The sequence below is a fragment of the Buttiauxella sp. JUb87 genome, assembly GCF_004361975.1.
GTDB lineage: Bacteria > Pseudomonadota > Gammaproteobacteria > Enterobacterales > Enterobacteriaceae > Buttiauxella > Buttiauxella ferragutiae.
The window spans coordinates 226,138-283,808 of record NZ_SNVY01000002.1; the positions used below are offsets into that span (position 1 = coordinate 226,138).

Consider the following 57,671-nt stretch of genomic DNA (forward strand, 5'->3'; position numbering starts at 1 on the left):
TGTTAGTGGTGCTGGCAGAAATCGTCGCACTCAGCGGCTACTTCCTGACGGGCTGCCAGAAATCCGGGCAGCTGTGGTTTGCGCTGGGCCGCCTCGGCACCGTGCTACTGGCCATCGCTTGTTGGATGCTGTGGAAACAGTACGGCACGCTGAGCTACGCCGAACTGCATTTGTTGACCAATGGCGCGCCAATCAGCTCCGTCGTCTGGTTGCTGGGTCTGGTTGGTTTTGGCCTGCTGGCAGGCATTATCCCGCTGCACGGCTGGGTGCCTCAGGCACACGCCAATGCGTCTGCTCCTGCTGCGGCGCTGTTTTCTGCAGTGGTGCTGAAAATTGGTTTGTTCGGCATTATGAGTTTCTCACTGATCAGCAACGTGATTCCGCTGTGGTGGGGCATTCTGGTGGTGGTTCTGGGGATGATTACAGCGTTTATCGGCGGCCTGTACGCGCTGATGGAACACAATATCAACCGCCTGCTGGCTTACCACTCGCTGGAAAACATCGGCATTATTCTGCTCGGCCTCGGCGTTGGCCTGATGGGTCTGGCATTAAACGAATCCACGCTGGTTGCGCTGGGCATGATTGGTGGCTTGTATCACCTGTTCAACCATAGCGTATTCAAAACCACCTTGTTCCTCGGCGCAGGCGCTGTCTGGTTCCGCACCGGCCATCGCGACATCGAAAAACTGGGCGGGATTGGCAAGCGTATGCCGCTGATTTCCATCGCCATGCTGATTGGCCTGATGGCGATGGCTGCTCTGCCTCCGCTGAACGGTTTTGCTGGCGAATGGGTGATTTATCAGTCGTTCTTCCACCTCGGCACCTTGCCGCTGTTTATCGCTCGCTTCTTAGGCCCGTTGCTGGCTGTAGGCCTGGCGATTACTGGCGCGCTGGCGGTGATGTGTATGGCGAAAGTGTATGGCGTTACCTTCCTGGGCGCACCGCGCACACCGGAAGCTGAAAACGCCACATCTGCACCGTTCTTGATGAACCTGAGTGTGGCTGCACTGGCCGCCTGTTGTGTGATTGCCGGTGTTGCTGCGCCATGGCTGATTCCGCTGTTGCAGAACGCCATTCCACTGCCGCTGCAAACGGCTAACACCACCGTTTCACAACCGATGATCACCCTGTTGCTGATTGCCAGCCCACTACTGCCATTGATTTTGATGGTGATTTTCCGTGGCGACCGCCTGCCAAACCGCTCACGCGGCACGGCCTGGGTCTGCGGTTACGACCACGAACAAGCGATGGTGATTACTGCGGGTGGTTTTGCTCAACCAGTGAAAGCGGCATTCGCGCCACTGCTGAAACTTCGCAAAACCCTGAACCCGGTGAAATGGGTGCCTGGCTGGCAGTGCGATTGCTTAGCCGGTACGTTCCGTCGCCTGGCGATGATTGAGCTGGCGGTGTTGCTGGTTGCGGTTTGCGCTTAAGGAGCCTGAGATGAATACCATTTTCTTTTCGTTGATTCAGGCGCTGGTTTTGTTTGCCGTTGCGCCGCTGTTGTCTGGCATTACCCGCGTCACTCGCGCCCGCATGCACAACCGCCGCGGGCCTGGCGTGATGCAGGAATATCGTGACCTGTTCAAGTTATTCAGCCGCCAGAGCGTGGCCCCGGCCGCGTCAGGCTGGGTGTTCCGCCTGATGCCGTTTGTGATGGTTGGCGTCATGCTGACGATTGCCACCGCGCTGCCGGTCGTCACCCTCTATTCACCGCTGCCGTCGTTGGGCGATTTGATCACCCTTATCTACCTGTTCGCCATCGCCCGTTTCTTCTTCGCGATTGCAGGTCTGGATACCGGTAGCCCGTTTACCGGTATCGGTGCCAGCCGTGAAGCGATGCTCGGCGTCTTGGTTGAGCCAATCCTGATTCTGGGATTGTGGGTTGCCGCACAAGTCGCTGGCAGCACCCACATCAGCAATATCGCTTCCACCATTTACCACTGGCCAACTGCGCAGAGTTTAACGCTGATTCTGGCATTCGCCGCTTGTGCCTTCGCCACGTTTATCGAAATGGGCAAACTGCCATTTGACCTCGCAGAAGCCGAGCAAGAGTTGCAGGAAGGCCCATTGACCGAATACAGCGGTGCGGGTTTTGCGGTGCTGAAATGGGGTATTTCCCTCAAGCAATTGGTGGTGCTGCAAATGTTCGTTGGCGTGTTCCTGCCGTGGGGCCAGATGAGCGAATTTAGCTGGGGCGGTCTCGTCATCGCGCTGGTTCTGGCGGCAGTTAAGCTGGTGCTTGGCGTGCTGATTATCGCGCTGTTCGAAAACAGCATGGCGCGTTTACGCATGCTGGAAACTTCGCGCATTACCTGGGCCGGTTTTGGCTTTGCCTTTTTAGCCTTCGTCTCCTTGCTGGCGGCGTGATTTAAGAGAATTTATCTATGTCTGAAGAAAAGATTGGCCAACACTATCTCGCCGCTTTGCATAAGCAATTTCCTCATGCGGTGATCGACGAAGCGTGGCAGACCAAAGACCAAATCACCGTCAACGTGAAGCTCAACATGCTGCCAGAAGTGGTGGAATGGCTTTACTACCAACAGGGCGGCTGGTTATCCGTATTGTTCGGTAACGATGAGCGCCAGTTGTGCGGCAACTATGCGGTTTATTACGTGCTTTCAATGGAAACTGGCGTGAAATGCTGGATTACCGTGCGTGTAGAAGTCGATGCCGACAAGCCTGAATTCCCGTCCGTCACGCCGCGTGTGCCAGCGGCGGTGTGGGGCGAGCGTGAAGTGCGTGATATGTACGGCCTGCAACCTGTTGGCCTGCCAGATGAGCGCCGTTTAGTGCTGCCCGATGATTGGCCAGACGATTTGTATCCGCTGCGCAAAGACAGCATGGATTACCGTCAGCGCCCTGCCCCAACCAGCGATCAGGAAACCTATCAGTTCATCAATGAGCTGGGCAGCAAGAAAAACAACGTGGTGCCAATTGGCCCTCTGCACGTTACCAGCGATGAACCGGGCCACTTCCGCCTGTTCGTTGATGGCGAAAACATCATTGATGCCGATTACCGCCTGTTCTATGTTCACCGTGGCATGGAAAAACTGGCTGAAACCCGCATGGGCTACAACGAAGTCACCTTCTTGTCTGACCGCGTTTGTGGCATCTGTGGCTTCGCCCACAGCACCGCGTACACCACGTCTGTCGAGAATGCGATGGGTATCGTGGTGCCAGAACGCGCCCAGATGATCCGTGCGATTTTGCTGGAAGTTGAACGCCTGCACAGCCACCTGCTGAACCTCGGCCTGGCTTGCCACTTTGTCGGCTTCGACTCCGGCTTTATGCAGTTCTTCCGCGTGCGTGAGATGTCGATGAAAATGGCGGAAATCCTCACCGGTGCACGTAAGACTTACGGCCTGAACCTGATCGGCGGGATTCGTCGCGATCTGTTGAAAGACGACATGATCCAGACACGCCAGCTCGCACAGCAAATGCGCCGCGAAGTGAAAGACCTGGTCGATATTCTGATGAGCACGCCAAACATCGAACAGCGTACCGTTGGTATTGGCCGTCTTGACCCGCAAATCGCTCGTGATTTCAGTAACGTCGGTCCAATGGTTCGCGCCAGCGGTCATGCCCGTGACACTCGCGCCGATCACCCGTTTGTCGGTTACGGTTTGCTGCCAATGGAAGTCCACAGCGAAACCGGCTGCGACGTTCTGTCGCGCCTGAAAGTACGCATCAACGAAGTGTATACCGCGCTGAACATGATTGATTTCGGCCTGGATAACTTGCCTGGCGGCCCGCTGGCGGTAGACGGTTTCACCTATATTCCAAACCGTTTTGCACTGGGCTTCTCTGAAGCGCCGCGTGGCGATGACATTCACTGGTCGATGACCGGCGATAACCAGAAGTTGTACCGCTGGCGCTGTCGTGCGGCGACTTACGCCAACTGGCCGACGCTGCGCTACATGCTGCGCGGCAACACTGTTTCTGATGCGCCGCTTATCATCGGTAGCCTTGACCCTTGCTACTCCTGTACCGACCGCATGACGGTGGTTGATGTGCGTAAGCGCAAGACCAAAGTGGTGCCGTACAAAGAGCTTGAGCGCTACAGCATTGAACGCACCAATTCGCCGCTGAAATGATTGAGATGCCTTTGGCTAATGCAACCCTCACCCTAACCCTCTCCCTGAGGGAGAGGGAACCTTCTTTTCCCCCTCTCCAGGGGGAGAGGGCCGGGGTGAGGGCAAATACAGCCAAAGCAAAACACCGGAGTCACCATGTTTAACTTCATCAAAAAAGCCATTAAAGGCGGCGTGGCCACTGAGTCGTACCCGCTACAGCCGATCGCCGTGGACCCAAACTTCCGGGGCAAGCCGGAACATAATCCGCAGCAATGCATTGGCTGTGCGGCATGCGTTAACGCATGCCCATCCAACGCATTAACGGTGGAAACCGATCTGGTGGCCGGCCAACTGGCGTGGACTTTCAACCTTGGGCGCTGCATTTTCTGCGCACGCTGCGAAGAAGTCTGCCCAACGGCTGCCATCAAGCTTTCTCAGGAATATGAACTGGCAGTGTGGAACAAAGCCGATTTCCTGCAACAGGCGCGTTTTGACCTGTGCAACTGCCGCCAGTGCAGCAAGCCTTTCGCGGTGCAAAAAGAGATTGATTACGCCATTGCCCTGCTTGAGCACAACGGCGACAAACTTGCCGAAGCGCATCGCGCTGCGTTTGAAACCTGCCCGGAATGTAAACGCCAGCAAAGCCTGGTCTCTTCCGACCAAATCGACCTTAGCCGCCAAATTAGAGAGGCCAGCTAATGAGTATGTTACTCGGCCCACGCGACGACAACGGCATGCCAGTGCCAATGACGGTGGATGAATCCATCGCCGCGATGAAAACGTCGTTGCTGAAAAAGATTAAACGTTCTGCCTATGTTTACCGCGTTGACTGCGGTGGCTGTAACGGCTGTGAAATTGAAATTTTCGCCACCCTTTCACCACTTTTCGATGCAGAACGCTTCGGAATTAAAGTTGTTCCGTCACCACGTCATGCGGATATTTTACTGTTTACCGGCGCTGTGACTCGCGCCATGCGTTCCCCCGCGCTGCGTGCCTGGGAATCAGCGCCGGACCCAAAAATCTGTATTTCTTACGGCGCGTGCGGTAACAGCGGCGGTATCTTCCACGACCTGTATTGCGTCTGGGGCGGCACCGACAAAATCGTCCCGGTCGATGTCTACATTCCTGGTTGCCCGCCAACACCTGCGGCAACGCTGTATGGTTTTGCTATGGCGCTAGGCTTGCTGGAGCAAAAAATCCACGCGCGCGAAGCCAGTGAAATGGATGCACAACCGGCGCAAATCCTGCATCCGGATATGGTTCAGCCACTGCGTGTTCGTATCGACCGCGCAGCTCGCAGCCTTGCGGGTTATCGCTATGGCCGCCAGATTGCTGACAGCTATATGGAAAATCTCACCGCCGGTGGCGGCAGTGTTCAGCAGTGGCTGGCACATGAGAACGATCCGCGTCTGACTGAGATCGTCACGCATCTGGAAGAACTGGTTAAGCAGGAGCGCGTGTAATGAGCGAGTCGGTGGTGTTTTGCCAGCTTAGCCGTAAGTTTGTCGATGAAAACGACAACACCCCGAGTGATGCGCAACAGGTGGTTTATTACAGCCTGGCAATCGGCCACCATCTCGGCGTTATCGACTGCCTGAAAGAAAATTTAGTGTGTTCGTTTGAGCCTTACAAAGCGTGGATTGCCACGCTTGAAGAGGGCAGCGAAGCGCGGCGCAAAATGGAAGGTGTGCCGCGTTACGGTGAAATCGTTATCGATCAGAGCCATGTGGTTTTGTTGGCAAAAGCATTTGATGCCGCAAAACCGAATCAAACTGAACAGCAGCAAGAATGGAGCCAGGCGTTGCTCGATATGCTGCAAGCCATTCAACAAGAACCCGCCATTTATTTGATGGTACGGAGACGCTATGACTAACGTTTTACTTTGTGTCGGCAACAGCATGATGGGTGACGACGGTGCTGGCCCGTTGCTGGCAGAAAAGTGCCAGGCCGCCCCACAAGGCGACTGGATTGTTATCGACGGCGGCACCGCACCGGAAAACGATGTGGTGGCGATTCGTGAATTACGCCCGCAAAGATTGCTGCTGGTTGATGCCACGGATATGGGCCTGAACCCAGGTGAAATCCGTATCATCGACCCGGATGACATCGCCGAAATGTTTATGATGACCACCCACAACATGCCACTTAATTATTTGATCGATCAGATTAAAGAAGATGTTGGCGAGGTGATTTTCCTTGGCATTCAGCCTGATATTGTTGGTTTTTACTACCCAATGACCGACGCGATAAAAGCGGCGGTGGAAACGGTGTATCAGAGCCTGGCAGGCTGGGAAGGTAAAGGCGGCTTCACGGATTTAGAAACACCTGATTTTGAGATGTAATGACGGCTGGGCATGGATGCCCATTCACATCCTGTTTTTATCTCTTTACCAGGGAAGGATGTGAGCTAAAGAATAGACGTTACATCGACGAATAGTCCCCCAACCAATAGAAATGCAACGTCAAATATCATTGATCAAATTAATTTATATAAAATTACTGACTGACATGGTTGTGTATGTTCTATATTGAGAATGGAACACCATATGTAGCGCACCTTCCATTTTTTTACGACCGACAAAATCATTTGGATAAATAATTTCACCCAAATTAGAATCAAAGAAACAAATATCGCGAGCGGCTATCTTCAGAGCAACGGAATGCCCAACGCTTGCGTTAACCATATTTATTTCATGCTTACCATTCATTACCAATTCATTCATCAAAGCTGATGCCGATACTCTACTTAGTCTGACCATACCTCTATAACGAATATGACCTTCTATTCTTACAATCTCATTAAATATTTCTTCTCTGGGAAGTGAGGTATACGCCAAAGCAACATGATAATGTTGATATTGGAGATTCATAACCCCACGAATAATGCTCTGAGTTTTTGGCAAATGAAAATAATTCTCAACATTGCACGAATGCGGAGGTGAAATAAGGTAAGCTGCGCTAAATCCATAACAAGCCCCCCCCAATCCATATATTTCCTTGCCCTGAATATCCTTTTTCCCTGTTGCTCCAGTCCACACACCACCCAACTTTGTTCGATCGGTACCTGACCAACCGTACTTCCTCATGTAAGCACTCTGGCTAAAATAATTGTATTTACCCTTAGTATTTCTGACATAAGTCATTAATGCATTTACTATGTTTGGCATCCAATCCCTTATATAGACTCATACGCATAAATTAAACAATACATAACAGATCACAGCGTTATCTCAATGGCTGAGATTTATGTGATAATTTGGGGTGGCACGCTATCACAAATATTATTACCTTTATACTTAAATAGTTATTAAGTATTATATAGTCATTATTAAAACCAATGATAAACCTCACAAATAAAACTATTTAATTAAAAAAGAAAATATATTATTAATATATTTGATATTGACACTACTTCATTGTTATCGATTACCTGAGTTTGAACGGCCAGGAAAAGCCGTTTATCTCCTGGTGAGGGCAACTCAATCCACTCTCTGTCATCTGCCCAAATGACATCGTCAAATGTGTCGATGTCACTGTCATCCCACCCCGGATCAATGCGCAAAGCCTTGAATCACGCTAGTTTCAAAGTTGGCACACTTTATGTATGCCTAAAGCAGTCTTATAAAAAACACTCTATCCAGGAGTCTCTGATGAACCGCTTCATCATTGCTGATTCGAGCAAATGTATTGGCTGTCGCACTTGCGAAGTGGCCTGTGTCGTGTCCCACCAGGAAGCACAGGATTGCGCGGCATTAACACCGCAAACTTTCCTGCCTCGTATTCACGTGGTTAAAGGCGTGAATGTTTCTACCGCAACGATGTGCCGCCAGTGCGAAGACGCACCTTGCGCCAACGTCTGCCCTAACGGGGCTATCAGCCGCGAACATGGTTTTGTGAATGTGATGCAGGAACGCTGCATCGGCTGCAAAACCTGTGTGGTTGCCTGCCCATATGGCGCGATGGAAGTGGTTGTTCGCCCGGTTGTGCGTAACAGCGGCGCGGGTCTTAACGTGATGGCTGAAAAAGCCGAAGCGAATAAGTGCGACCTTTGCCACACCCGTGCAGAAGGCCCGGCCTGTATGGAAGCCTGCCCAACCAACGCCATTATCTGCGTTGATCGCAACAAACTTGAACAAATGAATATCGAAAAACGCCGCCGTGCTGCGTTTGATGCGACTTCATCTATTTATTTCTAAACCCCTTTAACTTCACTTTTAACAGGTCTGTTACTGATGAAAAAAATTACCAGCGTCTGCCCTTACTGTGGCGCAGGCTGCAAACTCAAACTGGTTGTTGAGAAGAATAAAATTATCCGTGCCGAAGCGGCTGATGGCGTGACGAACCAAAATGAACTCTGCCTGAAAGGCTATTACGGCTGGGATTTTCTCAACGACACAAAACTGCTCACACCGCGTCTGACGCAGCCGATGATTCGTTATGAAAAAGGCGGCAAGCTCCAGCCTGTTAGCTGGGATGAAGCCATTAGCTATACCGCGAAACGCCTGAAAGCGATTAAAGATCAATATGGCCCGCGTTCCATTATGACGACCGGTTCGTCACGCGGAACGGGTAACGAAACTAACTATGTGATGCAGAAGTTTGCCCGCGGTGTGCTGCATACCAACAACGTCGATTGCTGTGCGCGTGTTTGCCACGGGCCGTCGGTGGCGGGTTTGCAGGTGACGCTGGGAAATGGCGCGATGAGTAACTCCATCGGCGACATCGAACATTCAAAATGCCTGTTGGTATTTGGTTATAACTGCGCCGATTCGCACCCGATCGTGGCGCGTCGGGTGATTAAAGCGAAAGAAAATGGCGCGAAAATTATTGTTTGTGACCCGCGCCGCATCGAAACCGCGCGTATTGCAGACCAACATTTGCAGCTGAAAAACGGCTGTAATATGGCGCTGGTGAATGCCTTTGGCTACGTGCTGCTCGAAGAGAACCTCTACGATAAAGAGTACGTGGCGAAATTTACTGACGGTCTGGATGCTTACCGTGAAGTGGTAAAAGGCTACGCGCCAGAAGACGTTGAGCATTTGACTGGCGTACCGGCGCATCAGGTTCGTCAGGCGATGCGGACGTTCGCCGCAGCTCCTTCAGCCACCATCATGTGGGGCATGGGCGTGACGCAGTTTGGTCAGGCAGTCGACGTGGTAAAAGGCTTATCAAGCCTGGCACTGCTGACCGGTAACCTGGGGCGTGAAAACGTTGGCGTTGGCCCGGTACGTGGGCAAAACAACGTGCAGGGTGCGTGTGATATGGGCGTGCTGCCGAACCAGTTCCCTGGCTATCAGGATGTGGTTGACCCGGACGTTCGTGCCAAATTTGCCAAAGCATGGGGCATCAACGTTGATGATATGGACGACAAAGTCGGCGTGCGTATCACCGAAGTGCCGCATATGGCCATCGAAGGTGAAATGAAAGCCTATTACATCATGGGCGAAGACCCGTTGCAGACCGAAGCCGATCTTGGCCTGGTGCGCAAAGGGTTTGAAGCGCTCGATTTTGTGGTAGTGCAGGACATCTTTATGACCAAAACCGCCGAAGTGGCGGATGTGATTTTGCCAGCGACTTCCTGGGGCGAACACGGTGGCGTATTCACCTGTGCGGACCGCGGCTTCCAGCGTTTTGAAAAAGCCATTGATGCGAAATACAACGTCAAACGTGACTGGGAAATTATCAGCCTGCTCGCAACCGAGATGGGCTACCCGATGCACTACGACAACAACCAGCAAATCTGGGACGAACTGCGCGAACTCTGCCCGCTGTTCTTTGGTGTGACCTGGGAAAAAATGGGTGAAATGGGCCATGTTCAGTGGCCGTGCCCGACGCTTGACCACCCTGGCACGCCGTATCTCTACAAAGACAGCAAGTTTGATACACCAAATGGTAAAGGCCAGCTTTTTGCCGCGCAGTGGCGTGCACCTGCCGAAGTGCCAGATGCCGAATATCCGCTGGTGCTGTGTACCGTGCGTGAAGTTGGCCACTACTCTTGCCGCTCGATGACCGGTAACTGTGCGGCGCTGCAAACCCTGGCCGATGAACCTGGATTTGTGCAAATGAACCCGACAGACGCCAACCTGCTCGGCATTAAAGACAAGCAACTGGTGTGGGTCAGTTCACGTCGCGGCAAAGTTATCAGCCGTGCAGAAGTGAACGAGCGCATTAACGTAGGCTCCGTTTACATGACCTACCAATGGTGGATTGGTGCGTGTAATGAGCTAACGCAGGACAACCTGGACCCGATTTCCAAAACACCGGAAACCAAGTATTGCGCGGTCAACGTTAGCCAGATTGCCGACCAGCAATGGGCAGAAAACTACGCTCAGACGACCTATAGCGATATGAAAGCGCGTTTGCGTCAGGCTGTAGAAGTTTAAGTGTAAAAACAACCCTCATCCCAACCTTCTCCCTGAGGGAGAAGGAGTATTCCCCCTCTCCTGTGGGAGAGGGTTGGGGTGAGGACGAAAGTTTTAAGGAACAATTGTGAATTTTAACGGCGTGATGCTACGTATTCGCGGCAAAGTGCAGGGCGTTGGCTTCCGGCCATTCGTCTGGCAACTGGCGCAACAATTCAGCCTCACCGGCGATGTCTGCAATGACGGCGCGGGTGTGTTAGTGCGCCTGACATCCACCGCCGATGCGTTTATCACCAGGCTTCACGCCCATTGCCCGCCACTGGCGCGTATCGATAGCCTTGAACAATCGCCAATGCAGTGGGAAACGCTACCCCAGGATTTCACCATTCGCCACAGTCACAGCAGCGCGATGGAGACACAAATCGTCCCCGACGCCGCCACCTGCCCGGATTGCCTGCGCGAACTCAACGATCCAAACAATCGCCGTTATCGCTATCCGTTTATCAATTGCACCCACTGCGGCCCGCGCTTCACCATTATTAATGCCATGCCGTATGACCGGCCAAACACGGTGATGGCGGCTTTTCCACTTTGCCCAGCGTGTGAAAAAGAGTACCGCGAACCAATGGACAGGCGCTTTCATGCGCAGCCTGTCGCTTGCCCGGAATGTGGGCCGCAAATCAGCTGGCAATGTGATGAGCAACACCTTGAGCGCGAAGGCGCTTTGCAGGCAGCCATTGCAGCGTTAAAAGCCGGGAAAATCGTGGCGATAAAAGGGCTGGGCGGCTTTCATCTGGCGGTTGATGCGCGTAACGATGCAGCGGTTTCACGGCTGCGCGAGCGTAAACAGCGCCCGTCCAAACCGCTGGCGGTGATGCAGCCAGATTCAGACGGCTTACCAGAAAATGTACTCGCCCAACTGACAACGCCTGCGGCACCGATTGTGTTAATGGCAAAGTCTGCGCTGCCTGGGCTAAGTGCGTTTATCGCCCCTGGCCTTCGCGAAGTCGGCGTGATGCTACCCGCCAACCCGCTACAACACCTTTTGCTTCAGGGTTTTGGCGGCCCGCTGGTAATGACATCCGGCAATTTAAATGGCAAACCGCCAGCAATCACCAATCAGCAAGCGCTTGAAGAACTGGCCGATATTGCCGACGGCTGGTTGTTGCACAACCGCGACATCGTGCAGCGAATGGATGATTCCGTGGTGCGGGCAAACGGTGAGATGCTGCGCCGCGCCAGAGGGTTTGTGCCAGATGCTCTGCCGTTGCCGCCAGGTTTTTCAGGCCTGCCGCCGATTCTGGCGTTAGGTTCCGACCTGAAAAATACCTTCTGCTTGCTGCGTGGCAACCAGGCGGTGCTCAGCCAGCATCTTGGCGATCTCGCAGAAGAAGGCGTTGAAGAGCAGTGGCAAAAAGCACGCACACTGATGTGCGAAGCCTATGATTTTACGCCAGAACAGATCGTTATAGACGCCCACCCAGGCTACCACAGCGCCCGCATCGGCCAGGAAATGGGCATGCCTGTGAGCAAAGTTTTGCATCACCATGCTCATGCAGTGGCATGTATGGCTGAACACAGTTGGCCGCTGGACGGCGGTGATGCGATCGCGCTAACCCTTGATGGCATTGGCTACGGCGAGAACGACCAGTTGTGGGGCGGCGAGTGCCTGCGGGTGAACTATCGCGATTGCGAACATCTCGGTGGCTTGCCCGCAGTAGCGCTGCCGGGTGGCGATCTCGCCGCTCGCCAGCCGTGGCGCAACCTGTTCGCCCAATGCCTGGCTTTTGTGCCGGACTGGCAACAATGCCCTGAAACCGCCGTGGTGCGCGAACAAAACTGGCCGCTGCTGGCAACGGCGATTGCGCGTGGGATTAACAGCCCACGAGCCTCCTCCACGGGCCGCCTGTTTGATGCAGCTGCGGCGGCGCTGAACTGCGCTCCGCTACAGCAAAGCTACGAAGGGGAAGCCGCCTGTCGCTTTGAAGCGCTGGCGTCACAAAGTGGTGCGTGTCTGCATCCTGTTACCCTGCCGCTTATCAAAGGCCAACTCGATATGGCGGTGTTCTGGCAGCAATGGCTGAACTGGCACGACTGTGCACCCGCTCGCGCCTGGGCTTTTCATGATGCGCTGGCAAAAGGGTTGGCTGATTTAGCCCGCAGCCACGCAGACAAGCTGGCGATTAAAACTATCGTATTCAGCGGTGGCGTGCTGCATAACCAGCTGATGCGTGAAAGATTTTCGTATCACCTCGCGGATTTCAATCTGCTCTTCCCGACACAGTTGCCAGCCGGTGACGGTGCCCTTGCATTGGGCCAGGCGCTGGTTGCCGCCGCCCGCTTCCACCTTCCTTCACAAGGATAAAATGATGTTCTTGCGTATTCTTCGTGACAACCCGCGCGCCGCTGTTTTGCTGGCTGTTTTAGTTGCCGCAAACCTTGCCGCCTGGGCCTGGGCGCTGGTTTCGTTTCACCACAGCACGGCATTGATGGCCGCAAGTTTACTGGCCTGGTGCTACGGCCTGCGCCATGCGGTCGACGCCGACCACATCGCAGCAATTGATAACGTGACGCGCAAGATGATGCAGCAAGGGAAACGCCCGTTTGGTATTGGTGCCTGGTTCTCGCTCGGTCATTCCAGCATTGTGGTGCTGGCTTCAATCGCGATTGCCGCAACCGCTGCGGCATTTAAGAATGATATGGACTGGTTCCATGATGTCGGCGGCGTGATTGGCACCGCCGTGTCGGCGTGCTTCTTGCTGGCAATGGCGCTGGTGAATCTGGTGATCTTACGTGGCGTATGGCGCAATTTTCACCAGCTCAAGCGTGGTGAACCGTTGTCTGCCGAGGCGACTGATTTCACTGGTGGCGGCATGATGAGCTGGCTGTTCCGCACCACATTCAAGCTGATCAATAAAAGCTGGCATATGTATTTGGTCGGTTTTTTGTTTGGTTTAGGGTTTGATACGGCAACAGAAATTGGCGTGCTGGGCATTTCTGCCGCCAGCGCGTCTAGCGGGATGTCGATATGGTCGATTCTGGTGTTTCCGGCGCTGTTTGCCAGCGCGATGGCGCTGATTGATACGCTCGACAATATGATTATGGTTGGCGCTTACGGCTGGGCGTTTAACAAACCGCAGCGCAAGCTTTATTACAATATGACGATTACCGGCACCTCGGTTGTGGTGGCGCTGTTTATCGGCGGTATGGAAGCATTAGGGTTGTTGGCGGATAAATTCGACCTGCACAGTGGTGTATGGAAATGGGTTGATGCGTTGAATGAAAACCTCGGCAATGCGGGCTTTATCGTGGTTGGGCTGTTTATTGGCTGCTGGATTGTGTCGATGCTGAACTACCGCTGGAAGGGGTACGATTCTTTGGTGGTGCGTTAATTCGGTTATGGATTGTCGGATGACGCTGCTGTATGACCTACGGTAATCGTTGTAGGGCGGATAAGCGCTAGCGCCATCCGCCATTTCACAAATTACTTCGCTTCAGCCCACGCGCGCTCAATCTCTTCGGCAAGAATCTTCACACCGGCTTCGATTTTCTCAGGCTCCGGCACGTAGTTCATGCGCATGCACTGATGCGTGTGCGGCCACGGTTTATCGAGCCCTGGGAAGAAATAATCCCCCGGCACCATCAACACACCGCGTTTTTTCAGGCGCTGATAAAGCAATTCCGTGGAGATCGGCAGGTCTTTAAACCACAACCACAGGAAGATCGCCCCTTCTGGCTTGTGAATTAAGCAGCGTTCTGGTGACAAATAGCGACGAATAATCGCGATCGTGTCCTGAACGCGCTGATAATAGAACGGCTTGATAACGGTTTCGGACAAGCGCAGCAAATCGTTACGCTTGATCATCTCACACGCCATTGCCGGGCCAACACCACCCGGCGCCAGACTGATAATCCCATTCATGTTACTGATAGCTGAGATGATTTTGTCATTGGCGATGATGATGCCACAACGGCTACCCGGCAAGCCCAGTTTGGACAGGCTCATGCACAAGATGATGTTTGGGTTCCACAGCGGGCGGGCTTCACTAAAAATAATCCCCGGGAATGGAACGCCATACGCGTTATCAATAACCAGCGGAATACCGTGTTGATTGGCCAGCGCATCGAGTTTGATCAGCTCTTCATCGGTAATCACGTTGCCCGTTGGGTTGGTCGGGCGTGAGACGCAAATCATCCCGGTATCAGGGCCGATATGCAGATGTTCAAAATCTACGTGATATTTAAACTGGCCTTCGGGCAACAGTTCAATATTAGGACGCGTCGAAACAAACAGGTCTTCTTCAAGGCCGGAATCAGCATAACCGATGTATTCCGGTGCCAGTGGGAACAACACCTTTTTGGTACTGCCATCGGCATAACGGCCAGCAAACAAGTTAAACAAGTAGAAAAACGCGCTCTGACTACCATTTGTCAGTGCAATATTCTGCGGAGTAATATCCCAACCTAATTCTTTGCGCAGCATATCCGCAAGCGCGTCAAGTAACTCACTTTTCCCCTGCGGACCATCGTAATTACAGAGAGCGTCGGTCATTTTCCCGTTTGCCAGCATGTCTGCCAGCAGATCCTGGAAGTAGTCATTCATTGCAGGAATTTGCGCAGGATTACCACCGCCGAGCATGATCGCTCCAGGCGTGCGCAGACCATCGTTCAGATCCTCCATCAGGCGGGTAATGCCTGCATGGCGGGTAAATTTGTCGCCGAAAAGTGAAAACGTCATAACGTAGATCTGTCTTTGACCATCAAAAGAGGCTAACCATAACGCCGTAAAAGACGCGGTGCAAACGCATTAAGATTAGCGTCTCGTGGTCAATATGCTGCTTTAATTCATATTAAAAGCATTAAGTGCTGATATTTTTCCGCCGGATGACGCTGCGCTTATCCGGCCTACGGGGAATTTGTAGGGCGGATAAGCGCAGCGTCATCCGCCATCATTTACTGGTTGCCCGCCCAAACCACCAGCACTTTGTCATCGCCGGATTCACGCGTAAAACCGTACCCTTGCCTCATACTCACCGTATTCTGCTTGCCCGCGCCAATGGCCGGATGACGGGCGCGGAACTGGCTGATTTTTTGCCAGTGGGAAAGCGTGGCAACGTTTTGTCCCCAGTTCATATCTGAACGCGTACCTTGCAGCGGGTCAGAACCTGTTGGGCCAAACGGGCGTTCTGTTTCATCACCATAGAAAATCTGTACTGCCCCCGGAGCTAAAAGCAGTAACTCTGCAGCACGCTGGCCACCCTCGCGGAACAGGCGGGTATCGTGCGACGAAAGGTAGCTAAGAACATTAAAATCCTGCAACTTAGTCGCCATTTGCTGCCAGGTGAGATCGATATTCGATAAACAATCCACCGCTTTTGCCGCTTGTTCCTGGTAATCAAAGTTGATCATCGCGTCAAAGCCGCTGTTGTAGTAATCGCTTTTCATCACACCATGCCCCCAGGATTCACCGGACATCCAGAATGGTGCGTCATCCAGCTTCTTCTCTGGGTTGGCTTTTTTCCATTCAGCCAGTGCGCTAACCGACTGTTCTTTAAGTTGCTGCCAGGCTGCTTTTTCGATATGTTTCGCGGTATCGACCCGGAAACCATCAATGCCGTAATCACGCACCCACTGGCTCAGCCAATGAGTCAGATAATCTCGCACCGTATCGCCAGCGATTTCTTTAGCGTGAGTATCAGGTTTATGACGGTAAAAAATCGGCAAACCCGCCGCTTGCGTGGATTCCGTTTTCAAATCCGGCAGGAACGCCAGCGACATAGTTAAGTCATCAAAACCTGGGCTGTCGTAATCGCCAATATCGGTACGGATCCAGTTTTTACCCCACCAGTTTTGCCAGGCTGCTTTATCGCCAAAATTGATGTAATCATTAAATGAGTGCCAGCTTTGTCCCGGACCTGGCTTCCAGTTCGTCCAGTGTTGACCGAGGGTTTTCGTCAGCTCATCCCCCTGAAGGTAGAGCGCGCCAAACTGATACTCCTGCATATCGGCAAGCGTTGCGTAGCCGGTGTGGTTCATCACAATGTCGAACAGGATACGCATCCCGCGCTTATGGGCTTCATCCACTAACGTGCGTAATTCATCCTCGGTGCCCATATTGCCATCGAGTTTGGTCCAGTCCATTGTGTAGTAGCCGTGGTAGGCGTAGTGCGGGAAATCCCCTTTGGTACCGCCGCCCACCCAGCCGTGGATTTGTTCCAGCGGCGAGCTAATCCACAACGCGTTCACGCCCAGTTTCTCCAGGTAATCGAGCTTTTGAGTTAACCCCGCGAGGTCACCGCCGTGGAACGTGCCGATTTCTTGCATTCCATCTTTGTGGCGGCCATAGCTGTTGTCGTTTTTTGGATTACCATTTTCAAAACGGTCGGTCAGCACAAAGTAAACAGTGGCATTGTGCCAGCTAAACGGTGCCGCCTGTTTGGTGCTCGCGGATTCCAGCAGCAACAGGCCATTGCTGTTTGCGGCAGGCATCAGGGTAATCTGGCCTTGTTTGACCGTTGCCGTCGCACCGCTGTAGAAATCACGCACTTCGCTGCCCTCAGCAAAAGTTTTGCTGACATCAACAGTGAGCGGTTGGCCGTCCCATTTAGGGCACTGGCGAGTCACATCAACTGGCACAGCTTGCGCTTCGCTATTAATACCCAGGCTAAGCGTGGGAGTACCGCTGCGGGTGTCAATTTGAATCTGGTATTCGCCGTCCCGGAATAGCCGCCAGACGGGTGCCTCGCCCTCGCAAGGTTTTAACGAAAGTGCCTGATTCAGTTTAATGGATTCTGCGGGCTGCCAGCAGGTCTGGTTGAGTTTCAGGCTCAGCGGGAGTGTGCCTTTTGACAGCTTTGCCTCACTGACAAAGACGCCTGCAGTTTGCTCTTTGAACGCAGGGATTCCAGGGGCTGTCCACGCGGATTGCGCAAGGCCTGGAAACAAAAGAAACAACAGAGGTAATTTTTTCATAGGGTTAAGCCCGCGATTATCTTTTATCCAGTGTGGCACTATTTTTAGTCGCAGAGTTCATCCCCAAAATGGATAGCTGGGGAGGAGATAATAGGGTGAGTGATGGCGGTATCAATTCAATAAAATATGGGATAACCATCGCAAAATATGACACTTTTTGCCGTCATAAGAAGTTCGTACGTGACATCATTTAAGAATCGGATTATTTCTTTTGGTGCTCAAGAGGTCTATTTTTGTTAGTATCTGCCTTTCCTTTTTTCGAAACCTTCGACAATTAAGGCACTGGCAACGTAACGATCCGACCAGGAGATCTAATGATATCAACCCCAATCCGACGATTTGGGGCTGCGATACTTATGTTACTGACCTTCAGTTTTTCAGCTGGGGTATTAGCAAGTAAACATGAGCCAAAATCGCATAAAGCCCCTTTAGTTCAGACAAAAAGCACGAATACACAAAGTAAGAAATTGGCAAGTAGTAAGAAAGAGTATTCTCGCAATAGTGAAATTGCATCGCTCCCTGATTTGCGAAAATACCCTTCCGGAACACCTAGAAAAAAAGCGTTTCTCCGGACGGTCATGCCATATATTAAGAGCCAAAATGCCGCCATCACTGCTGACCGTAACTGGTTGGTTTCTAAACAGTATGAGCAGCGTTGGTCACCATCAGAGCGTACGCGTCTGAAAGATATTACTAAGCGCTATAAAATTGCGTGGAACGGTAATACTAAGCGCGTGCCGTGGAACACACTGATGGAAAAAGTCGACATCATTCCTACCAATATGGTAGCAACGATGGCCGCAGCCGAGAGTGGCTGGGGTACGTCTAAACTCGCGCGTAGCAATAACAACTTGTTTGGCATGAAGTGCAGCAAGCGCCATTGCAACAGCGAACCAGGCAAAGTAAAAGGCTATTTGCATTACGATTCAGTTAAAGAAGGCGTTAACTCTTACGTAACAAATCTGAATACGCATCCGGCCTATAAGTCTTTCCGTAAATCACGCGCACAATTGCGCAAAGCGGATCAAGAAGTTACAGCCAGCAATATGATTCATAAGCTGAAAGGGTATTCCACGAAGGGTAGTAGCTATAACAACTATCTATTTGCGATGTACCAAACCAATCAGCGTTTTATGGCACCGAACTAAATAATTAAAATAGATTGTTAATAATAAGTAATAAATTCACGCCTTCATATTGAAGGCGTTTTTTTTGCCCTAAAGCATTCATCAGACTAATATTTCGCTATACCTTTCGCGGTGTTCCTTCGGCGTCGCGTCATATTCTTTCTTAAACACTGAATAGAAATACTGCAGTGAGGGATAACCACACATCTGCGATATTTCGTTGATCGACAAGGATGTAGAGACCAACAAGCTGCGCGCTTTTTCCAGTTTTTCGGCGTGAATCATTGCATGAATCGTCTCGCCAACTTCCTCTTTGAAACGCTTCTCCAGGTTTGAACGCGAGATCCCCACCGCATCCAACACCTGTTCCACTTTTATCCCTTTGCAGGCGTGATTACGGATGTAGTGCATGGCCTGAATCACGGCAGGGTCGTGCAAAGAACGGTAATCCGTTGAGCGCCGTTCGACCACGCGTACCGGTGGCACCAGAACTCTTTGTAAGGCGAGCGGTTCGTTGTCCATCAAGCGATGCAGTAATTTGGCCGCCTGATACCCCATTTGCCTTGTCCCTTGTGCGACCGATGAAAGTGCTACGCGTGATAAGTAACGCGTCAGCTCTTCGTTATCAATGCCAATCACACACAGCTTTTCTGGCACTGGAATATGCAGATGTTCACAGACTTGCAGCAGATGCCGCGCACGAGCATCTGTCACCGCGATAATCCCAGTCTGTGGAGGCAGCGTTTGCACCCAATCAGCCAAACGATTTTGCGCGTGTTGCCAGTTTTCCGGCGCCGTTTCTATTCCCTGATAAACCACACCGCGGTATTTTTCTTTCGCCACCAGTTGGTTAAAGGCATATTCGCGCTCCATTGCCCAGCGTTTACCGCTGGAGTTCGGCAGACCATAGAATGCAAAACGCTGAACGCCCTTCTCCTTAAGATGCAGAAATGCACTTTCTACTAATGCGTGGTTATCAGTGGCGATGTAATGCACTGGTGGATAATGTTCGGGTAAATGATATGACCCACCGACCCCCACAATTGGAACGTCAGCACCGTCGAGCAAACGCTGGATTTGCGCATCATCGAAATCGGCAATCACCCCATCGCCCAACCACTCTTTGATGTTATCGATACGAGCGCGGAAATCCTCTTCAATAAAAATGTCCCACTCAGATTGAGACGCCTGCAAATATTCGCCAACCCCTTCCACCACCTGGCGGTCGTAGGCTTTATTGGCATTGAATAACAACGTAATGCGATGACGTTTCTCAAACATACTTTTTCATTCCTGATGACAAAACCGTATGTGCAATACCATAACTGTAACAATGCCGGGGAACCTGGCCCCGGCATTGTGATCCTTTGCACACTCTTATGCGCGGCGCTTGGTCGCCGAATCCATCCATACCGCCAGCAGCAAAATCGCCCCTTTGACGATGTACTGCCAGAACGTGGGCACATCCATCATGCTCATTCCGTTATCCAGAGAAGCCATGATAAAGGCGCCCATCACCGCTCCGGCAACGCTGCCCACGCCTCCCGCGAGACTGGTGCCACCAATCACACATGCGGCGATGGCATCAAGCTCAGCAATGTTCCCGGCAGACGGTGAACCAGCCCCCAGACGTGAGCTTAGAATCAACCCGGCAATTGCTACCATTAACCCGTTGATAGCGAAAACGGCCAACTTGGTGCGCTCAACATTAATACCAGAAAGTCGTGCCGCTTCGATATTGCCGCCAATCGCATAAATGCGCCGCCCAAATGCAGTGCGGGTCGCCATAAACATGCCAGCCAGCAGTAAGAGCGTGAGGATCAATACCGGCGTTGGCACACCGCGGTAATCATTGAGCAGCCAGATTGCGCCAAGTACGATGACCGCGGTGATAGCCTGCCGCCCGACAACGCCTGTCGATGCTGGTGTTGCCAGCCCCAAAGCCTGACGGCGAATACGCATCCGCCATTGCCAGGCAACAAAAGCGACCAGCCCTAAAGTACCGATACCAAAGCCAATGCCGTCCGGCAGATAACTTTGCCCGATTTGCGACATATCGACGCTGGTTGGAGAAACAGTGGTGCCGTTGGTAATGCCAATCAAAACGCCACGAAATGCCAACATGCCGGCGAGCGTGACGATGAACGAAGGGACTTTGCGATAAGCTACCCACCAACCGTTCCACGCCCCCAACACCAGACCAAGCGCCAGTGTCACGACAATAGTCAGTGGTAACGGCCAGCCTAACCAGACATCAAAAATCGCCGCCACACCACCCAGCAAGCCCATCATCGAGCCGACAGAAAGGTCAATTTCCGCAGAGATAATGACGAATACCATGCCGACCGCCAGGATTCCGGTAATGGCTGTCTGGCGCAGTAAGTTGGAAACGTTTCTGGCGCTGAGATAGGCGCCTTCAGTGGTCCAGGTAAAGAACAACATGATCACCACAATCGCGGCAATCATGACAAAAACCTGTAGATTTAGCGCCCGCAACCCCGCAAAAGGTGAAGCTGCTGGTGCCGTGAGTTTCAGTTCAGACGGATTGCTTTTCGACATGCTTTTCGCTCCTCAGTGCAGCTTCCATAACCTGTTCCTGGGTCAAATTGTTATTAATCAGGTCGGCTTTGATTCGCCCCTCGTGCATCACCAGCACTCTGTCACTCAGACCGAGCACTTCCGGCAATTCAGATGAAATAACAATCACCGCAATGCCTTGCTGCACCAGTTGGTTGATCAGTTTGTAGATTTCATATTTCGCACCGATATCAATGCCGCGCGTGGGTTCATCCAGAATCAGGATGCGAGGATTGAGCAGCAGACAGCGCGCCAGAATTGCTTTTTGCTGATTACCACCACTCAGGCGGCCAATAGCCAAATCAGGCGACGAAGTTTTCACTTTTAACCGCTCAATTGATTGCAGGATGCAGTTAAGCTCTGCGGCGTCATCAAGGTGAGTGAGAGCCCCAGAAAACTGATTCAAGGCGGCAAGGGTGATGTTTTGCCCTACCGCCATAATCGGCACGATGCCATCTCTTTTTCGATCTTCAGGCACCATGGCAATACCGTGGGCAATAGCTTGCTGGCAATTGCTGATAGCGACAGGTTCGTTATCAATGAAAATACGACCTTCAGATTTCCCGGGCCAAACGCCGAACAGGCACTGAACCGCTTCGGTTCGCCCTGCGCCAACCAGCCCCGCTATTCCAAGGATTTCGCCTTTGTGCAGTGAAAATGAAATATCGTTGACGCGTTTGATATGCCGGTTGACGGGATGCCAGGCAGTAAGATGCTCGACGCGAAGAATTTCATCACCGGTCTGATGCGGCTCATTTGGGTAGAGCGCGGTTAACTCACGCCCAACCATCATGGTAATGATGTCTTCTTCCTGCATGAGTGCTGCATCGCGTGTACCAATCGGTTTTCCGTCGCGGATAACGCAAATGGTATCGGAAATCGCTTTAACTTCATTGAGCTTGTGGGAGATATATACACAGGCGATGCCGTGCGCTTGCAGGTCACGAATAATTCCCAGCAGCACCGCCGTTTCTTGCTCTGTTAACGAGGCCGTTGGCTCGTCGAGAATCAGCAATCGCACCTGTTTATTCAGCGCTTTGGCAATTTCGACCAGTTGTTGCTGCCCCAGCCCAAGCGACCCTACGCGGGTATCCGGAGAGATATTTAAGCTCACCTGCGCGAGCAACTTTTGGCAACGAAGGGTCATGCTGTCGTAGTCCAGCACACCATGCCGTGAAATTTCTGCCCCAAGGAAAATATTTTCCAGCACCGTCAAATGCTTAACCAGCGCCAATTCCTGGTGAATGATGGCAATACCTTTGCGTTCGGTGTCGCGGATATGGCTCGCCTGCAGTTTTTCCCCGGCAAACCAGATTTCACCCTCGTAGCTGCCGTAAGGGTAAATACCGCAAAGTACTTTCATCAGCGTGGATTTGCCGGAGCCATTTTCACCACAAAGTGACATCACCTCTCCGGAATCTACTGACAGGCTGACACTATCAACCGCCTTCACGACGCCGAAGGTCTTGGTGATATTTTTCATTTCCAGTAAACAAGGCATAGCCCCTCCTTTACCTGGTTACAGGATAGCGCCCGTGGGAAAACACGGGCGCAGCAGGTTATAGCTCGCTCTTTTTGTGGAAACCGTCAGCCACAATGGTGCTGTCGATATTAGCTTTGTCGACTTCGATTGGAGTAAGAAGGCGTGAAGGGACATCTTTAACGCCATTATTCAGCTTGGCATCCGATGCCGGTTGTTTGCCCTCGCCCAGTTCAACGGCAATTTCCGCTGCTGTATTTGCGAGTTGGGTGATTGGCTTATAAACCGTCATGGTCTGCGTACCGGCGATAATACGTTTTACACCGGCTAAATCGGCGTCTTGCCCAGAAATGGCCACTTTGCCCGCCAACCCTTGCGCACTTAACGCCTGGATTGCCCCACCAGCTGTCGCATCATTTGATGCCACAACCGCATCAATTTTATTGTTATTAGCCGTTAGCGCATTTTCCATGATTTTCAATGCGTTTTCAGGCAACCAACCATCAGCCCATTGATCGCCGACGACTTTTATTTTCCCGCTATCAATATATGGTTTTAATACTTTCATCTGCCCTTGACGGAATAACTTCGCATTATTATCAACTGGCGAACCACCCATCAGGAAATAATTACCAGAAGGTACTTTATTAACAATGCTTTGTGCCTGAAGCTCACCGACTTTTTCATTATCAAATGAAATATAATAATCAATGTCGGCATTATTAATCATGCGATCATAAGCTAATACTTTTATGCCCTCTCTTTTGGCTTCGGCAATCACGTTGCTCAATACCTGGCCGTTATAAGGAATAATGACCAGCACATCCACGCCACGGTTGATCATGTTTTCTATTTGCGACATTTGCGTTTCTTCGTTGCCATTAGCGGACTGTACAAAGACTTTCGCCCCCAAAGATTCGGCTTTCTTAACAAAAATATCGCGGTCTTTCTGCCAGCGTTCCAGGCGTAAATCATCAATTGCCATGCCGATTTTAACTTCTTTGGCGATACTGCAGGCACTGGTTAGAACAAGCGAGGCACACAACGTTAGTAAGAGGTTCTTAATCTTCATTCGCATTTTTTTATACCTGTGTAGGGTGGGATAAATCGGATTAAAAATTATTAACATCTGTTGACCGGTTCGAATTGTTGACTGTGAATACAAATCCAGCAATTACAGATTTTCATCTTCCCATTACGTTTTTTGGTTTAATTTCTAATTTATGATGGCGATCTGCTTTTAATTTAACAAATGCATTCGTTGCTTTATTTATTGGAATAACCATAAAGATACTTCATTCATTATTTTCAACATTTTTTGCGAGGCAGCGCACATTTGAGCATTCTCTTAATCACAGTGTGAAATAACGTAATTGAGCAAACTCCAGGGAAAATACAGGATGGTTACAGAATCGCTTACTTGCTATACCCAAAATAATTCGAGTTGCAGGAAGGCGGCAATCGAATGAATCCCGATGAGCTTACTCAGGTAAGTGATTCGGGTGAGTGAGAGCAGCCAACACCCCTGCATCTTGAAGGACGACGGGTATATTCCCCCTGATTACGGAGTCAATTATGCAAGCCTATTTCGACCAACTTGAACGTGTACGTTTTGAAGGCCCTAAAACCGCTAACCCACTGGCATTTCGTCACTACAATCCAGATGAAATCGTGCTGGGTAAACGTATGGAAGAACACCTGCGCTTTGCCGCTTGTTACTGGCATAACTTCTGCTGGAATGGTGCCGACATGTTTGGTGCCGGTTCGTTTGAACGTCCGTGGCAGCAAGCTGGCGACGCATTAGGCCTGGCAAAATTAAAAGCTGATGTGGCGTTCGAGTTCTTCCACAAGCTGAATGTCCCGTATTACTGCTTCCATGATGTGGACGTTTCGCCAGAAGGCGCATCGCTGAAAGAGTACCTGAATAACTTCGCGAAAATGACCGAAGTGCTGGCGAAAAAGCAGCAAGAAAGCGGCGTGAAATTGCTGTGGGGTACAGCCAACTGCTTTACCAATCCTCGTTATGGCGCAGGTGCTGCGACCAGCCCAGATCCAGAAGTATTCTCCTGGGCGGCAACGCAAGTCGTCACCGCAATGAATGCCACTCACCAGTTGGGCGGCGAAAACTATGTGCTTTGGGGTGGCCGTGAAGGTTACGAATCCCTGCTCAATACCGATTTGCGCCAGGAACGTGAGCAAATTGGCCGCTTCTTGCAGATGGTGGTTGAGCACAAACATAAAATTGGTTTCCGCGGCACGTTGCTTATCGAACCGAAACCGCAGGAGCCAACCAAGCACCAATACGATTACGATGTTGCGACGGTCTACGGTTTCCTGAAGCAGTTCGGTCTGGAAAAAGAGATCAAAGTAAACATTGAAGCGAACCACGCGACACTTGCCGGTCACTCATTCCATCACGAAATTGCCAGCGCCATTGCGTTGGGTATCTTCGGTTCCGTCGATGCCAACCGTGGCGACCCGCAACTGGGTTGGGATACCGACCAGTTCCCGAACAGCGTGGAAGAAAACTCACTGGTGATGTACGAAATTCTCAAAGCAGGTGGTTTCACCACTGGCGGCCTGAACTTTGACGCCAAAGTGCGCCGTCAGAGTACCGACAAGTACGACTTGTTCTATGGTCACATTGGTGCGATGGATGTGATGGCGCTGTCACTGAAAATTGCCGCACGCATGATTGAAGATGGCGAACTGGATAAACGCGTTGCGAAACGTTATGCCGGTTGGAATGGTGAACTTGGTCAGCAAATTCTGAAAGGGCAAATGTCGCTTTCACAAATTGCACAGTACGCTGAACAGCATGACCTGAATCCACAGCATCAAAGTGGGCATCAGGAATTACTGGAAAACCTGGTCAATCATTACCTGTTCGACAGATAAGTTTAAACCGTAGTTGAAATGGTGGATGACGCTTTGCTTATCCACCCTACGAATTCCCGCGCCACGTTTTACGTGGCGCGTTTGTAAGGAGTCGATATGTACATCGGAATCGATCTCGGCACCTCGGGTGTGAAAGCGATTTTGCTCGGAGAGCAAGGCGAAGTGCTGGCTTCAAGGACTGAAACGCTGACCGTGTCACGTCCACATCCGTTATGGTCGGAGCAAGATCCAGAGCACTGGTGGCAAGCAACAGACCGCGCAATGAAAGCGCTCGGCGAGCAGCACTCTCTTAAAGATGTGAAAGCGTTGGGGATTGCTGGGCAGATGCACGGTGCAACACTGCTCGATAGCCAGCAGAACGTGTTGCGCCCGGCAATTTTATGGAATGACGGTCGCAGCGCAGAAGAGTGCGCCTTGCTTGAAGCAAGCGTACCCGATTCCCGCCAAATTACCGGCAACCTGATGATGCCAGGTTTTACCGCACCAAAACTGCTGTGGGTGAAACGCCATGAACCTGAAGTCTTCGCGAAAATAGATAAAGTCCTGCTGCCGAAAGATTACCTGCGTCTGCGTATGAGCGGCGTGTTTGCCAGCGATATGTCTGACGCCGCAGGTACCATGTGGCTGGATGTCACGAAGCGCGACTGGAGCGATAAAATGCTCGACGCGTGCCAGTTGAGTCGCCAGCAAATGCCAGATTTATTCGAAGGCAGCGAGATTACTGGCACATTGAAAGCAGACGTCGCACGTGCGTGGAATATGCCTGCCGTACCGGTGGTTGCAGGCGGTGGCGATAACGCCGCGGGCGCAGTCGGTGTCGGCATGATGGATGCGGGCCAGGCTATGTTATCGTTGGGAACGTCTGGCGTTTACTTTGCGGTAAGTGAAGGATTCCTCAGTAAACCGGAAAGTGCCGTCCACAGCTTCTGCCATGCTCTACCCCATCGCTGGCACCTCATGTCAGTGATGCTCAGCGCCGCATCGTGTCTCGATTGGGCGGCAAAATTAACCGGTATCGAGAGCGTTCCGGCACTGCTGGAAGCCGCCGAAAAAGCCGATGAAGACGCTGGTGAGATCTGGTTTTTACCGTATCTGTCTGGCGAGCGTACGCCGCACAATAATCCACAGGCAAAAGGCGTTTTCTTTGGCCTGACCCATCAGCATGGGCCAGCCGAACTGGCCCGCGCCGTGTTAGAAGGCGTAGGTTATGCGCTGGCGGATGGTATGGACGTGGTGCATTCCTGCGGAGTCACACCGCAAAGTGTCACACTGATTGGCGGTGGGGCGCGCAGCCCGTACTGGCGGCAAATGCTGGCAGATATCAGTGGGCAAACGCTAGATTATCGCACCGGTGGAGATGTCGGCCCAGCGCTGGGTGCAGCACGGCTGGCGCAAATCGCCATGTCGCCAGATAAACCGCTGCAAGCGCTGCTTCCGCAGTTACCGCTTGAGCAACAGCACAAACCAGACATGGCCCGACATGAGCAATATCAGGCACGTAGAAAAGTGTTTAACCAGATTTATCAGCAGTTGTTACCGCTGATGTCGTGACACAAAACATAACGCTCTGGATTTACCAGAGCGTTAAATCACATACTTAAGACAGCAGCGTAAACGCAATCATCCCGACAACTGCACCAGTGGTACCAAGAATGGTTTCCATCATGGTCCAGGTTTTCAGGGTTTGCCCTTCTGTCGCGCCGGTAAATTTACCGAAAAGCCAGAAACCGGCATCGTTAACGTGGCTCACGACGATAGAACCCCCAGCAATACAAATCGACAATGCTGCCATTTGTGCGCCGCTGTAGTTGAGCTGTTCGATAACCGGCATCACCAGGCCAACTGCAGTCAGACAAGCTACGGTTGCCGAACCCTGGATGATACGCACCGCTGCCGCCAGCACGAAGCAGGTCAATGCAATTGGCAAGCCCAGGCCAGTCAACGCTTCGCCCAATGCCGGGCCAACACCTGAATCCACCAGCACTTGTTTGAACACGCCGCCCGCACCGATAACCAGCAGGATGATTCCCGCAGGTTGCAGCGCGTGACCACAGATTTCCATGACCTTCTCTTTCGCCATACCCTGGCGGTACGCCAGACCGTAAATCGCCACCAGGCAAGCAACCAGAATCGCCGTGAACGGATGGCCGATAAATTCCAGCCACTGGTACAAGCTGGAACCCTGCTCGACGAAACGCGCAGCGATAGTTTTCATGCCAACTAACACCAGCGGCAGCAGGATCAGCGAAAGACTGAAACCGAACGATGGCAGTTTGCCTTCGCCCAGGTGCGGTTCAGTGATGTCGTCAGGAATATGCAGTTCGACGTATTTGCTGATGAAGTTACCAAACAGCGGCCCGGCAATAATCATACTTGGAATCGCCGCGCACAGACCCAGCAGAATCATCCAGCCAAAATCGGCGTGCATTTGGGAGGCGAGCAGCATTGGCGCAGGCCCAGGCAGCAGAAATGCCGCAGCGGCTGCAACGCCCGCAAACAGAGGAATAACCAGTTTAACAAGGTTAGTGCCGGTGTGGCGCGCCATGGAAAAGGCTACGCTTATCAGCAATACAATAGCGACTTCGAAGAATAGCGGCAGCGCACAAATCAGGCCAGCCAGGCCAATCGCATAGTGCGCGCGACTGTGACCAAAAGACTTCAGCATTTTGACCGCAATCTGGTCTACCGCGCCGGTTTCATGAAGAATCTTGCCAAACATCGCGCCGAGCGCGACGACGATAGCCAGAAAGCCAAGCGTTCCGCCCATCCCTTTTTCCATGGTTGCCGCGATTTTATCGAGCGGCATCCCGGAAAATATCCCTGCCCCAATTGAAACCACCATCAAAGCAACGAAGGCGTGCATTCGCGCCTTCATCACTAAAAACAGCAGCAGCAAAACCGAGCCAACTGCTGTTAAAACAAGCGTTAATGTACTCACTGCGCACTGCCTTTATTAATGACCTCAATGGTGCTCGCCACCACGTTTTCCAGTGACTGGTCGATATTTACCACCAGAACATCTGGCTCATCCGCTTTCGGCTCTTGCAGCGTTTCAAACTGAGTCACCAGCATCTGCGTTTTGAAGAAGTGGCCTTTGCGTGCTTTCAGGCGGTTTTCAATCACTTCAAAATCACCTTTCATGTAGATGAAAGAGAGATTCGGGTTACCTTCACGTAATTGGTCGCGATAGACTTTTTTCAACGCAGAGCAAACGATCAAGGAGACTTTGTTGGTGCGCTGCATAGCGAAAGCTGCATCGTTTAATGCTTGTAGCCACGGCTTGCGATCTTCATCGTTAAGCGGCTCACCGGAAGCCATTTTCGTGATATTGCAGCGTGGATGCAGGAAGTCGCCGTCCAGGAATGCCGCTTTGAGTTGGTGTGCAACTTCGCTTGCAACAGCAGATTTACCGCTGCCAGAAACGCCCATCAGGACGTAGATATGGTGGTCGTGGTTGGTAGTGCTCATCGCGTAGCTCCGACTGGCGCAACAATTTGTTATAAGAAATTGTTACGGGTAACTGTTATCGGTAACATTGTCAGTAGAGCGTTCGCAATAAGCAATAACCATTCACTTAAAAAGTGAATAAGTGTGAACTATATCAAAAATTATGGCGCTAAATTGAACCGCCAGGGGAAAGTGTAAAGCCCAAATCGAGCATTTGCGGCGTCACTGCTTCACCGCGAATTCTCGCCAGTAAACGCTCAGCACCAATGCGCCCCATACGTTCACGCGGCGTTAACACACTGGCAAGACGGGGTTCCATAACCTGACCAATATCGTGGCCGTGGAAACCGGCAATCGCCATATCTTTTGGAATGCTCAGCCCCTGGCGTTGGCATTCAAATGCCGCGCCAATAGCTAAGTCATCGTTAGTACAGAAGATACTGTCGAGCTGCGGATATTCACGACGCGCCTGGCGGAACAATTCGATACCAGTGGAGTAAGAAGAGGATTGTTCGACCATCACGCTGTACGGCACCAGACCGGCGTCCAGCATCGCTTGCTCGTAGCCTTTTTTCTTGATCACGGTACGTTCATCAAGGCGTGCGCCAAGATACGCAACGTGACGGTGACCACGGGCAATTATCGCGGCAGTCATTTGGCGTGCGGCTTCGAAGTTATCAAACCCCACGGCGATGTCGAGACACGGTGAAATGCTGTCCATCAGTTCCACTACCGGAATACCTGCCACTTCAATCATTTTTAGGGTGCGCGGGGTATGGGTGCGTTCGGTGAGGATCAAGCCGTCGATATTCCAGGAAAGCATTGATTCCAGACGCTCTTCTTCCAGCTCAGGTTTGTAGCCGTAGTGAGCGAGCATGGTCTGGTAGCCGTAAGCATCAACCACGTTTTCAATGCCACGCAGCACTTCCGCAAAAACCTGGTTGGTCAGCGAGGGTAGTAACACGCCGATAGCGCGGCTTGTGGAATTAGAAAGGATGTCTGGTGCGCGGTTGGGAATGTAGCCAAGTTCATCAAGTACGGCAGCAATTTTTACCTGTAACGTCGCGGAAACCTGGTCAGGGTTACGTAAAAATCGGCTGACCGTCATTTTGGTCACCCCTACGCGGTCTGCAACGTCCTGTAATACCGGTCTTTTCTTTTTCATTATCCTGCTGTACTGGTTGACTATCGACAACGAAGTTTAGCACGGACAAAGCACAACCTTCCCCCTGTTTTGAGGAAGGTTGTGACCGGTAACTATCAGTATTTATTAGACTGGTGGTAAATCAAACAGCAGGACTTCACTTGCTTCATTAGCATGAATCGAAATCGCTTGTTCATCCCACACAGCAATAGCATCACTGGTTTTTGCCTGAGTCCCGTTGATAGACACATCACCTTTGACAACCTGCAGCCAAATGCGGCGATCTGCCGGAATCTGGTAGACAGATTGTTCGTCTTTAGCCAATGCCCAACGCGACAATTCCATATCTTGATTCACCTTCAGGGAACCGTCACGAGCATCTGGAGACAGCACCAGTTGGCGGCCCTGTGGTGCATCAAAACGACGCTGATCGTAACGCGGCGTGATGCCTGTTTTATCCGGGATGATCCAGATTTGGTACAGACGCAGGCGCTCGGTTTTGCTTGGGTTGTACTCCGAGTGAGTAATCCCGGTACCGGCACTCATAATCTGGAATTCCCCCGCTGGAACCTGTTCTTCGTTACCCATGCTGTCGCGATGCGCAACCGCACCTTCCAGTACATAGGTCAGGATTTCCATGTCTTTGTGTGGGTGAGTCCCAAAGCCTTCACCGGCTTCCACGACGTCTTCGTTAATCACACGTAATGCCGAGAAACCCATGAAATTGGCATCGTAATAGTTAGCGAATGAGAAGGTGTGCCAGCTATCCAACCAACCATGATTGGCGTGACCACGTTCTTCAGCTTTTCTTAAAAAGATCATCTTCATTTCTCCGCAATTCGTTTGATGGGCTAAGTGTGGACCCGAATCGGAAATGATCATAGAGGGTGAAAATTGACGCCTCTGTTCAAAAAAAGTGAACGAGTCAGAGGCGTCAGAGCGGAGCTAAGCGAGGGTCACGACAGAAGGAGAAGGCTGTTCGAAACCGCGCTCAAGGATCTCGAGGTTGGTCAGTGCTTCAATTTCGCTGACGTAATTAGGTTTGCCGTTAACAATGGTTTCATACAGCGCGTCGTACACGCGGCCATAGTCGCCCTGCTCCGGTTTAATCTCTTCGCGCACGGTTTCACCCGCGTCGTTGACGTATTCAAGCACGCCGACGCTGCTGTCTGCTGCAAAGCCCGGCTCACCGGGCATGATGTAAGCCTTGAGGCTGGTTTCTTGCTGGTCGATACCGTATTTAAGGTACGAGCCTTTGGTGCCGTGAACCTGGAATTTCGGATAGTCGATTTTCACCAGGTGGCTGGTTTTAACAATAGCTTTCAGGTCACCGTAAAACAGCTGTGCTTCAAAGGTATCGTCTGGATTAGCCTTATTGCGCACGCTACGAATATCGTAAGCGACGCGATCCGGGCGGCCAAAAATTGAGATGATCTGGTCCATGGTGTGCACGCCAAGGCCGTAGAAAGCACCATCTGCAAAGGTGCCTGGTGCGGTTGCCGCTGCCGGGCGATACATATCAAAGTGGCTTTCTATTTCAACAACTTTGCCCAACTTGCCACTTTCGATGGCTTTTTTCATCGTCAGGAAACAGGAATCAAAACGGCGATTCTGATAAGGCGTGACGGTCAGTCCTTTCGCTTTAGCCAGTTCAAACAGTTGTTTAGCTTCAGCCAGTGTCGGGGTGAAAGGCTTTTCCACCAGCACATTTTTGCCCGCTTCCAGCGCGCGTTTTGCATATTCGAAATGGCTATCCTGATGAGTACATACCACCACCAGTTTGACCTGCGGGTCGTTGAGAATGTCATCAAGCTGGCTGGTGAAATGGATGTGGCTGTATTGCGGTTGCTGCTCAATTTCTGGTTTTTCATGGCGACGGAAAATATGCGCGACGTGAAGTTTATCTTTGCGAACCAGAACGTAAGGCAGGTGGTAGCGGGTAGTGCTTTTGCCAAAACCTATAAAAGCGCAGTGTAGGGTCATTGCTTCGTCCTTTTTGACTTTAAATTGCAATTACCCTACTTCATTCTTTGGTTTTTTGGCACCGCGTTTTTTGGCGGATGACGCTGCGCTTATCCGCCCTACGAAAAGACAAAGTGACTGCTTTGCCCAAATTAGTTGGAACTGTTCATGGATCAGCCGTCGGCGGCGCAGCCAGTTTGTTCACGACCTGCGCGCAGAAACCGGAGCGTACTTAAAGTACGTGAGGATTTCGAGCACAGCTCGGGGACAAAATGGTAAGTAAGCCAGGCTGAAAAAAGAATAAAAAAAAGCCAGCTCAAGGCTGGCTAAAGTAATACTGGAAGCAATGTGAGCAATGTCGTGCTTTCAGGTTATCTCCGTAGGGGTCTCCCCTGAACGCATGGCAATAATAATCATTATCATTCGCACTTGTCTACTAATTTTTAGAAAAACTTAGCAGTTGACGAAAACTAAAAAGTCACTGATGTTTAAGAGGTTACTTAACTATTTGAGGAGAAAAGGAATGAGTGAGATCGTGATACGCCACGCTGAATTAAGAGATCTTGATGCTTTACGTCAGATTAATGCCCAGTCAGAGGTTTATCACAACACGCTACAACTCCCTCATCCTTCTCTTGAAATGTGGGAAGAACGAATGAAGCATCCACCCGCAGGACGCAAACAGCTGGTGGCTTGTGTCGACGATGTTGTAGCAGGGCATCTGGCGCTGTCTGTCGAACAAAACCCGCGTCGTAGCCATGTGGCAACATTTGGTCTTAGCGTTTGCGGGCAACATCGCAATCGCGGTATCGCAAGTGCATTAATGGCAGCCATGACCGACCTGTGTGATAACTGGCTGCGCATCGAGCGCATTGAACTGACAGTGTTTGTTGATAACGAACCCGGCGTGGCGGTTTATCGTAAGTTCGGTTTCGAGATTGAGGGCACCGGTAAGAATTACGCGCTGCGCGATGGTCAGTATGTGGATGCGTATTTTATGGCGCGGTTTAAGCCGGAATAGATCGCCCTCACCCTAACCCTCTCCCTCAGGAGAGGGGACTCGACGGCTTTCTCCCTCTCCTTTGGGAGAGGGCCGGGGTGAGGGGCAAACTTAATATCCGGCAGTCAAATCATCCACCGAACGCGGGTCAGAAGCACCGTATAACGCACCATCTGGCCCTACCATAATGCTCTGCGTACTGCCCATCGCTTCTTTCACCTTCACGTTCTGCCCTTTATCTTTCAGCAATTTGACTGTATCCGGGCTAAAACCTTTTTCGACTCGTAGCTCATCAGGCAACCACTGGTGATGGAAGCGCGGCGCGTTAGTGGCTTCGGCAACGTTCATCCCGTAATCGATGGTGTTCATCACCATTTGCAGCACAGTGGTGATGATACGGCTACCGCCAGGGCTGCCGGTTACCAGCCAGGTTTTGCCATCTTTCACCACGATTGTCGGCGACATCGACGACAGCGGGCGTTTATGCGGCCCAACGGCGTTGGCATCGCCACCCACCAGCCCGTAGACATTCGGCACACCAGGTTTTGCAGAGAAATCATCCATTTGGTTGTTCATCAGGATGCCGGTGTTACCTGCCACAATGCCCGTACCGAACACGGTATTGAGCGTATAAGTCACCGCTACAGCGTTGCCGTCTTTATCCACCACCGAGAAATGCGTGGTCTGGTTGCTTTCATATGGCGCCAGTTTACCGGGTTTAATTTCGCTCGATGGACGTGCTTTGTTGATGTCTATCTGCTCAGCCAGCGATTTGGCGTAGGCTTTGTTGGTCAGCGCCTGCCACGGCACTTTCACAAAGTCAGGGTCACCGAGATATTCCGAACGATCGGCATAGGCATATTTTTCCGCTTCAGCCGTTAATTGCATCGCATCAGCGCTGCCAAAACCGTATTTGGCAAGATCGAAGTTTTCCAGAATATTGAGGATTTCCACAATGTGGATGCCGCCTGAAGACGGTGGTGGCATGGAGAAAATCTGGTAGCCACGGTAATCACCGCTAATCGGCGCACGTTCTACGGCTTTGTAATTCGCCAGATCAACCTTGCTAATCAACCCGCCATTCTTTGCCATTTCTTCGGCAATCTGGTCAGCAATTGCGCCTTTGTAGAACGCATCCGGGCCATTTTCGGCAATCATTTCCAGGCTTTTGGCGAGGTTGGTTTGCACCAGTTTATCGCCCTTTTGCAGCGGTTCGCCGTCAGCCTTCCAGAAAATAGCTTTGCTGTTTGGATGATTCGGGAGAACTTCTGCACCATAAACTTTCAGGTCTTCAGCCAGTGCATCGTTCACCGTGAAACCGTCCTGTGCCAGTTTGATTGCAGGCTGGATAACTTTGTTCAGCGGCAGTGTGCCGTATTTTTCCAGCGCCAGAGCGAAGCCCGCCACGGTGCCAGGCGTGCCTGATGCAAGATGTGAGGTAAGAGATTTTTTGCTGTCTGCATTGCCTTGCGCATCGAGGAACATGTCACGCGATGCTTTTTCTGGTGCCATTTCACGGAAATCAATGGCGGTGGTTTTACCATCTTTGGTGCGCAGCATCATAAAGCCACCGCCGCCGATGTTCCCCGCCTGCGGGTGGGTTACCGCCAGCGCAAAACCGACTGCAACAGCGGCATCGACCGCATTCCCGCCCTGCTTGAGAATCTCGACACCGACTTGTGTGGCCAGCGAATCCTGCGAGGCAACCATGCCATTTTCAGCACGTACTGGATGGAAGACATCGGCTTCGACGCCGTAAGATACAGGAGCCGCAACCGGAGGCGGTGCGGCACTAACAGAAAGGCACAGTCCTATCATTAGCGCAGGAATGGTCATCCAACGCAGAATTTCCAGACGAATATTTTTCCACTGCTTCATCGTTATGTTCTCCATGTTTGGGGAATCCCACGATAAGCCTGGCCCAAAATTGGAAACCCGCCTGGCTAAAAATCCTAAATAATCATCGTAGTGTCAGAAAACGATTAAACTTAGTAGATCCCCCAAATGGAGGAAGTGACGATGAAAAAAATACTTATGCTGGCAGCTTTGCTGCCATTGACCTGTTTGGCACAGCCGATTAATACCCTGAATAATCCCAATCAACAGGGTTATCAGATCCCCAGTCAGCAACGGATGCAGCAACAAATGCAAACCCAGCAGATACAACAAAAAGGGATGTTAAATCAGCAGTTACAAACGCAAACCCGCGTGCAGCAACAGCATCTGGAATCGCAGATAAATAACAATTCGCAGGGCGTCTTTAAATCGACAACAACGCCTGCAAATGAGCTGGATGTCGGGACACAACAAGTGTTGCCAAATACCAATGGTGGCATGTTAAACAGTAGCGCGACCAGCAGCGGGCAACAGCATATGCTGCAACCGACGACCAATGGCAGCATGTTGAATCCTGGGACTCATTAAGCCCCGACGTAAGGAAAATGGTGGATGACCGCTTACCCCCCCTTACCGTAGGTCGGATAAGCTTGCGTCATCCGACATGGACCTGGCATTTAGTACGTAAAATCTGCACCAATTTGGTCGATACAGTCGGTACAGATGATATCCACACCCCAGCGCAGCAGTGTAGCTGCTCGTTGGGGATTATTCACCGTATAAACCAGAATATGTAATCCCGCCGCTTTCAGCTCCTGCACACGCGCTTCATCGAGCAATTTATGATTCAAGTGAATGGCAACACAACCCAGACGGGCGGTCAGTTCACGCCAGTCATCGCGCCATTCGTCGAGTAACAACCCACGCGGTAATTCAGGCACGGCAAATTGTGCGGCTTCCAGCGCTTCGATAGAAAACGAAGACAGCAATGGCGCGGTTTGCCCTTGCCATAATTCAAGTGCTGCCAGCGCGATCGTTTTTCCGGTTAGCGCATCAGTACCGGTGGTCGGTTTGATTTCAATATTCGCCATCATGCCATGTTGCTTACACCGCGCGGCAACTTGAGAAAGCAGCGGCAATGGTTCGCCTTTAAACTCACCGCTATACCAACTTCCGGCATCGACATTCAGCAGTTTATCCCAGGTTAAATCGCCCGCGATGCCCCAGCCGTTACTGGTGCGTTCCAGAGTGTCGTCATGCAGCAGGAAAATGTGCCCATCCTGTGAAAGCTTGGCGTCGAACTCAATCATGGTGTGCCCGTAACGCGCACCGACATCAATCGCTGCCAGCGTATTTTCCGGTGCCAGTTTGCCACCGCCACGATGGGCCGCGACTTTCGGGTATGGCCAGTTGCTCATAAACGTTGTCCATTATCTTTAGCAAAGAAATGTAGATGATTTTCAGGCAGATGTAGCCACAGCGTGCTACCGGGTTGTGGGCGTTCCTGATGCGCCAGGCGCACCACCATTTTTTGCTCGCCCCAGCGCCCGTGCACTAAATTATCTGCACCGAGCATCTCCAGCGTATCCACCAAAAAGGGCACGCCGCCTGCGGATTGTGAGCTTAGCGCAATATGTTCCGGGCGGATACCCAGCGTCACCGCAAGCCCCTGAAGCCCATTCGGCGCATTGCCTAATGGCAACGCCATGCCGCTTGCCAGCTCAAAACGCGTGCCGTCAGCACTGATTTTACCTTCCAGCAGGTTCATGGCGGGCGAGCCGATAAAACTCGCCACAAAGCGGCTGGCCGGGCGTTCGTAGACTTCAACAGGCGTGCCGATTTGTTCGGCGACGCCTTTGTTCATCACCATCACGCGCTGCGCCAGCGTCATCGCTTCGACCTGGTCGTGCGTCACGTACAAACTGGTAGTTTTCAGGCGGCGGTGCAGCTGTTGTAATTCGAGGCGCATTTGTACGCGCAGTTTGGCATCCAGGTTGGATAACGGTTCATCGAAGAGGAAAACTGCCGGGTCGCGCACAATGGCGCGCCCCATTGCCACACGCTGGCGTTGGCCGCCGGAAAGTTCGCGTGGGCGGCGTTTAAGCAAGCCATCGAGTTCAAGAATACGCGCCGCTTCCACCACTTTCTGCTGAATATGCGCTTTGCCCATGCCGCGGATTTTCAGCCCCCACGCCATGTTTTCTTCCACACTCATATGCGGATAAAGGGCGTAGTTCTGGAACACCATCGCGATGCCACGCTCTTTCGGTTCCATTTCGGTGACGCGCTGGCGGTCAATCCAGATATCACCGCTGGTGACGCGCTCAAGCCCGGCAACCATGCGCAGCAACGTCGATTTACCGCAGCCCGACGGCCCCACCATCACGATAAATTCACCGTCTGCGACATCCAGCGTCAGCGGCTCAATGACCTGAGTTTTGTTGTCCCAACTTTTGCTCACTGCCTGTAGTTTTAGTCCTGCCATGGGTTACTTCTCACTATCAACAAGGCCACGCACGAACGCTCGTTGCATGGCTAAAACGATAATTACCGGCGGAATCAGCGTCAGCAGCATCGCCGCCATCACCTGGTTCCACTGGGTGGAGCCTTCACCAGAAGACATCATGCCTTTAATACCCGCCACGGCGGTGCCAAGGTTGACGTCGCTAATAATCAGCAGCGGCCAGAGATACTGGTTCCAGCCGTAGATAAAGGTGATGACAAAGAGTGCTGCGAGATTAGTTTTTGAGAGCGGCAAAACGATGTCACGGAAGAAGCGCATCGGCGATGCGCCGTCGATACGTGCCGCTTCCATTAACTCGTCGGGAAGCGTCATAAAGAACTGGCGGAACAAAAAAGTAGCGGTTGCCGAAGCCATTAACGGCAGCGTCAGGCCGGTGTAGCTGTCGAGCATTTTGAGGTTTGCGATAACTTCTACCGTCGGGAAAATACGCACTTCAACCGGCAGCATCAGGGTGATAAAAATCATCCAGAAGAACAGGTTACGGAACGGGAAGCGGAACCAGACAATCGCAAAGGCTGAAAGCATTGAGACAGTGATTTTGCCAATGGTGATGACCATCGCCATGACAAAACTGTTTAGCAGCATCAGGCCGAACGGCGCACTGTTGGCACCGACGCCGTGCGTCCAGATATAAGACATGTTTTCCAGCAGATGCGTGCCTGGAATCAGCGTCATCGGCGTCTGGAAGACGGCTTCGTTATCCAGTGTCGCCGCGACAAACGCGACATACAGTGGGAACAAAATCACGATAATGCCCAGAATCAGCATCGTGTGGCTGAAAATCGTCAGCCCGCGGCGGTTCTCAATCATTGGTAGCGCACCTTACGTTCCACGAAGCGGAACTGAATCACGGTCAGGATGATGACTAAGAACATCAACACCACGGATTGCGCCGCCGACGCGGAAAGATCGAGTCCGGCAAAACCTTCGCGATAAATTTTGTAGATAAGCGTGGTCGTCGCTTGTACTGGTCCACCGCCGGTCGCGGCGTCGATAACCGGAAAGGTATCGAAAAAGGCGTACACCAGATTAACCACCAGCAGGAAGAAACTCACCGGCGCAATCAGCGGTAACGACAGCTTGAAGAAGCGCCGTACCGGGCCTGCCCCGTCAATAGAAGCAGCTTCAATCAACGAACGCGGAATCGACTGTAACGCCGCAAAGAAGAACAGGAAGTTGTAGCTGATTTGCTTCCACACCGAGGCAAACACCACAAGGAACATCGCCTGGCCGCTGTTTTGTGCGTGGTTCCAGTGGTAACCAAACTGCTCAAGCACGTGAGTTAGCAGGCCGCGCCCGGGGTTAAACAGGAAAATCCACAGTACGGCAGCAATCGCCGGAGCCACCGCATACGGCAGCAGCATTAACGTTTGGTAAATTCGGCTGCCACGAATGACGTAATCCGTGAGCGCGGCGAAAAACAGCGACACCAGCAAACCGCTACCAGCGACTAATCCACTGAAAATTAAGGTGGTATAGAAAGAGTCGAGATAGTAGCTGTCATGGAAGAGTTGTTTGAAATTTTCCAGGCCAACAAACGTGCTTGAAAGTCCAAACGGATCGACATTTTGCAGTGAATACCACAACGCTTCGCCCGCAGGCCAAATAAAAAAGATAATGGTGATAAGCAGTTGCGGCAGCACTAGCGCATACGGCAACCAGCCGGAACGGAACACCGGACGAGAAGATGACATAAGTAATTCTTTTCCTGAACAATGTCGGGTGACGGCTTTGCCTTACCCGACCTACAAACAGCCATTCGTAGGTCGGATAAGCGAAGCGTCATCCGACACTGAAAAACTTAAGACTTAGTCGATTGCTCGAAACGGCGCAGCAACTGATTACCACGCTCAACCGCGCTATCTAATGCTTGCTGAGGGGTTTTCTTGCCGGTCCATACCGATTCCAGCTCTTCATCCACAACGGCACGAATCTGCGGCATGTTGCCCAGACGCAAGCCTTTAGTGAACGGCAATGGCGGCTTGTTCAGCATCTGGCGCGTGGCGATATCAGCACCTGGGTTTTTCTCGTAAAAGCCTTGTTCACGCGTCAGGTCGTAAGCAGCTTTAGTGATAGGTAAGTAACCGGTTTTCTGGTGCCATTCAGCCGCAATTTCTGGTTGAGTGAGGAACTGCATAAACTCGGCAACACCTTTGTAAGTCGCGGGGTCTTTACCCTGCATCACCCACAAACTTGCCCCGCCGATAATGGCGTTTTGCGGCGAGTTCGGAATAGTAGAGTCATAAGGCATCATGCCCACGCCGTAGTTGAATTTGGCGTATTGACGGATATCAGCCAGCGAGCCAGAAGACGCGGTGGTGATGGCGCAATCCCCGCTGTAGAACTTTTCGGTAGATTCATCTTTGCGGCCAAAGTAGCTGAAATCGCCCTTCTTGTTCAGCTCTTCCAGCATCGCAATGTGTTTCACTTGCTCGGGTTTGTTGAATTCCAGAACCGCATCGGTGCCATCAAAACCGTTGTTTTTGGTGGCAACCGGCAGGCCGTTCCAGGCGCTGAAGTTTTCGATTTGAATCCAGCCTTGCCAGCCACTGGCATAACCGCATTTCATGCCTGCCGCTTTAAGTTTGGCGGTGTACTCGGCCAGGTCTTGCCAGGTTTTTGGTGGCTGATCCGGGTTCAGGCCAGCTTTCTTAAAGGCGTCTTTGTTGTAATACAGAACTGGCGTGGAGCTGTTAAATGGTTGGGAGAGCAGACGCCCGGTTTTTGAATCGGTGTAGTAACCGGAAACCGTTGGCACAAACTGAGATTCGTCGAACTTAATGCCTGCATCGCTAAAAACTTCATATACCGGCTTGATGGCTTTCGAGGCCATCATGGTCGCCGTACCCACTTCATAAACCTGCAAAATGGCTGGCGCATTGCCCGAACGGAAAGCCGCAATCCCTGCCGCCAGGTTTTGTTCGTAATTACCTTTATACACCGGGACAATTTTGTAATCAGGGTGCGTCTGGTTGAAGCGTTGAGCCAGTGAATCGACTTCTTTGCCCAGTTCACCTTCCATTGAATGCCAGAACGGAATGGAGGTGGCGGCGATAGCGCTGCTGCTAAGTACGCATCCAAGCGCAAGGCAAAGTGTTGTGAGTCGTAACGATGCAGTCATGTGTATATCCCTGGAGGTTGTCATTAGGTCACTGCGCGAAAATACGCGTTTTTGTTCGCATCAAAACATGACATGCGCGAATGACAGAAAAATAACCGTGGGGTGACAGAATTGTTACAGTGAGGTGAAGGGAAAGTGGTGATCGGAGTATTGTCATAAAAAAGGAGCCAAAAGGCTCCTTGTTGATTAAGCGATAATTTAGCCGCCGAGGTAGGCGCTACGCACCGCTTCGTTAGCCAGCAGCGCGTCGCCGGTGTCTTCCAGTACCACGTGGCCGTTTTCCAGCACGTAGCCACGGTCAGCGAGTTTCAGCGCCTGGTTGGCGTTCTGCTCGACGAGGAAGATGGTCATGCCTTCGCTGCGCAGCTGCTCGATGGTATCGAAAATCTGCTGAATGATGATTGGCGCGAGGCCAAGCGACGGCTCGTCCAGCAGCAGTAAGCGCGGTTGGCTCATCAGCGCACGGCCAATCGCCAGCATTTGCTGTTCACCGCCGGACATGGTTCCCGCACGTTGAATACGGCGTTCCAGCAGGCGCGGGAACAGTTCGTATACGCGTTGGATGCGTTCATGATACTGGTCGCGTTCCGCGAAGAAGCCGCCCATCGCCAGGTTTTCTTCCACCGTCATACGTGAAAACACGCGGCGGCCTTCCGGCACAATCGCCACCGCTTCACGCATGATGCGAGCGGTGTGCCAGTCGGTGATGTCTTTGCCATCAAAGGTAATCTTGCCGCTGGATGCGCGCGGGTCACCGCACAGTGTACCCAACAGCGTGGTTTTGCCCGCACCGTTCGCACCAATCAGAGTGACGATTTCGCCCTGTTTAATATGCAGACTGACCCCGTGAAGCGCCTGGATTTTTCCGTAATGGGCGCTCACCTGGTTAAATGACAACATGATATTTTCCATCTTTGCCTCACCCATTCTTATGCTTCACCCAGATACGCGCGGATTACGTCAGGGTTATTCCGGATTTGTTCCGGTGTGCCGTTCGCAAGCGGCGTCCCCTGGTTTACCACGTAAATCCTGTCAGAAATGCCCATCACCAGTTTCATGTCGTGCTCGATTAACAGCACGGTGGTGTTGTGGTGGTTACGTAACTCCATGATTAACTCGTCGAGTTCGTGGGTTTCTTTCGGGTTAAGGCCTGCGGCGGGTTCATCGAGCATCAGGATTTCTGGTTGCGTCACCATACAACGCGCAATCTCCAGGCGACGCTGATCGCCATACGCAAGGTTGCTTGCCTGGCGGTTGGCCTGCTCAAGCAGACCGATACGGTCAAGCCAGATGGCTGCACGATCCAGCGCTTCGCTTTGTGAGCGGCGGAAAGCAGGTGTTTTCAGTAAACCAGCAAACACGCCGGTTTTCAGTTGCTGATGTTGAGCCACCAGCAAGTTTTCAATCACGGTCATTTCACGGAACAGACGCACGTGCTGGAAAGTACGCACCACACCCATCCGCGCGATTTGTTGGCCAGGCAGACCTTCAAGGTGCTGGTCACGCAACAGAATCGTACCGCCTGATGGCTTGTAAAAACCGGTCAGGCAGTTAAATACCGTGGTTTTACCGGCACCGTTCGGGCCGATTAACGAAACAATTTCTTGTGGATGCAGTTCCAGAGAAACATTGTTTACGGCGAGCAGGCCGCCAAAACGCATCATCAAGCCGTTTACGGATAACAATGGCTGATTCATGCCTGCTCTCCTTTCACTTGTTCCACTTGCTCTTTTTTAAGCTTCAACTGAGGGCGTGACATTGGCAGCAAGCCTTGTGGACGCCAGATCATCATCAGCACCATCAGGCCACCGAGCACCAGCATGCTGTATTCGTTGAGATCACGCATCAGTTCGCGTGACACCACCAACAGGACTGCGGCGAGGATAACGGCAAATTGCGAGCCCATACCGCCTAGCACGACGATCGCCAGCACGAATGCAGATTCGGCAAAGGTGAAGGATTCCGGGCTCACAAAGCCCTGACGGGCCGCAAACAGCGTACCGGCAAAGCCTGCGAACGCGGCGCTGATGGTAAAGGCGGTCAGCTTGATGCGCGTCGGGTTCAGACCCAGCGAACGGCAAGCGATTTCGTCTTCACGCAACGCTTCCCATGCGCGGCCGAGCGGCATACGCAGCAAGCGGTTAATCACAAACAGCGACAACACCACTAATAGCAACGCAACGAGGTACAGGAAGATAATGCGGTCACCGGGGTTATACGCAACGTTGAAGAAGTTGCTAAAGGTATCCCAACCCCCTTCACGCGCGCTACGGCTGAATTCCAGACCAAACAACGTTGGTTTTGGGATCTGGCTGATACCGTTCGGCCCACCAGTAATTTCGGTGTTGTTAAGCAGTAAAATACGGACGATTTCACCAAAGCCGAGCGTCACAATCGCCAGGTAGTCGCCGCGTAAACGCAGCACCGGGAAGCCGAGCAGGAAACCCGCCGCCGCAGACACCAGGCCCGCGATTGGCAAGCACGTCCAGAACCCTAAGCCGTAATAATGGTTGAGCAACGCGAAGGTATAAGCGCCGATGGCATAAAAACCGCCATAGCCCAGAACCAGCAAGCCGGACAACCCCACCACCACGTTCAGGCCCAGGCCGAGAATGATATAAATCATGGTCAGCGTGGCGATGTCGACCGTGCCGCGTGAAACCACAAACGGCCACGCAACCGCGAGCACCAGCAGCGCCAACAGGAACAGTTTTTGCTTCGGCGTAGAACCGTCTAACGCAGGCAGCACAAACTTCGGTCCGGAGACTTTTTTCATGCCTTTCTGGAATGCAGGGCGCAGCAACTGGAAGACGAAGACAATCGCCGTACCAATCAGAACCCACTCCCAGCGCACCGTTTCCGCACTGTGAACGACAAGTTTAGTCCCATCGAGACTCAGCTGAACGCCCATAAAGACGCCCGCCAGAACGAAGAAGATTGCCGCCGACAGGAGTGCTAAAACAACATGCATCGGTTTCATACTTTTTCTACCTCCGGACGGCCCAGGATACCAGTTGGCATCACCAACAGAACCACGATGAGCAGTGCAAAGGAGACAACATCTTTATATTCGGTGCTCAGATACGCCGAGGTCAGCGCTTCTGCAACACCTAAAATCAGGCCACCAATCATCGCGCCAGGAATACTGCCGATACCACCAAGAACCGCTGCGGTGAAGGCTTTCATCCCGGCCATAAAGCCGATGTATGGGTTGATAACGCCGTAGAATTGGCCGAGCAGAACGCCCGCTACCGCCGCCATGGCAGCGCCAATCACGAAGGTCAGAGAGATAACGCGGTCAGTGTTAATGCCGAGCAGGCTCGCCATTTTCAAATCTTCTGCACACGCACGGCACGCACGGCCCATGCGGGAATAGCGAATAAACAGCGTCAGTGCCAGCATCGCGATGAACGTCACTACCCAAATAACCAGCTGCATGGTGGTGATAGTCGCGGTGAAGTTCTCACTTGCGCCGATGACCCACTGGCCGTTAAACAGGCTTGGCAGTGCGATGTCGCGTGAACCTTCAGTGAGGCTAACGTAGTTTTGCAGGAAGATCGACATCCCGATAGCAGAGATTAGTGCAATCAGTCGCTTAGAGTTACGCACCGGTTTATACGCGACACGTTCGATGCTCCAGCCGTAAGCACTGGCAATAACAATCGCGCCAATGAAACCGGCGCCGACCAGCATCCAGCCCACATCAATGCCCAGCATCATCAGCGCTGCGATGATCATGAACGAGACATAGCTGCCAATCATATACACCTCGCCGTGGGCGAAGTTGATCATGCCGATAATGCCGTAAACCATGGTGTAACCGATGGCAATCAACGCATAAGTGCTGCCCAGCGTGACGCCGTTAAACATCTGCTGCAGGAAGTAGAGGAACTGCTCGGACATACAATAACCTTATTTATTTCCCCTCCAGCGCATAGCCGCCGGAGAGGAGGGATGACCCAGAATTATCAGCCGTTACTTCGCCACAGAGGACGAACCGTCGGCATGCCACTGGAAGACACCAAATTCAAATCCCTTCAGATCGCCTTTCTCATCCCAGTTCAGCGGCCCAATCACGGTTTTCGCACCGTTTTCTTTTAAGTCTTTAATTAAATCAGCAGGTTCTTCACTACCAGTACGCTCAAGCGAGGTCGCCAGAGATTGCACCGCAGCGTAGGTGATCCACACATACGGGCCGCTTGGATCTTTCTTCTCAGCTTTCAGTTCATCAACGATAACTTTGTTCGCCGGGTCCTGGTCATAGCGTTTTGGCATGGTGACTAACATCCCTTCACCCGCCGCACCCGCGATGTTGGACAGCGATGCGTTACCCACACCTTCTGGTCCCATAAACTGGGTTTTCAGGCCAACAGCACGCGCCTGACGCAGGATCTGCCCCATTTCCGGGTAGTAACCACCGTAGTAAACGAAGTCGATGTTTTCTTTTTGCAGACGCGCAACCAGCGTGGAGAAATCTTTGTCGCCCGCGGTGATCCCGTCGAAGAAGACGATGTCCGCGCCGCCTTTTTTCAGGCCATCTTGTACAGAGCGCGCCAGGCCTTCGCCGTACTGCTGTTTGTCATGAATGATGGCGATGCGCTTTGGCTTCACGGTTTCAAGAATGTATTTAGAGGCGGTTGGGCCCTGAGAAGAATCCAGGCCAGCGGTACGCATAATCATTTTGTAGCCGCGGCTTGTCAGCTCTGGGTTAGTCGCACCAGGGGTAATCATCAGAATGCCTTCGTCTTCGTAGATATCAGACGCTGGCTGAGTAGAAGAGGAGCAGAGGTGGCCGATAACGTAACGCACACCGTCGTTGACGATTTTGTTGGCAACCGCAACGGCTTGTTTCGGGTCACAAGCATCATCGTATTCAACCGCAACAAGTTTGTCGCCTTTGATGCCGCCTTTAGCGTTGATGTCTTTGATTGCCTGGCGAGCACCGTTGAATTCCATGTCGCCCCACTGCGCAACCGGCCCTGACATAGCACCAACAACCGCAACCTTAATGTCTGCTGCCGCTGCCGCGTGAGACACCGCCAAAGCAACAAACCCGGCGAGTAATGTCTTCGCGTTTACTTTCATTCTTTGAATCCCCATTTATCGTGATTTTGTGGTTTTATTATGGTCAAAAAGCATGCTGTTCACTTTTCAACCTTTAGCCATTTTTATGAGTGTCGTTAAGGGCTTAGCGTTAATATTTACAATATTTAAGGCTAAACTCTCTATTTTTCAGGCTATTAAGCAAAGATATTATTCTGTATTTGATGATAGTTAAACAAAAAAAAGCACCTTTTTCAGCATAAAATAGCGATACAAAGAGCGGAATAAAACACTAGGTTTTAGGGTTTTATACTGGCCATTTTTCAATCCACCACTTATCAAACTGGCATACGTTTGAGGCAAAAATTAATCGTCTGGTATATGGCAGATAAAAGATAAAGCGTCTGACGCAAATAAATTGGTTACACTCGGGGTTTTCCCGCTTTTTGGTTAGCTCGCTTATGAAACTCACCATCATTCGTCTGTTTGAGTGTAGTGCTCAGGATAAGATTGATCTTGCAAAGATCTGGCCGGAATATTCCAGCGCCTCACTGGCTCTTAGTGACGCCCACCGTATTTACGCGGCAAAATTTAACGATCGGCTATTAGGCGCGGTACGCGTCACACTTGCGGGTGCCGAAGGCGCTTTAGATTCGCTGCGGGTACGTGAAATTACCCGTCGTCGTGGCGTTGGGCAGTATTTAGTCGAAGAGGTGATTCGCGATAACCCAGACATCACCAGATGGTGGATGAGTGACGTTGGTGTGGAAGAGCGTGATGTTATGACGGCGTTTATGCGGGCGGTAGGGTTTGCGGAGCAAAGTGGTAGTTGGGGGAAATGAGATGAATGCGTCGGATGACGCTGGCGCTTATCCGACCTACGAAAACCGTGCCCTGTAGGGTGGATAAGCGCCAGCGCCAGCGTCATCCAGCAAAATACCCGCTCTACAAGAGCGGGTATTGTAAAACTTACTTAGCGTCAGTCGCTGTACCGTTGGCATGCCAGGTAAACACGCCAAACTCAAAGCCTTTCAAATCCCCTTTCGCATCCCAGCTCAATGGACCCATTACGGTTTCCACAGAAGCGCCTTTCAGATAAGTAGCGATTTCAGCCGGATCTTCAGACTTGTTCAGGCCCGCAGCCAGAGATTGCAGCGCTGCGTAGGTTGTCCAGACGAATGCGCCACTTGGGTCTTGTTTCTTCGCTTTGATGGCATCCACAACTGGTTTGTTCGCAGGAACCTGGTCGTAGTTCTTAGGTTTGGTGACTAACAAGCCTTCAGCAGATTCGCCGGCGATGTTAGACAGAGAAACGTTTGCCACACCTTCTGGACCCATGAACTGAGTTTTCAGGCCTGCTGCGCGAGACTGACGCAGGATCTGGCCCATTTCTGGGTGGTAACCACCGTAATACACGAAGTCGATGCTTTCTTTCTTCAGACGCGCTACCAGCGTGGAGAAGTCTTTCTCGCCGGCAGTGATACCGTCAAAGAACACTACGTTTGCGCCGCCTTTTTTCAGGTTGTCCTGAACAGAGCGAGCCAGGCCTTCGCCGTACTGTTGTTTGTCATGAATGATCGCGATGTTTTTCGGTTTTACGTGATCAAGAATGTATTTTGCCGCCGTTGGGCCCTGATCAGAATCCAGGCCGGTAGTACGCATTGTCAGTTTGTAACCACGCGCAGTCAGCTCAGGTGCTGTTGCCGCCGGGGTAATCATCAGAATGCCTTCGTCCTCGTAGATGTCAGACGCAGGCTGAGTGGAAGAAGAACACAGGTGGCCGATAACGTATTTGATGCCATCGTTAACCACTTTGTTGGCGACCGCTACCGCTTGTTTCGGGTCACAAGCGTCGTCGTATTTGGTGATAACCAGTTTGTCGCCTTTGATGCCGCCTTTGGCATTAATATCTGCAACCGCTTGTTCTGCACCGGTAAATTCCTGGTCGCCATATTGTGCAACCGGGCCAGACATCGCCCCAACTACCGCTACTTTGATATCCTTCGCAAATGCCGCGTTGCTCATCGCAAGTGCAATACAACCAGCCAATAACGCTTTGCCCTTCATTTTCATCCTGAGATCCCCATTTTTGTTGTGATTGGTATTTGTTGTGTTGTTTTGGCACGGTTTTATTTTTGATTGACGAATACCGTGTGTGCCTTCACCGCATTCAGAGTTAAAAACATACCCGAATTTACGGCTTTTGGAATAACAATTTTTTCACAAGCTGAATGGGAAAGTGACAGGCATAAAAAAACCGCCCCGGAAGGCGGTTTTTTATCTGACGAAATAACTTACGCTTCGATGGCCATGCGCAGTTTTTTCATCGCGTTCTTTTCAAGCTGGCGCACGCGCTCAGCGGAAACGCCGTAACGGTCGGCCAGTTCTTGCAGCGTGCTTTTGTTGTCTTCATCAAGCCAACGGGCACGGATAATATCCTGGCTCCGTTCATCCAGACCTAGCATGGCATCGCTGAGTTTATCAGCCGCGTGCGATTCCCAGTTGTCGTCTTCAATGCCATCGGCAAAGTTAGATGACTTATCCTGCAAGAACAGCACAGGAGCCATTGGCGCGCTGTCTGAATCGTCGTCGTTGCCCATGTCGAACGTCATGTCCTGCGCCGCCATGCGCGATTCCATTTCACGGACATCTTTGCTGGAAACCCCCAGCTCGTTGGCGACCATTTCCACTTCGTCCTGGTTGAACCAACCCAGACGTTGCTTGGTTTTACGCAGGTTAAAGAACAACTTACGTTGTGCTTTAGTGGTTGCCACTTTCACAATACGCCAGTTACGCAGCACGTATTCGTGAATTTCAGCTTTGATCCAGTGCACAGCAAACGACACCAGACGGACACCCACTTCCGGGTTAAAGCGGCGCACAGCCTTCATCAGGCCGATGTTGCCTTCCTGAATCAAGTCAGCCTGCGGCAAGCCATAGCCCGAGTAATTACGAGCGATATGAACAACAAAGCGCAGGTGAGACAGGATCAGCCTTTTCGCTGCTTCCAGATCGCCCTGGTAATGCAGCTTTTCAGCCAGCTCCTTCTCTTCCTCAGCCGTTAACATCGGCCAGGAATTAGCGGCCCGGATATAAGATTCCAGGTTACCAACAGGGGCTAAAGCTAAATTTTGCATTTCTTTGGTCATTCAAACCCTCTCTTAGAAACTAAAGTACAGGTTGCTACAATCTTGCTGCACCAGGCTATTCGCCAGGGGCCAAACCGTACCATTCACAGTAACCTCAGACAGTGAGGTTATCCACAAGTTCACTGTAAAGCTGTGCTTGTATTACACACAAAATGTGACAGAGCTATGAAACTGGGCAGGAGAAACACTAACCGAGGTGGGAGCGTGTCCCCTGCTGACGGGTACTTCGTAGCAGGGGACAAGTATATCAAAAAATTTTTACTCTGGGGTAAAACGACGTAAATGTTGCACGGTCGCGATCCACGCCGCCAGCCAACCGCTCATCGACGCCACCAGCAGCAACAGCAAGCATTCGTCGAAACCTAAGCCCGTGAGGTCAAACTTAGTGCCAAATACTTGTGCGACTTGCGTGACCGCAGAGGACAATCGCCACACCAGAATTTCAGTCAGAATCAGCGACAAAAATGCGCCGCTGAAACCTAACAGTGCACCACCGTACAGGAACGGGCGCAGGATAAATCCATCGGTAGCACCAATCAGTTTTTGCACGTTGATGGTGTCGCGACGGGCAAAGATGCTCAGACGTACGCTGTTACCAATCACCAGGAACACCGCTGCAACCATCAACACGCCAATCATTGCTGCGACACGCCCCACAAGACCGGTCAGCGAGGCAAGACGAGCAAACCAACTGTCATCCATACGGACTTCATCGACACCGTTAATCCGTGCCACGCGGTCACGCAAGGTATTCAGATGGTCGGTAGTCTGGAAATCGAGTTTTGGATTCACCACCGCAACCGCAGGCAGCGGGTTTTCTTCCAGCATATCCAGCGCGCCACCAAAGCCCGACCAGTTGCGGAACTCACCCAGCGCTTCGTCACGCGAAAGATAGTTAACTTTATCGACGCCCTCTTCCGCCTGAATCGCGCCGACGACTTGCTGCGCGGCGTTATCATCGAGCGCTTTGTCGAGATAAACGGTGATTTGCGGGGAAGGATAATATTGCGTGGCGGCCTGATTGACGTTCTTGTAAACCATGTAGCACACGCTTGGCAACGTCAGGGAAATGGCAATCACCATCACCGTCAGGAAGGTGGCTAAAGGCTTGCTGCGCAGGTCTTGTAAAGCACCCTGCCAGGCGTAACGGAATTGTTCGTTTACGCCGCCTTTGAGCGATTTACTTTTCGACTGAGGCCCTTTGCCGCGTTTTTTCACCGAGCGGCCTAAATCCCCTAACTTACTCAGCGAGTTGATTTTATCCAGCCTGTTGCTGAAGCGCTTTATATGATTGAGCGCGCTGCGTTTATTCACCTGCCAGGCCTCCATGCAAATGGCCGTCACTTAACGTCAACATGCGATAGTTACGGCGGGAAATCAGCCCCATATCGTGCGTCGCCATCAGAACCGTTACGCCGACGCGGTTAAATTCCTCGAACAGACGTAAAATCCCTTCCGAGAGTGCATCATCAAGGTTACCGGTTGGTTCATCTGCCAGCAACACAGCGGGCTTATTCACAACCGCGCGGGCAATCCCCACACGCTGTTGTTCACCACCAGAGAGTTGGATCGGGAAACTTTTCGCTTTATCGAGCAGGCCGACTTTATCGAGTGCCGCCGAAACACGGCGGCGAATGTCTTCACCGCTGGCACCCGCGATAATCAGCGGGATAGCCACGTTGTCGTACACGGTTCTGTCCATCAACAAATGGTGATCCTGGAAGATCATGCCAATCTGACGACGCAGGAACGGCACTTCGCGGCTCTTGAGGCGGCTAATATCATGGCCGCCAAAAGCAATTTTCCCCGCACTTGGCCGCTCAATACCGCAGATAAGCTTGAGCAGAGTACTTTTCCCTGCTCCAGAGTGACCGGTCAGAAAAGCCATCTCACCAGGTTGCATATGGAAGGTCACTCCCTGCAACGCTTGTCTCCCGCCGAGATAGGCCTTACTAACGTGTTCAAAGCGAATCATGGTTAATCCTCTCGGGCAAAAAGTGCCTCAATAAAATCGCCCGCATTAAACGGACGCAAGTCCTCAATACGCTCGCCGACGCCAATATAGCGAATCGGAATACCAAACTGATCGGCAACGGAGAAAATCACGCCGCCTTTGGCTGTACCATCCAGTTTGGTTAGCGTAATGCCTGTCAATCCAACGGCTTCATGGAACAATTTAGCCTGGCTAATCGCGTTCTGACCCGTGCTGGCATCGAGGGTGAGCATAACCTCATGCGGTGCATCTTCGTCCAGTTTTTTCATTACGCGGACGATTTTCTTCAGCTCTTCCATCAGGTGCGCTTTGTTCTGCAAACGCCCTGCAGTATCCGCCAGAAGTACATCGACGTTACGCGCTTTCGCAGCCTGAATGGCATCGAAAATCACTGACGCAGAATCAGCACCAGTATGCTGGGCAATAACCGGAATATTGTTGCGATCGCCCCATACCTGCAATTGTTCTACCGCTGCGGCACGGAATGTATCACCCGCTGCCAGCATTACAGATTTACCTTCTTGCTGGAACTGACGCGCCAGTTTGCCGATGGTGGTGGTTTTACCCACTCCGTTAACACCGACCATCAGGATAACAAATGGTGTTTTGCCTTCAACTTTCAGTGGCTCATCGACTTTCGCGAGGATTTCGCCCATCTCTTCTTTCAGCAGGCCGTATAACGCTTCGGCGTCACGCAACTCTTTGCGGCTCGCACCTTCTGTCAGATTGGTGATGATTTTGCGTGTGGTTTCGACGCCAACATCCGCGATCAGCAGCTGCTCTTCGAGTTCTTCAAACAGATCATCGTCGATTTTCTTGCCGCGGAATAGACTGATAAATCCGGAACCGAGGTTCTGTTTAGTCTTAATTAAGCTGCGTTTGAGACGCGCAAAGAAACCTTCTTTGGTTGGTTTTTCTTGTTCTTGCTGAGGCTCTTGTTCTTGCTGAGGTTCTTCTTCAGCCGGAGATTCTTCGGCTTCTTCAGGTTCCGGCTCGGCCTGCACTTCTTCAACGACGATGGCAGCAACAGGAATAGCTTCAATCAGCGCTTCCTCAACAACCACGTTTTCTACCGGAAGAATGGTCACTTCTTCAGGTTCAGCAAGCGCCTCAGGCTCAACAACATCTTCAACAATATCTTCAACAACAACTGGCTCTTGCTCCGGCTGCCACTCTTCTGGCTCCGGTACTGGCTCAATTTCTGGAGCGATCTCTTCTGGAACCGGCAACTCTTCGTGTTCAACCGCAGCTAGTGCCGTTACTTCAGGTTCTGGAGTGATTTCAGGCTCAACCACCACCACTTCGCTCTCCGCGAGCTTTTCGGTGACTTCGACGATCTCTTCTGCGAAGGCTTCGGGCTCTTCGTGCTTATCAAGCACCACAGGTTCGGCTTCAGGCAGAGTTACTGGCTGAATTTCAGGTTGAACCTCTGTCTGGATTTCTGGCTTAGCGTCGTCAGGCTGTACAGTTTCTTCCGCCGCTTGTGGCTGTTCAGGCTCAATAACCTGCTCAACAACTTCTTCGGCAACCGCTTGTTCTTCTGTTACTTTTTGTTCTGATTCTGCTTCAGAAGCCTGCTCTTTCTGGCCAAAGCCTAGCCATGAAAAAAAGCCACGTTTTTTCTCTTTCGCCATTTGCGAACACACCCCTCGCTGTTAATTCATGGCACAGGCCCGATTGAGCTTGCCACGGGCACTGAAAATAATTATCGAATGAATACGTTAGTCTATCACTTTCCCCGCTTTACACACACCGTTACACTAGACGGCAAGAAATTGCATCGCAGTGAGTCTCATGAAAAAACCGCAATCTACTGGCACCGGCCAGATCCGTATTATTGGCGGCCAATGGCGCGGCCGTAAACTGCCCGTCCCAGACAGCCCTGGCCTGCGTCCAACAACGGATAGAGTACGTGAAACCCTGTTTAACTGGCTGGCACCGTCAATGGTCGAGGCTACTGTGCTGGACTGCTTTGCCGGAAGCGGTGCGCTGGGGCTGGAAGCCTTATCGCGTTACGCCACCAGCGCCACCTTGCTGGAGATGGACCGCCATGTTTCGCAACAGCTGCAAAAGAATCTCGCCACCTTAAAAGCGGCTAATGGAAAAGTAGTGAACACCAATACGCTCAATTTCCTGGCACAACCTGGCGAGCCGCACACTATCGTGTTTGTTGATCCGCCTTTCCGCAAAGGGTTGTTGGACGAGACATTAGCGCTGTTAGAAAGCAATGGCTGGCTGGCAGACGAAGCACTGATTTACGTTGAAAGCGAAGTTGAAAATGGCATGCCCGCAGTGCCAGCAAGCTGGTCGCTGCATCGTGAAAAAGTCGCAGGCCAGGTCGCTTACCGTTTATTTAGTCGTGAAATTTAAGGAACGACATCATGCTGATTAATATAGGCCGCTTGTTGATGCTGGGCGTTTGGGGATTTTTGTTATTAAATATTTTCCAGCCGTTCCCACGGCCGCTGAATATCTTTGTTAACGTCGCGCTGATCTTCACCGTGTTGATGCACGGTATGCAGCTGGCGCTGCTGAAATCAACCCAACCGAAAGATAGCCCGCCGTTGAGCCGTGCTCAGCAAATTAAGATTTTCATCTTTGGGGTGTTTGAGTTGCTGGTCTGGCAGAAGAAACTCCGCCAGGGCAAGTAAAGTCATCCTATTGGGGGTCGGGGATGAAGCCAACAAACCGCGTCCCCTTATACTGCAACGTCCCCGTATCTCCGACACTCATCGCATGATACTGCACCGCCGCCACACGCATTTTCAGATCCAACCCGCCGCTGAGTGGGCGAAACCAAACCTCATAACGCATCGAGTCTTCAACCGGCGTGACTTCACGTTGCCGTGAGCGACGTTCATTACCTGGCGTTTCGCGTTTCGTCGCCACCTGCACATGACTTTGCAGCACTGGTGCTGCATCATTTTCCGCATTCTGACGACGCTGCTGCACAAAGCGAAACGATGCCGCCACGATGATTACCGCCACAACAGCAATGAAGAAAAGTGGCATTTTACTCATAGATTTATCTCGTATTGTCAGGCACTTTTAAGAATACCCTGCCGCTCAGAATATTGTCATCTGGCGCTATTGGTCACTAGACTGACAGGTAGAATCTTGCTTTTAGTACGGTACATTTTAATTTAATACCCTAAGGACAAGCCATGCTTTGGTCATTTATCGCTGTATTCCTCTCCGGCTGGCTCTACGTTGATGCCTCCTATCGCGGGCCAACCTGGCAACGCTGGGTCTTCAAACCTGTCACCCTTTTACTTTTATTACTGCTGGCCTGGCAAGCGCCAATGTTCAACGCAACAGGCTATTTGATCCTCGCGGGGCTTGCGGCAACGCTGCTCGGTGACGCTCTCACCCTGCTGCCCACTCAGCGCATGCTGTACGCCATCGGGGCATTTTTCCTCTCTCACCTGCTGTATACCCTCTATTTTGCCAGCCAGATGACCTTTAGTTTGTTCTGGCCTTTACCGCTGATTTTGTTAGTGGTGGGGGCGTTATTAGTGGCAGTGATTTGGACGCGACTCGAAACGTTCCGCTGGCCGATTCTGACGTTTATTGGCATGACGCTGGTGATGGTTTGGCTGGCCGGTGAGCTGTATTTCTACCTGCCAACGCGCCCAAGTTTCTCGGCCTTTGTGGGTGCAGCGCTACTGCTTTTAGGCAATATTGTTTGGTTGGGTAGCCACTATCGCCGCCGCTTTACGGGCGACAGCGCTATCGCCGCGGCATGCTATTTTGCCGGGCACTTTATGATTGTCCGCGCGTTGTACATTTGAGGCTAAACAGTGTCGGATGGCGCAAGCTTATCCGACCTACAAATGCCGCGAACTTAATCTGGAAAATTTCCCTCTTGACTCTGGAGTCAACTCCAGAGAGTAACATGGGTAATGAGAACATTATCATTACCCAGGAGGGCACATGCTCAACTCCCAAAAACCACCGCAATTTGCTAAAGCAAAGCTCAGTCCATTGCCTGCGCAAACGTCCTCCTGCTGTAACAACGACACCTGCAACGCAGCACCGGAAGCAGAAACCATTCCTGACACCGGTGAGCGTTATAGCTGGCTGGTTGATGGCATGGACTGCGCCGCCTGTGCTCGCAAAGTTGAAAATGCGGTGAAGCAACTGGCGGATGTCCAGCGCGTGCAGGTGCTATTCGCCACCCAAAAACTGCTGGTGACTGCGAATCGCGATATTCGCCCGCAAGTTGAGAAAGCGGTAAAAGCCGCCGGATACAACCTGCGAAATAGCGCCGCCCCGGCGGAGAAAACATCCAGCTGGCGCGAAAACTTACCACTCATGTTGCTGATCGTGATGATGGCGCTGAGCTGGACTCTTGAACAATTTAACCATCCATTCGGCAAGTTCGCGTTTATCGCCACCACGCTGGTTGGCCTGTGGCCGATAGCCCGCCAGGCGGTGCGCCTGATACGCAGCGGCAATTGGTTCGCCATTGAAACCTTGATGAGCGTCGCAGCCATTGGCGCGCTGTTTATCGGCGCGACCGCCGAAGCCGCGATGGTATTGCTGCTGTTCTTAATTGGCGAACGTCTGGAATCTTACGCTGCCAGCCGCGCACGCCGTGGTGTCAGTGCGCTAATGGCGCTGAAACCGGAAGTCGCTACCCGCATTCGAAACGGCGAGCGCGAAACTATCGCACTGGCTGAGTTACGCCCGGGCGATGTCATTGAAGTGGCTGCTGGCGGGCGTTTACCTGCTGATGGCCGACTGCTAACGCCATTCGCCAGTTTTGATGAAAGCGCGCTAACAGGCGAATCTATTCCGGTCGAACGCCAGCAAGACGAGAAAGTGCCTGCGGGCAGTACCAGTGTCGACAGGTTAGTGCAGCTCGAAGTGATTTCAGAACCCGGCGACAGCGCCATCGACCGCATCTTGCGTTTAATTGAAGAAGCAGACGAACGCCGTGCACCGATAGAGCGCTTTATCGACCGTTTCAGCCGGATATACACACCGATTATCATGGCGATTGCGTTACTGGCAGCCGTCGTCCCGCCACTGTTTTTCGGGCAAAGCTGGGATGAGTGGATTTACAAAGGGCTGGCGCTGTTACTGATTGGTTGCCCATGCGCGCTGGTGATTTCTACCCCTGCGGCGATTACCTCCGGGCTTGCCGCCGCCGCTCGACGCGGTGCATTAATCAAAGGCGGAGCCGCACTTGAACGCCTCGGTAAAATTCAGCATATCGCTTTCGATAAAACCGGCACTTTAACTGCTGGTAAACCGCAGGTCACCGCCATTGAAATGAATGGCGAGATTAATGAAAACGAGCTGCTGGCACTGGCGGCGGCGGTAGAACTTGGTTCGTCACACCCGTTAGCACAAGCCATTGTTCGTGAGGCACAAAACCGTGGGCTGGCATTACCGGTGCCCAGCGCCAACCGCGCGCTGGCAGGTATTGGGGTGGAAGCCACTATTAACGGCGAAACCGTGCTCCTGAGCGCACCGGGTAAACTCGCAGAAAACATTCTCGACACCAGCTGGCAGCAGCGAATTACCCAGCTTGAAGCTGAAGGCCAAACGGTGATTGCGGTGGTGCAGCAAAATCGCTTACTCGGCGCGATTGCACTACGAGATACCTTGCGTAGCGATGCTAAACAGGCTGTTGCTGACCTGAGAAAAATCGGGGTGCAGAGCGTGATGTTAACTGGCGATAACCCGCGAGCGGCAGCAGCCATCGCTGGGGAATTAGGCATGGATTACCGCGCCAGCCTGCTACCTGCCGATAAAGTCAGCGTGGTGAATGAACTCAACTCCCGTTCATCTCTGGCGATGGTGGGTGATGGCATCAACGATGCGCCAGCCATGAAAGCGGCAACCATCGGCATCGCGATGGGTAGCGGCACGGATGTAGCGCTCGAAACCGCAGATGCGGCACTTACGCACAACCGCCTGACCGAGCTTGCCAGCATGATTGGCCTCGCCCGCGCAACGCATAACAATATTCGCCAGAACATTACTATAGCATTGGGACTGAAGGGGATTTTCCTGGTGACCACGCTGCTGGGACTCACCGGCCTGTGGCTCGCGGTGTTAGCCGATTCCGGCGCGACGGCACTGGTTACAGCGAATGCGTTGCGGTTGCTGCGCAAAAAATAAAAAAGTCGGGTGACGCTTGCGCTTACCCGACCTACGGAACATCTGGTTTTGTAGGGTGGATAAGCGCAAGCGTCATCCACCGTTTTGCCTTAATTCATGCCCAGCATATGCGGTAACCATAACGAAACCGCCGGAATGTAAGTCACCATCGCCAGCACCACCAGCAACACGGCGTAAAACGGCAACATGGCGCGCACCACCACTTCGATTTTCTGTTTACTCACCGCACTGGCAACAAACAGCACCGAACCGACCGGCGGAGTAATCAAACCAATGCCGAGGTTCACCATCATGATCATACCGAAATGCACCGGATCGATGCCCAGCGAATTGGTCACCGGCAGCAAAACTGGCGTGAGGATCAGGATGATCGGCGCCATGTCCATCAAGGTGCCAATCAGTAGTAACATGACGTTGAGATACATCAAGATCACGTATTTGTTGTCAGACAGCGAAGTGAAAAATTCCGTGATACGTGACGGCAACTGCATGAAAGTCATCACCGCGCCAAACGCCGACGCAAAACCAATCAAAATCATTACGATAGAGACCGTTTTTACCGTGCGGAACATCAGCTTTGGTAACTCATTCCATTTGTAATCGCGGTAGATAAACATGGTGACGAAGAATGCCCAGACGCAAGCCACCGCCGCCGATTCTGTCGCCGTAAATACCCCCGTCAGAATCCCGCCGAGAATAATGACCACCGTCATCAAACCCCACAGCGCATCGAAGAAAATTTTCACCGCTTGTTTGAAGGGAATGCGTTCACCTTTTGGGTAACCGCGTTTATGGGCAAAGCCGAGGCACATCACCATCAGGCAGAAA

The 57,671-nt window shown here is 51.9% G+C and carries 51 protein-coding genes (2 of these 51 only partly in view); 21 read left to right on the forward strand and 30 right to left on the reverse strand.

The window, feature by feature from the left end; all coding sequences use genetic code 11:
* The 7 genes from hycC to hycI form a co-directional block, all read left to right on the forward strand.
* Window positions 1-1,433, forward strand: the 3' portion of a protein-coding gene (hycC, locus tag EC843_RS09415) for a formate hydrogenlyase subunit 3 (RefSeq protein ID WP_133522149.1). The gene continues 376 nt to the left of window position 1, outside the view; only the last 1,433 of its 1,809 coding nucleotides appear in the window; the start codon falls outside the window, past its left edge; its stop codon occupies window positions 1,431-1,433.
* 10 nt (window positions 1,434-1,443) lie between these two features.
* On the forward strand, window positions 1,444-2,370 hold the full coding sequence (locus EC843_RS09420; RefSeq protein ID WP_133522150.1) for a respiratory chain complex I subunit 1 family protein: 927 nt from the start codon (window positions 1,444-1,446) through the stop codon (window positions 2,368-2,370).
* A gap of 17 nt (window positions 2,371-2,387) precedes the next feature.
* Window positions 2,388-4,097, forward strand: coding sequence for a hydrogenase large subunit (locus tag EC843_RS09425; RefSeq protein WP_064542433.1), 1,710 nt, complete (start codon window positions 2,388-2,390; stop codon window positions 4,095-4,097).
* A 135-nt stretch (window positions 4,098-4,232) separates the two neighbouring features.
* Window positions 4,233-4,775: a formate hydrogenlyase complex iron-sulfur subunit gene (locus EC843_RS09430; RefSeq protein ID WP_064542431.1), complete on the forward strand. Its 543-nt coding sequence runs from the start codon at window positions 4,233-4,235 to the stop codon at window positions 4,773-4,775.
* On the forward strand, window positions 4,775-5,539 hold the full coding sequence (locus EC843_RS09435) for an NADH-quinone oxidoreductase subunit B family protein (protein ID WP_121814705.1): 765 nt from the start codon (window positions 4,775-4,777) through the stop codon (window positions 5,537-5,539). The genes EC843_RS09430 and EC843_RS09435 overlap by 1 nt, the downstream gene beginning before the upstream one ends.
* On the forward strand, window positions 5,539-5,949 hold the full coding sequence (locus EC843_RS09440) for a formate hydrogenlyase maturation HycH family protein (RefSeq protein ID WP_064542425.1): 411 nt from the start codon (window positions 5,539-5,541) through the stop codon (window positions 5,947-5,949). The genes EC843_RS09435 and EC843_RS09440 overlap by 1 nt, the downstream gene beginning before the upstream one ends.
* A complete protein-coding gene (gene hycI, locus EC843_RS09445; RefSeq protein WP_133522151.1) occupies window positions 5,942-6,418 on the forward strand; it encodes a hydrogenase maturation peptidase HycI in 477 nt (158 codons plus the stop codon). The genes EC843_RS09440 and hycI overlap by 8 nt, the downstream gene beginning before the upstream one ends.
* A gap of 144 nt (window positions 6,419-6,562) precedes the next feature.
* On the opposite strand, the gene EC843_RS09450 is transcribed toward hycI, so the two are convergent.
* Window positions 6,563-7,243: a hypothetical protein gene (locus EC843_RS09450; protein WP_064542418.1), complete on the reverse strand. Its 681-nt coding sequence runs from the start codon at window positions 7,241-7,243 to the stop codon at window positions 6,563-6,565.
* Window positions 7,244-7,726: 483 nt separating this feature from the next.
* On the opposite strand from EC843_RS09450, the gene hydN reads away from it, so the two are divergent.
* The 4 genes from hydN (at window position 7,727) to EC843_RS09470 (ending at window position 13,830) form a co-directional block, all read left to right on the forward strand.
* On the forward strand, window positions 7,727-8,272 hold the full coding sequence (gene hydN, locus EC843_RS09455) for an electron transport protein HydN (RefSeq protein WP_064542415.1): 546 nt from the start codon (window positions 7,727-7,729) through the stop codon (window positions 8,270-8,272).
* A 36-nt stretch (window positions 8,273-8,308) separates the two neighbouring features.
* On the forward strand, window positions 8,309-10,459 hold the full coding sequence (gene fdhF / locus EC843_RS09460) for a formate dehydrogenase subunit alpha (protein WP_064542412.1): 2,151 nt from the start codon (window positions 8,309-8,311) through the stop codon (window positions 10,457-10,459).
* A gap of 124 nt (window positions 10,460-10,583) precedes the next feature.
* On the forward strand, window positions 10,584-12,803 hold the full coding sequence (gene hypF, locus EC843_RS09465) for a carbamoyltransferase HypF (RefSeq protein ID WP_133522294.1): 2,220 nt from the start codon (window positions 10,584-10,586) through the stop codon (window positions 12,801-12,803).
* A 4-nt stretch (window positions 12,804-12,807) separates the two neighbouring features.
* Window positions 12,808-13,830: a HoxN/HupN/NixA family nickel/cobalt transporter gene (locus tag EC843_RS09470; RefSeq protein WP_133522293.1), complete on the forward strand. Its 1,023-nt coding sequence runs from the start codon at window positions 12,808-12,810 to the stop codon at window positions 13,828-13,830.
* 92 nt (window positions 13,831-13,922) lie between these two features.
* On the opposite strand, the gene avtA is transcribed toward EC843_RS09470, so the two are convergent.
* Together avtA and EC843_RS09480 are read right to left on the reverse strand one after the other, a co-directional pair.
* A complete protein-coding gene (avtA, locus tag EC843_RS09475) occupies window positions 13,923-15,176 on the reverse strand; it encodes a valine--pyruvate transaminase (RefSeq protein ID WP_064542409.1) in 1,254 nt (417 codons plus the stop codon).
* Between the two features lie 215 nt (window positions 15,177-15,391).
* Window positions 15,392-17,410 (reverse strand): alpha-amylase, encoded by a 2,019-nt coding sequence (locus EC843_RS09480; RefSeq protein ID WP_133522152.1) that lies wholly within the window; start codon window positions 17,408-17,410, stop codon window positions 15,392-15,394.
* A 314-nt stretch (window positions 17,411-17,724) separates the two neighbouring features.
* Here EC843_RS09480 and EC843_RS09485 point away from each other — a divergent pair, with 314 nt between their 5' ends.
* The gene (locus EC843_RS09485; RefSeq protein ID WP_064542404.1) at window positions 17,725-18,558 is read left to right on the forward strand and encodes a protein bax; all 834 of its coding nucleotides are present in this window, start codon (window positions 17,725-17,727) and stop codon (window positions 18,556-18,558) included.
* 81 nt (window positions 18,559-18,639) lie between these two features.
* On the opposite strand, the gene xylR is transcribed toward EC843_RS09485, so the two are convergent.
* From xylR to xylF, 4 genes are all read right to left on the reverse strand, one after another.
* Window positions 18,640-19,818 (reverse strand): D-xylose utilization transcriptional activator XylR, encoded by a 1,179-nt coding sequence (xylR, locus tag EC843_RS09490; RefSeq protein WP_064542401.1) that lies wholly within the window; start codon window positions 19,816-19,818, stop codon window positions 18,640-18,642.
* Between the two features lie 96 nt (window positions 19,819-19,914).
* Window positions 19,915-21,096 carry a xylose ABC transporter permease XylH gene (gene xylH / locus EC843_RS09495; RefSeq protein WP_064542398.1) on the reverse strand — a complete coding sequence of 394 codons (1,182 nt, stop codon included), beginning with the start codon at window positions 21,094-21,096 and terminating at the stop codon, window positions 19,915-19,917.
* Window positions 21,074-22,615: a xylose ABC transporter ATP-binding protein gene (locus EC843_RS09500; protein ID WP_064542395.1), complete on the reverse strand. Its 1,542-nt coding sequence runs from the start codon at window positions 22,613-22,615 to the stop codon at window positions 21,074-21,076. Before EC843_RS09500 ends, xylH begins: the two co-directional genes overlap by 23 nt.
* A 58-nt stretch (window positions 22,616-22,673) precedes the next feature.
* Window positions 22,674-23,666, reverse strand: coding sequence for a D-xylose ABC transporter substrate-binding protein (gene xylF / locus EC843_RS09505; protein ID WP_064542556.1), 993 nt, complete (start codon window positions 23,664-23,666; stop codon window positions 22,674-22,676).
* Between the two features lie 503 nt (window positions 23,667-24,169).
* Between xylF and xylA the strand changes: the two genes are divergently transcribed.
* Window positions 24,170-25,492 (forward strand): xylose isomerase, encoded by a 1,323-nt coding sequence (gene xylA / locus EC843_RS09510; RefSeq protein WP_064542392.1) that lies wholly within the window; start codon window positions 24,170-24,172, stop codon window positions 25,490-25,492.
* Between the two features lie 96 nt (window positions 25,493-25,588).
* Window positions 25,589-27,043 carry a xylulokinase gene (gene xylB, locus EC843_RS09515; RefSeq protein WP_133522153.1) on the forward strand — a complete coding sequence of 485 codons (1,455 nt, stop codon included), beginning with the start codon at window positions 25,589-25,591 and terminating at the stop codon, window positions 27,041-27,043.
* 46 nt (window positions 27,044-27,089) lie between these two features.
* Here xylB and gntU read toward each other — a convergent pair whose 3' ends face one another.
* From gntU to EC843_RS09540, 5 genes are all read right to left on the reverse strand, one after another.
* Window positions 27,090-28,430, reverse strand: coding sequence for a gluconate transporter (gene gntU, locus EC843_RS09520; RefSeq protein ID WP_121814698.1), 1,341 nt, complete (start codon window positions 28,428-28,430; stop codon window positions 27,090-27,092).
* Complete coding sequence (gene gntK / locus EC843_RS09525; RefSeq protein ID WP_064542383.1) at window positions 28,427-28,960, reverse strand: gluconokinase; 534 nt, start codon at window positions 28,958-28,960, stop codon at window positions 28,427-28,429. The genes gntU and gntK overlap by 4 nt, the downstream gene beginning before the upstream one ends.
* A gap of 148 nt (window positions 28,961-29,108) precedes the next feature.
* On the reverse strand, window positions 29,109-30,104 hold the full coding sequence (gene gntR, locus EC843_RS09530) for a gluconate operon transcriptional repressor GntR (protein ID WP_064542379.1): 996 nt from the start codon (window positions 30,102-30,104) through the stop codon (window positions 29,109-29,111).
* A gap of 105 nt (window positions 30,105-30,209) precedes the next feature.
* Window positions 30,210-30,905, reverse strand: a complete 696-nt coding sequence (locus EC843_RS09535; RefSeq protein WP_064542376.1) for a pirin family protein — start codon at window positions 30,903-30,905, stop codon at window positions 30,210-30,212.
* Between the two features lie 123 nt (window positions 30,906-31,028).
* Window positions 31,029-32,066 (reverse strand): oxidoreductase, encoded by a 1,038-nt coding sequence (locus tag EC843_RS09540; RefSeq protein WP_133522154.1) that lies wholly within the window; start codon window positions 32,064-32,066, stop codon window positions 31,029-31,031.
* A gap of 502 nt (window positions 32,067-32,568) precedes the next feature.
* Here EC843_RS09540 and yhhY point away from each other — a divergent pair.
* A complete protein-coding gene (gene yhhY, locus EC843_RS09545) occupies window positions 32,569-33,066 on the forward strand; it encodes an N-acetyltransferase (protein ID WP_133522155.1) in 498 nt (165 codons plus the stop codon).
* Window positions 33,067-33,156: 90 nt separating this feature from the next.
* Here yhhY and ggt read toward each other — a convergent pair whose 3' ends face one another.
* A complete protein-coding gene (gene ggt / locus EC843_RS09550) occupies window positions 33,157-34,905 on the reverse strand; it encodes a gamma-glutamyltransferase (protein ID WP_208111318.1) in 1,749 nt (582 codons plus the stop codon).
* 159 nt (window positions 34,906-35,064) lie between these two features.
* Here ggt and EC843_RS09555 point away from each other — a divergent pair, with 159 nt between their 5' ends.
* Entirely contained in the window at window positions 35,065-35,469 is a 405-nt protein-coding gene (locus EC843_RS09555) for a DUF2756 family protein (RefSeq protein WP_064542365.1), read from the forward strand.
* An 89-nt stretch (window positions 35,470-35,558) separates the two neighbouring features.
* Here EC843_RS09555 and ugpQ read toward each other — a convergent pair whose 3' ends face one another.
* The 10 genes from ugpQ to livK form a co-directional block, all read right to left on the reverse strand.
* Window positions 35,559-36,299 (reverse strand): glycerophosphodiester phosphodiesterase, encoded by a 741-nt coding sequence (ugpQ, locus tag EC843_RS09560; RefSeq protein ID WP_133522156.1) that lies wholly within the window; start codon window positions 36,297-36,299, stop codon window positions 35,559-35,561.
* Window positions 36,296-37,366 (reverse strand): sn-glycerol-3-phosphate import ATP-binding protein UgpC, encoded by a 1,071-nt coding sequence (locus tag EC843_RS09565; RefSeq protein WP_064542359.1) that lies wholly within the window; start codon window positions 37,364-37,366, stop codon window positions 36,296-36,298. Before EC843_RS09565 ends, ugpQ begins: the two co-directional genes overlap by 4 nt.
* A gap of 3 nt (window positions 37,367-37,369) precedes the next feature.
* On the reverse strand, window positions 37,370-38,215 hold the full coding sequence (ugpE, locus tag EC843_RS09570) for a sn-glycerol-3-phosphate ABC transporter permease UgpE (protein ID WP_064542356.1): 846 nt from the start codon (window positions 38,213-38,215) through the stop codon (window positions 37,370-37,372).
* Entirely contained in the window at window positions 38,212-39,099 is an 888-nt protein-coding gene (gene ugpA, locus EC843_RS09575; RefSeq protein WP_121814694.1) for a sn-glycerol-3-phosphate ABC transporter permease UgpA, read from the reverse strand. Before ugpA ends, ugpE begins: the two co-directional genes overlap by 4 nt.
* 107 nt (window positions 39,100-39,206) lie before the next feature.
* A complete protein-coding gene (gene ugpB, locus EC843_RS09580) occupies window positions 39,207-40,526 on the reverse strand; it encodes a sn-glycerol-3-phosphate ABC transporter substrate-binding protein UgpB (protein ID WP_133522157.1) in 1,320 nt (439 codons plus the stop codon).
* Between the two features lie 198 nt (window positions 40,527-40,724).
* Window positions 40,725-41,438, reverse strand: coding sequence for a high-affinity branched-chain amino acid ABC transporter ATP-binding protein LivF (gene livF, locus EC843_RS09585; RefSeq protein WP_064542553.1), 714 nt, complete (start codon window positions 41,436-41,438; stop codon window positions 40,725-40,727).
* 17 nt (window positions 41,439-41,455) lie between these two features.
* A complete protein-coding gene (livG, locus tag EC843_RS09590) occupies window positions 41,456-42,223 on the reverse strand; it encodes a high-affinity branched-chain amino acid ABC transporter ATP-binding protein LivG (RefSeq protein WP_064542348.1) in 768 nt (255 codons plus the stop codon).
* Entirely contained in the window at window positions 42,220-43,506 is a 1,287-nt protein-coding gene (locus EC843_RS09595; RefSeq protein ID WP_064542345.1) for a high-affinity branched-chain amino acid ABC transporter permease LivM, read from the reverse strand. Before EC843_RS09595 ends, livG begins: the two co-directional genes overlap by 4 nt.
* Entirely contained in the window at window positions 43,503-44,429 is a 927-nt protein-coding gene (gene livH, locus EC843_RS09600) for a high-affinity branched-chain amino acid ABC transporter permease LivH (protein ID WP_064542342.1), read from the reverse strand. Before livH ends, EC843_RS09595 begins: the two co-directional genes overlap by 4 nt.
* A gap of 72 nt (window positions 44,430-44,501) precedes the next feature.
* Entirely contained in the window at window positions 44,502-45,611 is a 1,110-nt protein-coding gene (gene livK, locus EC843_RS09605; RefSeq protein ID WP_121814691.1) for a high-affinity branched-chain amino acid ABC transporter substrate-binding protein LivK, read from the reverse strand.
* Window positions 45,612-46,030: 419 nt separating this feature from the next.
* On the opposite strand from livK, the gene panM reads away from it, so the two are divergent.
* Entirely contained in the window at window positions 46,031-46,411 is a 381-nt protein-coding gene (gene panM, locus EC843_RS09610) for an aspartate 1-decarboxylase autocleavage activator PanM (protein ID WP_133522158.1), read from the forward strand.
* A 127-nt stretch (window positions 46,412-46,538) separates the two neighbouring features.
* On the opposite strand, the gene EC843_RS09615 is transcribed toward panM, so the two are convergent.
* From EC843_RS09615 to ftsY, 5 genes are all read right to left on the reverse strand, one after another.
* Complete coding sequence (locus EC843_RS09615) at window positions 46,539-47,642, reverse strand: branched-chain amino acid ABC transporter substrate-binding protein (protein WP_064542333.1); 1,104 nt, start codon at window positions 47,640-47,642, stop codon at window positions 46,539-46,541.
* Window positions 47,643-47,863: 221 nt separating this feature from the next.
* Window positions 47,864-48,718, reverse strand: coding sequence for an RNA polymerase sigma factor RpoH (gene rpoH, locus EC843_RS09620; RefSeq protein ID WP_034499532.1), 855 nt, complete (start codon window positions 48,716-48,718; stop codon window positions 47,864-47,866).
* A gap of 258 nt (window positions 48,719-48,976) precedes the next feature.
* Complete coding sequence (ftsX, locus tag EC843_RS09625) at window positions 48,977-50,032, reverse strand: permease-like cell division protein FtsX (RefSeq protein WP_064542550.1); 1,056 nt, start codon at window positions 50,030-50,032, stop codon at window positions 48,977-48,979.
* Window positions 50,025-50,693, reverse strand: coding sequence for a cell division ATP-binding protein FtsE (gene ftsE, locus EC843_RS09630; protein ID WP_064542330.1), 669 nt, complete (start codon window positions 50,691-50,693; stop codon window positions 50,025-50,027). The genes ftsX and ftsE overlap by 8 nt, the downstream gene beginning before the upstream one ends.
* A 2-nt stretch (window positions 50,694-50,695) precedes the next feature.
* Window positions 50,696-52,345 (reverse strand): signal recognition particle-docking protein FtsY, encoded by a 1,650-nt coding sequence (gene ftsY / locus EC843_RS09635; protein WP_133522159.1) that lies wholly within the window; start codon window positions 52,343-52,345, stop codon window positions 50,696-50,698.
* A 160-nt stretch (window positions 52,346-52,505) separates the two neighbouring features.
* Between ftsY and rsmD the strand changes: the two genes are divergently transcribed.
* Both rsmD and EC843_RS09645 read left to right on the forward strand, forming a co-directional pair.
* Complete coding sequence (rsmD, locus tag EC843_RS09640; RefSeq protein ID WP_064542324.1) at window positions 52,506-53,081, forward strand: 16S rRNA (guanine(966)-N(2))-methyltransferase; 576 nt, start codon at window positions 52,506-52,508, stop codon at window positions 53,079-53,081.
* 11 nt (window positions 53,082-53,092) lie between these two features.
* Window positions 53,093-53,362: a DUF1145 family protein gene (locus EC843_RS09645; RefSeq protein WP_064542321.1), complete on the forward strand. Its 270-nt coding sequence runs from the start codon at window positions 53,093-53,095 to the stop codon at window positions 53,360-53,362.
* A gap of 7 nt (window positions 53,363-53,369) precedes the next feature.
* Here EC843_RS09645 and EC843_RS09650 read toward each other — a convergent pair whose 3' ends face one another.
* A complete protein-coding gene (locus EC843_RS09650; protein ID WP_064542318.1) occupies window positions 53,370-53,732 on the reverse strand; it encodes a DUF2500 domain-containing protein in 363 nt (120 codons plus the stop codon).
* A 143-nt stretch (window positions 53,733-53,875) separates the two neighbouring features.
* Here EC843_RS09650 and EC843_RS09655 point away from each other — a divergent pair, with 143 nt between their 5' ends.
* Together EC843_RS09655 and zntA are read left to right on the forward strand one after the other, a co-directional pair.
* The gene (locus EC843_RS09655; RefSeq protein WP_064542315.1) at window positions 53,876-54,502 is read left to right on the forward strand and encodes a lysoplasmalogenase; all 627 of its coding nucleotides are present in this window, start codon (window positions 53,876-53,878) and stop codon (window positions 54,500-54,502) included.
* Window positions 54,503-54,644: 142 nt separating this feature from the next.
* The gene (gene zntA, locus EC843_RS09660; protein ID WP_133522160.1) at window positions 54,645-56,843 is read left to right on the forward strand and encodes a Zn(II)/Cd(II)/Pb(II) translocating P-type ATPase ZntA; all 2,199 of its coding nucleotides are present in this window, start codon (window positions 54,645-54,647) and stop codon (window positions 56,841-56,843) included.
* An 89-nt stretch (window positions 56,844-56,932) separates the two neighbouring features.
* Here zntA and EC843_RS09665 read toward each other — a convergent pair whose 3' ends face one another.
* On the reverse strand, window positions 56,933-57,671 hold the 3' portion of the coding sequence (locus tag EC843_RS09665; RefSeq protein ID WP_064542309.1) for a TRAP transporter large permease. Its footprint extends 548 nt past the window's final position; the window shows 739 of its 1,287 coding nt (coding positions 549-1,287); its start codon lies beyond the right edge, outside the window — the gene reads right to left on this strand; the stop codon is at window positions 56,933-56,935.

Bases quoted from the DNA above. Each gene is read 5' to 3' on its own strand.
- EC843_RS09535 (WP_064542376.1), bottom strand. From the start codon at position 30,905: ATGATCTTTTTAAGAAAAGCTGAAGAACGTGGTCACGCCAATCATGGT.
- ftsE (WP_064542330.1), bottom strand. From the start codon at position 50,693: ATGATTCGCTTTGAACACGTTAGTAAGGCCTATCTCGGCGGGAGACAA.
- livG (WP_064542348.1), bottom strand. From the start codon at position 42,223: ATGAATCAGCCATTGTTATCCGTAAACGGCTTGATGATGCGTTTTGGC.
- EC843_RS09540 (WP_133522154.1), bottom strand. From the start codon at position 32,066: ATGACCCTACACTGCGCTTTTATAGGTTTTGGCAAAAGCACTACCCGC.
- xylH (WP_064542398.1), bottom strand. From the start codon at position 21,096: ATGTCGAAAAGCAATCCGTCTGAACTGAAACTCACGGCACCAGCAGCT.
- EC843_RS09420 (WP_133522150.1), top strand. From the start codon at position 1,444: ATGAATACCATTTTCTTTTCGTTGATTCAGGCGCTGGTTTTGTTTGCC.
- avtA (WP_064542409.1), bottom strand. From the start codon at position 15,176: ATGACGTTTTCACTTTTCGGCGACAAATTTACCCGCCATGCAGGCATT.
- EC843_RS09435 (WP_121814705.1), top strand. From the start codon at position 4,775: ATGAGTATGTTACTCGGCCCACGCGACGACAACGGCATGCCAGTGCCA.
- yhhY (WP_133522155.1), top strand. From the start codon at position 32,569: ATGAGTGAGATCGTGATACGCCACGCTGAATTAAGAGATCTTGATGCT.
- gntK (WP_064542383.1), bottom strand. From the start codon at position 28,960: ATGAGCACTACCAACCACGACCACCATATCTACGTCCTGATGGGCGTT.
- rpoH (WP_034499532.1), bottom strand. From the start codon at position 48,718: ATGACCAAAGAAATGCAAAATTTAGCTTTAGCCCCTGTTGGTAACCTG.
- EC843_RS09430 (WP_064542431.1), top strand. From the start codon at position 4,233: ATGTTTAACTTCATCAAAAAAGCCATTAAAGGCGGCGTGGCCACTGAG.
- livK (WP_121814691.1), bottom strand. From the start codon at position 45,611: ATGAAAGTAAACGCGAAGACATTACTCGCCGGGTTTGTTGCTTTGGCG.
- EC843_RS09655 (WP_064542315.1), top strand. From the start codon at position 53,876: ATGCTTTGGTCATTTATCGCTGTATTCCTCTCCGGCTGGCTCTACGTT.
- xylF (WP_064542556.1), bottom strand. From the start codon at position 23,666: ATGAAGATTAAGAACCTCTTACTAACGTTGTGTGCCTCGCTTGTTCTA.
- EC843_RS09440 (WP_064542425.1), top strand. From the start codon at position 5,539: ATGAGCGAGTCGGTGGTGTTTTGCCAGCTTAGCCGTAAGTTTGTCGAT.
- ugpE (WP_064542356.1), bottom strand. From the start codon at position 38,215: ATGATTGAGAACCGCCGCGGGCTGACGATTTTCAGCCACACGATGCTG.
- zntA (WP_133522160.1), top strand. From the start codon at position 54,645: ATGCTCAACTCCCAAAAACCACCGCAATTTGCTAAAGCAAAGCTCAGT.
- gntR (WP_064542379.1), bottom strand. From the start codon at position 30,104: ATGAAAAAGAAAAGACCGGTATTACAGGACGTTGCAGACCGCGTAGGG.
- EC843_RS09555 (WP_064542365.1), top strand. From the start codon at position 35,065: ATGAAAAAAATACTTATGCTGGCAGCTTTGCTGCCATTGACCTGTTTG.
- hypF (WP_133522294.1), top strand. From the start codon at position 10,584: ATGCTACGTATTCGCGGCAAAGTGCAGGGCGTTGGCTTCCGGCCATTC.
- EC843_RS09650 (WP_064542318.1), bottom strand. From the start codon at position 53,732: ATGAGTAAAATGCCACTTTTCTTCATTGCTGTTGTGGCGGTAATCATC.
- xylB (WP_133522153.1), top strand. From the start codon at position 25,589: ATGTACATCGGAATCGATCTCGGCACCTCGGGTGTGAAAGCGATTTTG.
- EC843_RS09485 (WP_064542404.1), top strand. From the start codon at position 17,725: ATGATATCAACCCCAATCCGACGATTTGGGGCTGCGATACTTATGTTA.
- ugpB (WP_133522157.1), bottom strand. From the start codon at position 40,526: ATGACTGCATCGTTACGACTCACAACACTTTGCCTTGCGCTTGGATGC.
- livF (WP_064542553.1), bottom strand. From the start codon at position 41,438: ATGGAAAATATCATGTTGTCATTTAACCAGGTGAGCGCCCATTACGGA.
- rsmD (WP_064542324.1), top strand. From the start codon at position 52,506: ATGAAAAAACCGCAATCTACTGGCACCGGCCAGATCCGTATTATTGGC.
- ugpA (WP_121814694.1), bottom strand. From the start codon at position 39,099: ATGTCATCTTCTCGTCCGGTGTTCCGTTCCGGCTGGTTGCCGTATGCG.
- EC843_RS09425 (WP_064542433.1), top strand. From the start codon at position 2,388: ATGTCTGAAGAAAAGATTGGCCAACACTATCTCGCCGCTTTGCATAAG.
- ftsY (WP_133522159.1), bottom strand. From the start codon at position 52,345: ATGGCGAAAGAGAAAAAACGTGGCTTTTTTTCATGGCTAGGCTTTGGC.
- EC843_RS09480 (WP_133522152.1), bottom strand. From the start codon at position 17,410: ATGAAAAAATTACCTCTGTTGTTTCTTTTGTTTCCAGGCCTTGCGCAA.
- xylR (WP_064542401.1), bottom strand. From the start codon at position 19,818: ATGTTTGAGAAACGTCATCGCATTACGTTGTTATTCAATGCCAATAAA.
- EC843_RS09595 (WP_064542345.1), bottom strand. From the start codon at position 43,506: ATGAAACCGATGCATGTTGTTTTAGCACTCCTGTCGGCGGCAATCTTC.
- livH (WP_064542342.1), bottom strand. From the start codon at position 44,429: ATGTCCGAGCAGTTCCTCTACTTCCTGCAGCAGATGTTTAACGGCGTC.
- hycI (WP_133522151.1), top strand. From the start codon at position 5,942: ATGACTAACGTTTTACTTTGTGTCGGCAACAGCATGATGGGTGACGAC.
- panM (WP_133522158.1), top strand. From the start codon at position 46,031: ATGAAACTCACCATCATTCGTCTGTTTGAGTGTAGTGCTCAGGATAAG.
- EC843_RS09565 (WP_064542359.1), bottom strand. From the start codon at position 37,366: ATGGCAGGACTAAAACTACAGGCAGTGAGCAAAAGTTGGGACAACAAA.
- EC843_RS09470 (WP_133522293.1), top strand. From the start codon at position 12,808: ATGTTCTTGCGTATTCTTCGTGACAACCCGCGCGCCGCTGTTTTGCTG.
- xylA (WP_064542392.1), top strand. From the start codon at position 24,170: ATGCAAGCCTATTTCGACCAACTTGAACGTGTACGTTTTGAAGGCCCT.
- EC843_RS09450 (WP_064542418.1), bottom strand. From the start codon at position 7,243: ATGCCAAACATAGTAAATGCATTAATGACTTATGTCAGAAATACTAAG.
- ugpQ (WP_133522156.1), bottom strand. From the start codon at position 36,299: ATGAGCAACTGGCCATACCCGAAAGTCGCGGCCCATCGTGGCGGTGGC.
- fdhF (WP_064542412.1), top strand. From the start codon at position 8,309: ATGAAAAAAATTACCAGCGTCTGCCCTTACTGTGGCGCAGGCTGCAAA.
- EC843_RS09645 (WP_064542321.1), top strand. From the start codon at position 53,093: ATGCTGATTAATATAGGCCGCTTGTTGATGCTGGGCGTTTGGGGATTT.
- hydN (WP_064542415.1), top strand. From the start codon at position 7,727: ATGAACCGCTTCATCATTGCTGATTCGAGCAAATGTATTGGCTGTCGC.
- EC843_RS09500 (WP_064542395.1), bottom strand. From the start codon at position 22,615: ATGCCTTGTTTACTGGAAATGAAAAATATCACCAAGACCTTCGGCGTC.
- EC843_RS09615 (WP_064542333.1), bottom strand. From the start codon at position 47,642: ATGAAAATGAAGGGCAAAGCGTTATTGGCTGGTTGTATTGCACTTGCG.